Annotated in this window: 60 protein-coding genes and 1 pseudogene (2 of these 61 running past the window's edge); 36 read left to right on the forward strand and 25 right to left on the reverse strand. The window is 46.2% G+C overall.

Annotated features, from left to right (window positions below; all coding sequences use genetic code 11):
• A protein-coding gene (gene viaA / locus VP504_RS23725; protein WP_062711477.1) for an ATPase RavA stimulator ViaA crosses the window boundary here: on the forward strand, positions 1-94 show its final stretch. It extends 1,355 nt beyond the left edge of the window; 94 of the gene's 1,449 nt are visible here — the last part of the coding sequence; its start codon lies off the left edge, out of view; the stop codon is at positions 92-94.
• Between the two features lie 72 nt (positions 95-166).
• Here viaA and VP504_RS23730 read toward each other — a convergent pair whose 3' ends face one another.
• The 4 genes from VP504_RS23730 to VP504_RS23745 all read right to left on the reverse strand — a co-directional run bounded on the left by VP504_RS23730 (position 167) and on the right by VP504_RS23745 (position 3,641).
• Positions 167-790, reverse strand: a complete 624-nt coding sequence (locus tag VP504_RS23730; RefSeq protein ID WP_325894499.1) for a LysE family translocator — start codon at positions 788-790, stop codon at positions 167-169.
• Between the two features lie 161 nt (positions 791-951).
• Positions 952-1,746: an ABC transporter ATP-binding protein gene (locus VP504_RS23735; protein WP_062711471.1), complete on the reverse strand. Its 795-nt coding sequence runs from the start codon at positions 1,744-1,746 to the stop codon at positions 952-954.
• Positions 1,743-2,654: an ABC transporter permease gene (locus tag VP504_RS23740; RefSeq protein WP_325894500.1), complete on the reverse strand. Its 912-nt coding sequence runs from the start codon at positions 2,652-2,654 to the stop codon at positions 1,743-1,745. The genes VP504_RS23735 and VP504_RS23740 overlap by 4 nt, the downstream gene beginning before the upstream one ends.
• Before the next feature lie 18 nt (positions 2,655-2,672).
• Positions 2,673-3,641, reverse strand: coding sequence for an ABC transporter substrate-binding protein (locus VP504_RS23745; protein ID WP_325894501.1), 969 nt, complete (start codon positions 3,639-3,641; stop codon positions 2,673-2,675).
• Between the two features lie 741 nt (positions 3,642-4,382).
• Between VP504_RS23745 and nhaD the strand changes: the two genes are divergently transcribed.
• From nhaD to VP504_RS23760, 3 genes are all read left to right on the forward strand, one after another.
• Positions 4,383-5,810, forward strand: coding sequence for a sodium:proton antiporter NhaD (nhaD, locus tag VP504_RS23750; protein WP_325894502.1), 1,428 nt, complete (start codon positions 4,383-4,385; stop codon positions 5,808-5,810).
• A gap of 113 nt (positions 5,811-5,923) precedes the next feature.
• Positions 5,924-6,382 (forward strand): dCMP deaminase family protein, encoded by a 459-nt coding sequence (locus VP504_RS23755; RefSeq protein WP_062711464.1) that lies wholly within the window; start codon positions 5,924-5,926, stop codon positions 6,380-6,382.
• Between the two features lie 54 nt (positions 6,383-6,436).
• Complete coding sequence (locus VP504_RS23760) at positions 6,437-6,715, forward strand: peptidylprolyl isomerase (protein WP_062711463.1); 279 nt, start codon at positions 6,437-6,439, stop codon at positions 6,713-6,715.
• A 77-nt stretch (positions 6,716-6,792) separates the two neighbouring features.
• Here the strand turns inward: VP504_RS23760 and VP504_RS23765 are convergent, their stop codons facing one another.
• Complete coding sequence (locus tag VP504_RS23765) at positions 6,793-7,227, reverse strand: DUF3069 domain-containing protein (protein WP_062664349.1); 435 nt, start codon at positions 7,225-7,227, stop codon at positions 6,793-6,795.
• A gap of 114 nt (positions 7,228-7,341) precedes the next feature.
• Entirely contained in the window at positions 7,342-7,770 is a 429-nt protein-coding gene (locus VP504_RS23770; RefSeq protein ID WP_062711462.1) for a bactofilin family protein, read from the reverse strand.
• Positions 7,771-8,043: 273 nt separating this feature from the next.
• Between VP504_RS23770 and VP504_RS23775 the strand changes: the two genes are divergently transcribed.
• From VP504_RS23775 to VP504_RS23785, 3 genes are read left to right on the forward strand one after another with little or no spacing between them, the layout of a single operon-like run.
• Positions 8,044-8,682, forward strand: coding sequence for a YceH family protein (locus tag VP504_RS23775; RefSeq protein ID WP_062711461.1), 639 nt, complete (start codon positions 8,044-8,046; stop codon positions 8,680-8,682).
• Between the two features lie 14 nt (positions 8,683-8,696).
• Complete coding sequence (locus VP504_RS23780) at positions 8,697-9,008, forward strand: GIY-YIG nuclease family protein (protein ID WP_062711460.1); 312 nt, start codon at positions 8,697-8,699, stop codon at positions 9,006-9,008.
• A gap of 13 nt (positions 9,009-9,021) precedes the next feature.
• Entirely contained in the window at positions 9,022-9,570 is a 549-nt protein-coding gene (locus VP504_RS23785; protein ID WP_062711591.1) for a YaeQ family protein, read from the forward strand.
• A 35-nt stretch (positions 9,571-9,605) separates the two neighbouring features.
• Here the strand turns inward: VP504_RS23785 and VP504_RS23790 are convergent, their stop codons facing one another.
• Entirely contained in the window at positions 9,606-11,687 is a 2,082-nt protein-coding gene (locus VP504_RS23790) for a putative bifunctional diguanylate cyclase/phosphodiesterase (protein ID WP_232314453.1), read from the reverse strand.
• A gap of 713 nt (positions 11,688-12,400) precedes the next feature.
• Between VP504_RS23790 and VP504_RS23795 the strand changes: the two genes are divergently transcribed.
• From VP504_RS23795 to VP504_RS23855, 13 genes are all read left to right on the forward strand, one after another.
• Positions 12,401-13,924, forward strand: a complete 1,524-nt coding sequence (locus VP504_RS23795) for an EAL domain-containing protein (RefSeq protein WP_325894503.1) — start codon at positions 12,401-12,403, stop codon at positions 13,922-13,924.
• Between the two features lie 280 nt (positions 13,925-14,204).
• A complete protein-coding gene (sbmA, locus tag VP504_RS23800; RefSeq protein WP_062711456.1) occupies positions 14,205-15,209 on the forward strand; it encodes a peptide antibiotic transporter SbmA in 1,005 nt (334 codons plus the stop codon).
• 172 nt (positions 15,210-15,381) lie between these two features.
• Positions 15,382-16,341 carry a YbgA family protein gene (locus VP504_RS23805; protein ID WP_325894504.1) on the forward strand — a complete coding sequence of 320 codons (960 nt, stop codon included), beginning with the start codon at positions 15,382-15,384 and terminating at the stop codon, positions 16,339-16,341.
• Complete coding sequence (locus VP504_RS23810) at positions 16,331-17,170, forward strand: MerR family transcriptional regulator (RefSeq protein ID WP_325894505.1); 840 nt, start codon at positions 16,331-16,333, stop codon at positions 17,168-17,170. The genes VP504_RS23805 and VP504_RS23810 overlap by 11 nt, the downstream gene beginning before the upstream one ends.
• A gap of 12 nt (positions 17,171-17,182) precedes the next feature.
• Positions 17,183-18,634, forward strand: coding sequence for a deoxyribodipyrimidine photo-lyase (gene phrB, locus VP504_RS23815; protein WP_325894506.1), 1,452 nt, complete (start codon positions 17,183-17,185; stop codon positions 18,632-18,634).
• Positions 18,631-19,080 (forward strand): nuclear transport factor 2 family protein, encoded by a 450-nt coding sequence (locus VP504_RS23820; protein ID WP_062711445.1) that lies wholly within the window; start codon positions 18,631-18,633, stop codon positions 19,078-19,080. Before phrB ends, VP504_RS23820 begins: the two co-directional genes overlap by 4 nt.
• Positions 19,077-19,805: an SDR family NAD(P)-dependent oxidoreductase gene (locus tag VP504_RS23825; protein ID WP_325894507.1), complete on the forward strand. Its 729-nt coding sequence runs from the start codon at positions 19,077-19,079 to the stop codon at positions 19,803-19,805. Before VP504_RS23820 ends, VP504_RS23825 begins: the two co-directional genes overlap by 4 nt.
• Positions 19,805-21,097, forward strand: coding sequence for an NAD(P)/FAD-dependent oxidoreductase (locus VP504_RS23830; RefSeq protein WP_325895434.1), 1,293 nt, complete (start codon positions 19,805-19,807; stop codon positions 21,095-21,097). Before VP504_RS23825 ends, VP504_RS23830 begins: the two co-directional genes overlap by 1 nt.
• A complete protein-coding gene (locus VP504_RS23835; protein WP_325894508.1) occupies positions 21,094-21,831 on the forward strand; it encodes a DUF1365 domain-containing protein in 738 nt (245 codons plus the stop codon). Before VP504_RS23830 ends, VP504_RS23835 begins: the two co-directional genes overlap by 4 nt.
• 2 nt (positions 21,832-21,833) lie before the next feature.
• Positions 21,834-23,072: a cyclopropane-fatty-acyl-phospholipid synthase family protein gene (locus VP504_RS23840; RefSeq protein ID WP_325894509.1), complete on the forward strand. Its 1,239-nt coding sequence runs from the start codon at positions 21,834-21,836 to the stop codon at positions 23,070-23,072.
• A 24-nt stretch (positions 23,073-23,096) separates the two neighbouring features.
• Positions 23,097-23,633, forward strand: a complete 537-nt coding sequence (locus VP504_RS23845) for a DUF2878 domain-containing protein (protein WP_325894510.1) — start codon at positions 23,097-23,099, stop codon at positions 23,631-23,633.
• Positions 23,579-24,175, forward strand: coding sequence for a chalcone isomerase family protein (locus VP504_RS23850; protein WP_325894511.1), 597 nt, complete (start codon positions 23,579-23,581; stop codon positions 24,173-24,175). The genes VP504_RS23845 and VP504_RS23850 overlap by 55 nt, the downstream gene beginning before the upstream one ends.
• A gap of 8 nt (positions 24,176-24,183) precedes the next feature.
• Complete coding sequence (locus VP504_RS23855) at positions 24,184-24,696, forward strand: DUF3833 domain-containing protein (protein WP_442788934.1); 513 nt, start codon at positions 24,184-24,186, stop codon at positions 24,694-24,696.
• Here VP504_RS23855 and VP504_RS23860 read toward each other — a convergent pair.
• Entirely contained in the window at positions 24,693-26,324 is a 1,632-nt protein-coding gene (locus VP504_RS23860) for a DUF2813 domain-containing protein (protein WP_325894513.1), read from the reverse strand. The genes VP504_RS23855 and VP504_RS23860 overlap by 4 nt on opposite strands.
• A gap of 257 nt (positions 26,325-26,581) precedes the next feature.
• On the opposite strand from VP504_RS23860, the gene VP504_RS23865 reads away from it, so the two are divergent.
• Together VP504_RS23865 and VP504_RS23870 are read left to right on the forward strand one after the other, a co-directional pair.
• Positions 26,582-27,487, forward strand: coding sequence for a LysR family transcriptional regulator (locus VP504_RS23865; protein WP_325894514.1), 906 nt, complete (start codon positions 26,582-26,584; stop codon positions 27,485-27,487).
• 20 nt (positions 27,488-27,507) lie between these two features.
• On the forward strand, positions 27,508-27,813 hold the full coding sequence (locus VP504_RS23870; protein WP_325894515.1) for a Dabb family protein: 306 nt from the start codon (positions 27,508-27,510) through the stop codon (positions 27,811-27,813).
• A 75-nt stretch (positions 27,814-27,888) separates the two neighbouring features.
• Here VP504_RS23870 and VP504_RS23875 read toward each other — a convergent pair whose 3' ends face one another.
• Positions 27,889-30,570 carry a bifunctional acetate--CoA ligase family protein/GNAT family N-acetyltransferase gene (locus tag VP504_RS23875; protein WP_062707777.1) on the reverse strand — a complete coding sequence of 894 codons (2,682 nt, stop codon included), beginning with the start codon at positions 30,568-30,570 and terminating at the stop codon, positions 27,889-27,891.
• Positions 30,545-30,802, reverse strand: a complete 258-nt coding sequence (locus VP504_RS23880; RefSeq protein WP_325894516.1) for a hypothetical protein — start codon at positions 30,800-30,802, stop codon at positions 30,545-30,547. Before VP504_RS23880 ends, VP504_RS23875 begins: the two co-directional genes overlap by 26 nt.
• Here VP504_RS23880 and VP504_RS23885 point away from each other — a divergent pair.
• Together VP504_RS23885 and VP504_RS23890 are read left to right on the forward strand one after the other, a co-directional pair.
• Positions 30,801-31,352: an SPOR domain-containing protein gene (locus VP504_RS23885; RefSeq protein WP_062707784.1), complete on the forward strand. Its 552-nt coding sequence runs from the start codon at positions 30,801-30,803 to the stop codon at positions 31,350-31,352. The genes VP504_RS23880 and VP504_RS23885 overlap by 2 nt on opposite strands.
• Before the next feature lie 296 nt (positions 31,353-31,648).
• A complete protein-coding gene (locus VP504_RS23890; protein ID WP_325894517.1) occupies positions 31,649-32,644 on the forward strand; it encodes a D-alanine--D-alanine ligase in 996 nt (331 codons plus the stop codon).
• Here the strand turns inward: VP504_RS23890 and VP504_RS23895 are convergent.
• A complete protein-coding gene (locus tag VP504_RS23895) occupies positions 32,641-33,603 on the reverse strand; it encodes a tyrosine-type recombinase/integrase (protein WP_062707790.1) in 963 nt (320 codons plus the stop codon). The genes VP504_RS23890 and VP504_RS23895 overlap by 4 nt on opposite strands.
• A 380-nt stretch (positions 33,604-33,983) precedes the next feature.
• Here VP504_RS23895 and VP504_RS23900 point away from each other — a divergent pair, with 380 nt between their 5' ends.
• Positions 33,984-34,322 carry a DUF3319 domain-containing protein gene (locus tag VP504_RS23900; protein ID WP_325894518.1) on the forward strand — a complete coding sequence of 113 codons (339 nt, stop codon included), beginning with the start codon at positions 33,984-33,986 and terminating at the stop codon, positions 34,320-34,322.
• 86 nt (positions 34,323-34,408) lie between these two features.
• The gene (yciH, locus tag VP504_RS23905; RefSeq protein WP_325895435.1) at positions 34,409-34,735 is read left to right on the forward strand and encodes a stress response translation initiation inhibitor YciH; all 327 of its coding nucleotides are present in this window, start codon (positions 34,409-34,411) and stop codon (positions 34,733-34,735) included.
• 76 nt (positions 34,736-34,811) lie between these two features.
• Here the strand turns inward: yciH and VP504_RS23910 are convergent, their stop codons facing one another.
• Positions 34,812-36,323 carry an alanine/glycine:cation symporter family protein gene (locus VP504_RS23910; RefSeq protein WP_325894519.1) on the reverse strand — a complete coding sequence of 504 codons (1,512 nt, stop codon included), beginning with the start codon at positions 36,321-36,323 and terminating at the stop codon, positions 34,812-34,814.
• Between the two features lie 800 nt (positions 36,324-37,123).
• Here VP504_RS23910 and VP504_RS23915 point away from each other — a divergent pair.
• Entirely contained in the window at positions 37,124-37,543 is a 420-nt protein-coding gene (locus VP504_RS23915; protein ID WP_325894520.1) for a hypothetical protein, read from the forward strand.
• A gap of 31 nt (positions 37,544-37,574) precedes the next feature.
• Here VP504_RS23915 and VP504_RS23920 read toward each other — a convergent pair whose 3' ends face one another.
• Positions 37,575-39,386 carry a trans-sulfuration enzyme family protein gene (locus tag VP504_RS23920; protein ID WP_325894521.1) on the reverse strand — a complete coding sequence of 604 codons (1,812 nt, stop codon included), beginning with the start codon at positions 39,384-39,386 and terminating at the stop codon, positions 37,575-37,577.
• Between the two features lie 160 nt (positions 39,387-39,546).
• On the opposite strand from VP504_RS23920, the gene VP504_RS23925 reads away from it, so the two are divergent.
• From VP504_RS23925 to VP504_RS23945, 5 genes are all read left to right on the forward strand, one after another.
• Positions 39,547-40,011, forward strand: a complete 465-nt coding sequence (locus tag VP504_RS23925; protein WP_062707812.1) for an Lrp/AsnC family transcriptional regulator — start codon at positions 39,547-39,549, stop codon at positions 40,009-40,011.
• 165 nt (positions 40,012-40,176) lie between these two features.
• Entirely contained in the window at positions 40,177-40,599 is a 423-nt protein-coding gene (gene parS, locus VP504_RS23930; RefSeq protein ID WP_062707815.1) for a type II RES/Xre toxin-antitoxin system antitoxin, read from the forward strand.
• Complete coding sequence (locus VP504_RS23935) at positions 40,599-41,060, forward strand: RES family NAD+ phosphorylase (protein WP_325894522.1); 462 nt, start codon at positions 40,599-40,601, stop codon at positions 41,058-41,060. The genes parS and VP504_RS23935 overlap by 1 nt, the downstream gene beginning before the upstream one ends.
• A 227-nt stretch (positions 41,061-41,287) precedes the next feature.
• A complete protein-coding gene (locus VP504_RS23940; RefSeq protein ID WP_325894523.1) occupies positions 41,288-42,055 on the forward strand; it encodes a cyclase family protein in 768 nt (255 codons plus the stop codon).
• Positions 42,056-42,967: 912 nt separating this feature from the next.
• On the forward strand, positions 42,968-43,789 hold the full coding sequence (locus VP504_RS23945; RefSeq protein WP_442788935.1) for a delta-class carbonic anhydrase: 822 nt from the start codon (positions 42,968-42,970) through the stop codon (positions 43,787-43,789).
• Positions 43,790-43,915: 126 nt separating this feature from the next.
• Here the strand turns inward: VP504_RS23945 and VP504_RS23950 are convergent, their stop codons facing one another.
• Entirely contained in the window at positions 43,916-44,134 is a 219-nt protein-coding gene (locus VP504_RS23950) for a DUF6500 family protein (protein WP_325894525.1), read from the reverse strand.
• A gap of 162 nt (positions 44,135-44,296) precedes the next feature.
• On the opposite strand from VP504_RS23950, the gene VP504_RS23955 reads away from it, so the two are divergent.
• Positions 44,297-44,698, forward strand: coding sequence for an ACT domain-containing protein (locus VP504_RS23955; protein WP_325894526.1), 402 nt, complete (start codon positions 44,297-44,299; stop codon positions 44,696-44,698).
• Here VP504_RS23955 and VP504_RS23960 read toward each other — a convergent pair.
• A complete protein-coding gene (locus tag VP504_RS23960; protein ID WP_325894527.1) occupies positions 44,685-44,996 on the reverse strand; it encodes a hypothetical protein in 312 nt (103 codons plus the stop codon). The genes VP504_RS23955 and VP504_RS23960 overlap by 14 nt on opposite strands.
• 161 nt (positions 44,997-45,157) lie before the next feature.
• Positions 45,158-45,646, reverse strand: a complete 489-nt coding sequence (locus VP504_RS23965; RefSeq protein ID WP_325894528.1) for a hypothetical protein — start codon at positions 45,644-45,646, stop codon at positions 45,158-45,160.
• A gap of 304 nt (positions 45,647-45,950) precedes the next feature.
• Between VP504_RS23965 and VP504_RS23970 the strand changes: the two genes are divergently transcribed.
• Positions 45,951-46,217: a hypothetical protein gene (locus tag VP504_RS23970; RefSeq protein WP_325894529.1), complete on the forward strand. Its 267-nt coding sequence runs from the start codon at positions 45,951-45,953 to the stop codon at positions 46,215-46,217.
• A 51-nt stretch (positions 46,218-46,268) separates the two neighbouring features.
• Here the strand turns inward: VP504_RS23970 and VP504_RS23975 are convergent, their stop codons facing one another.
• The 3 genes from VP504_RS23975 to VP504_RS23985 form a co-directional block, all read right to left on the reverse strand.
• Positions 46,269-46,475, reverse strand: coding sequence for a hypothetical protein (locus tag VP504_RS23975; protein WP_325894530.1), 207 nt, complete (start codon positions 46,473-46,475; stop codon positions 46,269-46,271).
• 373 nt (positions 46,476-46,848) lie between these two features.
• Positions 46,849-47,475, reverse strand: coding sequence for an OmpA family protein (locus tag VP504_RS23980; RefSeq protein WP_325894531.1), 627 nt, complete (start codon positions 47,473-47,475; stop codon positions 46,849-46,851).
• Positions 47,476-47,847: 372 nt separating this feature from the next.
• Positions 47,848-48,069, reverse strand: coding sequence for a hypothetical protein (locus tag VP504_RS23985; protein ID WP_325894532.1), 222 nt, complete (start codon positions 48,067-48,069; stop codon positions 47,848-47,850).
• 233 nt (positions 48,070-48,302) lie between these two features.
• Here VP504_RS23985 and VP504_RS23990 point away from each other — a divergent pair.
• Positions 48,303-48,604 (forward strand): annotated as a pseudogene (locus tag VP504_RS23990) (cupin).
• Positions 48,605-48,639: 35 nt separating this feature from the next.
• On the opposite strand, the gene VP504_RS23995 reads toward VP504_RS23990, so the two are convergent.
• Positions 48,640-48,963: a GDCCVxC domain-containing (seleno)protein gene (locus tag VP504_RS23995; protein ID WP_325894533.1), complete on the reverse strand. Its 324-nt coding sequence runs from the start codon at positions 48,961-48,963 to the stop codon at positions 48,640-48,642.
• A gap of 193 nt (positions 48,964-49,156) precedes the next feature.
• Between VP504_RS23995 and VP504_RS24000 the strand changes: the two genes are divergently transcribed.
• Complete coding sequence (locus tag VP504_RS24000; protein WP_325894534.1) at positions 49,157-50,551, forward strand: glycoside hydrolase family 1 protein; 1,395 nt, start codon at positions 49,157-49,159, stop codon at positions 50,549-50,551.
• A gap of 64 nt (positions 50,552-50,615) precedes the next feature.
• On the opposite strand, the gene VP504_RS24005 is transcribed toward VP504_RS24000, so the two are convergent.
• The 5 genes from VP504_RS24005 to hutW form a co-directional block, all read right to left on the reverse strand.
• A complete protein-coding gene (locus VP504_RS24005; RefSeq protein ID WP_325894535.1) occupies positions 50,616-52,439 on the reverse strand; it encodes an ABC transporter ATP-binding protein in 1,824 nt (607 codons plus the stop codon).
• Between the two features lie 95 nt (positions 52,440-52,534).
• Positions 52,535-54,727 carry a TonB-dependent hemoglobin/transferrin/lactoferrin family receptor gene (locus VP504_RS24010; protein WP_325894536.1) on the reverse strand — a complete coding sequence of 731 codons (2,193 nt, stop codon included), beginning with the start codon at positions 54,725-54,727 and terminating at the stop codon, positions 52,535-52,537.
• A 142-nt stretch (positions 54,728-54,869) separates the two neighbouring features.
• Entirely contained in the window at positions 54,870-55,403 is a 534-nt protein-coding gene (gene hutZ / locus VP504_RS24015) for a heme utilization protein HutZ (protein ID WP_325894537.1), read from the reverse strand.
• Positions 55,400-55,924, reverse strand: a complete 525-nt coding sequence (hutX, locus tag VP504_RS24020; protein WP_325894538.1) for a heme utilization cystosolic carrier protein HutX — start codon at positions 55,922-55,924, stop codon at positions 55,400-55,402. The genes hutZ and hutX overlap by 4 nt, the downstream gene beginning before the upstream one ends.
• A gap of 13 nt (positions 55,925-55,937) precedes the next feature.
• A protein-coding gene (gene hutW, locus VP504_RS24025; RefSeq protein ID WP_325894539.1) for a heme anaerobic degradation radical SAM methyltransferase ChuW/HutW crosses the window boundary here: on the reverse strand, positions 55,938-56,057 show its 3' end. Its footprint extends 1,272 nt past the window's final position; only the last 120 of its 1,392 coding nucleotides appear in the window; its start codon lies off the right edge, out of view — the gene reads right to left on this strand; the stop codon is at positions 55,938-55,940.

Raw genomic sequence — 56,057 nt, forward strand, 5'->3', positions numbered from 1 at the left:
TTCCAAATATGGAAACCCAAAGTTGATGGAAATGTTCGATCACACTTGGGATTACCATCCATCACTGATGGGACGTTTGTTGAAACGGTTTTAACGACCTAAATCAGGACTTGATCAAAAAGCCCCGGCAAAACTGGGGCTTTTCACATTCAGTTCAAAAACGATATCAATTGGTTCGCTCTGAAAATGCGAGTTTTAAACCCAAAGCGGCAAAACTTCCTGCGAACGCTCTTTGCAATCCCACCGTTAAACGCTCGGAATTGAAGATGTAATCACGCACCAAAGCCGCGAGGGCGCCATAAATCAGAAACACTATAAATGTCATCGCCATGAAAAGACTTCCCAACACCAACATGTTGGTGGTTGGAGAGGTAACTTGGGCAGGAACGAATTGGGGTAAGAATGCCATAAAGAAAATCGTGAGTTTCGGGTTAAGCACGTTCATCAGGCAGCCTTTAATGGCTACGCCCACCATACTCATCGGTTCTTTTTCTTCGTTAAGTGAAAGGACACTGCTCGAACGCCACATGGTCCAAGCAAGGTAAAGGAGATATGCAACACCCACGTATTTGACTACCTGAAAAGCAATTGCACTGGTATGCAAAATGATGGCTAGTCCAGTAATACTGGCAAGCATAGAAGGAACAATACCCACGGTGCAGCCTAAAGATGCCCAGATGGTTGCCCTTGAGCCAAGAAACAATCCAGTAGAAACAGTATAAAGCACGCCAGTTCCGGGGATCAGCACAACGACCAGAGAGGTTATTAGAAACTCTAAACTTACCATCATTTCCTTCCTTTCTATCAAAGGTAATCAGATCCTATTTCTTGACTATGTCACCAATCGACTTGATTTACTCGTTGTAGGTTTGAAATCCTGCCCAATACTGCCGCATAAAAACAAGAGGGCAGTCGAAACTGCCCTTTAAGATTCATCTTTAGAGATGTCACTCAGCTTAGTAGTAAGCTGTCGTCAGCAAGCTCTTCACCACGGACTTTGCTGAACATTTCCAGTAACTGCGGAACACCCATGTTGGTGCGTTCTTTACCTTCGACATCCAGAACAATTTCACCTTGGTGAAGCATCACTGTGCGATCGCCACAAGCCAGTGCATCTTTCATAGAGTGAGTCACCATGAGTGCCGTCAAACCAAACTCTGTGATGACTTTCTTGGTCAGATCGATAACAAAGGCTGCCATTCTAGGGTCAAGCGCGGCTGTGTGTTCATCTAGCAACAATAGTTTACTGTCAGACAGTGTTGCCATCACCAGACTCACAGCCTGACGCTGACCACCGGAAAGCAGGCCAATGCTGTCGCCCAGACGGTCTTCCAGACCAAGTCCGAGAATGGAAATACGCTCTTTGAATATATCCCGACGTTTGCCAGACAGCGCAAGGTTCCAGCCTCGCATACTTCCTCGCTTATAGGCCAATGCGAGATTTTCCTCGATGCTCAAAGAAGCACAAGTGCCGGCTAGCGGATCCTGAAACACACGGGCGGCGAGAGCAGCACGCTGGTGGACCTGCTGTTTAGTCACATCCGTACCGTCGATAATCACGCGACCGCCAACCATGGGCGTTTCGCCAGATACCGCACCCAATAATGTAGATTTACCTGCCCCATTAGAACCGATAATTGTCAGGAACTGGTTTTCAGGGACCGTAAGCGAAACACTGCGAAGGGCGCGATTTTCTAATACGGTACCTGGGTTGAAGGTGACTTGAATGTCTTTTAGTTCGATCATTTCACCACCCCCGCTTCTTTCATTTTCTTATTTTTCTGGTACTGCTGTTTCGCTTTCGGCGCAACCAACGCCAGTGCCACCAGTACAGCGGTTACAAGGTTCAGGTCGGATGCTTCCAAACCGAACATGCCGGAACTGAGCGCAAACGCAACTGCCAAACGGTACAAAACCGAACCAAGAATAACGGCTACCACAGCCACCCAGACTTTTCTTCCTGGCAGCAAGGTCTGGCCGAGGATGACTGCCGCAAGGCCGACAACGATGGTTCCCACGCCTGAGGTAACGTCTGCGAAACTATTGGTTTGGGCAAAAAGGGCTCCTGAAAAACCAACAAAGCCATTGGATAATGCGAGGCCAAAGTAGGTGTAAAAGGCAGTGCTTGCTCCTTGTGCTTTCACCATGCGGGCGTTGACACCAGTCGCTCTCAGACCCAAACCAAAGTCACTGCTGAGTAGGCGAATAACAAACAGGGCACTGAGTACAACCAGAACGAAAACCACCAGCGGGCGGGCGTAAACAGGGTCAATGCCCATGTTTTCAAATGGAGTAAGAATGGTATCCACGCCTAATAATGCGATATTTGGGCGTCCCATGATGCGGATATTGATAGAAAATGCGGCGATCATTGTCAGAATACTAGCCAGTAGATTCAAGATCCCGCATTTCACTGTTAGAAATGCAGTAATCAAACCTGTCATGGAGCTGGCAATGATGGCGGCAAAAGTGGAAATCCAAGGATCAATACCTGAAACGATCAGAGTGGCTGCAACAGCAGCTCCCATAGGGAAGCTGCCATCAACAGTAAGATCCGGAAAGTCCAAAACCCGGAAAGTCAGATATACGCCCAGAGCGACCAGGCCATAAACCAGACCTACTTCCAGCGTGCCAAAAAAGGCAATTGAGGTCATGTACTGCTCCTGACGTTATTATTTTTCTACGGTTGTCGCACGGTCCAGCAATGCCTGAGGCACTTCCAGACCCAGTTTTTGAGCTGCTTTTAAGTTAATCGCCAAATCAGAACCTACTGCTACTTTTGCAGGTAGCGCAGATACTTCCTCGCCATTCAGCAGGGCAGCGACGTAGTCAGCCGTTTGAACACCGATTTGGTAGTAATCGAAGCCCAGTGCAGCTACAGCACCGTTAGGGATATATGAGGTTGCACCTCCGATAACAGGTTTATTCGCTTGATTAGCTGCACCTACAAGACCGTCTATCGCACTGGCAACTGTATTATCAGTGGGTGCATAGATAGCATCAGCCTGAGAAGCGACGATTTGTGCTGCGGATTGAACGTCGGCACTTTTCAGTGCAGTGCCTTCTACAACTTTCAGCCCTTGCGCTTTAGCAGCTTCGCGAAGTAGTTCAACCAGAGTGACAGCGTTGGCTTCGCCTGGGTTGTAGACGACACCGATAGATTTGATGTTTGGAAGAAGCTCTTTTGCCAGCGCGACGTGCTGTGCCACAGGAGAGAGGTCAGATAGGCCTGTCACGTTTGCATTTGGTTTTGACATGTCCTTGATGAGTTTTGCGCCAACAGGGTCAGTGACAGCAGTGAATACGACAGGAATAGACTTAGTTGCCGCAACCAGTGCTTGTGCAGAAGGAGTAGCGATACCGACCAGTACGTCTGGCTTCTCACCAACAAATTGGCGGGCAATCTGTACCGCGATGGCAGGATTACCTTGTGCAGTTTGATAAACAAATTCTAGGTTTTTGCCCTCTTCATAGCCTTTGGCTTTTAGGCCATCCAGCAGACCTTTGCGGGTTGCATCAAGTGCTGGGTGCTCAACGATCTGAGAAACAGCCACTTTTGCAGTATCAGCCATTGCTGTTAATGGGGTAGTTAAAAGTGTTGCGGCGCAGCAAGCCGACAGAAGTAGTTTGGACACGTTCATATCATTCTCCGTGATGATTGGCGACTGGGCTTTACACCCAATCTTTCCGCCAGTGTTAATCCATTGTTATATCCAAAATCTGATGCTAAATCAGGCACTAAAGTTGCAGATTAAGACGACCGTTTACATGATTGCAGAGGTCTTATTAGCATATTCCCTGTTAACCCTATAAATAAGATAACTTTTCTAGTCATGAGTAAATGTTGTTTAAAGTTTGTGCATACCAAGGTATGCACTTCATAGTCGTGATTTAAGCAGCGACAGATCTCTTAGTTAAGTTATAAAGCAGTGAATGATATGTCACAATTACTTTGCAGTGGTTGCCTATGCTTTTTGTAAGAAATTTGATCTGAGTAGATCGTCTCATGGATTTTTACATTGTAAATCGAAAGAGTAGGTACGGCAGGCTCTTAGAAAGAGCCCATAGCATTTTTCGGAATTGAAATGGCCGATCATCCTCTCATTTACCAACAGTGAAACATCGCTTTACGCGCAAAAAATCAGGTTTGTGGGTTATGCCGGAAAAGTAAACAATTTACTCTGCATTATTCTGTAACAAGATCTATCATTTGGCCGCGACAATTAGGCTCCCGACCCATGTCCACACTAAGGGTAACAATAAAACTATATATATCAGGGAGTCATGATTTAGGGGCGTTGCGTCTGTGAGTGTATAGAACGAGCATGTATCTCGGCAATGCCCCTCGCGAAATTCATTTAAATTCGCTTGGAGGCACAAGGATGAAGTGTTTAATAGCGTTTGTGTTGCTGTTTTCTTGTAACGCATTCGCCGCTGGTACAGGTAATAGTAACCCGCTAGATTTAACCCAATCAGTTGTCGGCTATATCTCTCTTATCATTTTCGCAGCAGCTTACACTCTGGTCATGCTCGAAGAACAGCTCCATTTAAGGAAGTCAAAACCAGTCCTGCTGGCGGCTGGCCTAATTTGGTTGATGCTCGGTCTTGTTTATTCAAACGCCGGTGAAATCGAAGTGGCACAAAGTGCCATAGAACATAACTTGCTCGAATATGCAGAGCTGATGCTTTTCCTGCTGGTTGCTATGACCTATATTTCTGCGATGGAAGAGCGACGCCTGTTTGATGGTCTGAAAGCTTGGATCGTCGGCAAGGGCTACGATCTCCGTCAGTTATTCTGGATTACAGGTATCCTTTCTTTCTTCATCTCCCCAATTGCTGACAACCTGACCACTGCGCTTCTAATGTGCACTGTAGTACTGAAAATTGGTGGCGATAACCCAAGATTTATCAATCTGGCTTGCATAAACATTGTTGTCGCTGCCAATGCCGGCGGTGCATTCAGCCCATTTGGTGATATCACCACACTCATGGTTTGGCAGGCAGGATTGGTTAGCTTCTCTGAATTTGGGGCGTTGTTTGTTCCCTCGGTCATCAACTATGTAGTGCCAGCGTTCATCATGTCCTTGTTTATTCCAAAAGATAAACCAGACGTGGTGAACGAGTTTGTCGAAATCAAACGCGGCGCTAAGCGTATTATTGTGCTTTTCCTTTTTACCATTTTAACGGCGGTAGGTTTCCACGGTCTCGTTCACTTCCCACCCGTGATAGGCATGATGATGGGTCTGGCTTACCTGCAATTCTTTGGTTTCTATTTGCGCAAAACATTACCGCGTTCATTGGCTAGAAAACGTGCAGTCGCACAGGCGAAGCAAGATGAAGCAGCACTGAAACGATTGGGCTCAGTCATTCCGTTCGATGTATTCCGCCGTGTTTCACATGCGGAATGGGACACCCTTCTCTTCTTCTATGGTGTTGTAATGTGTGTTGGGGGCCTCAGCTTGATTGGCTACCTCGCAACGATTTCCAACGTCATGTACCTGCAATGGGATCCTATTTGGGCCAACATCATCGTCGGGTTACTGTCCGCGCTTGTTGATAACATTCCGGTCATGTTTGCCGTGCTGACAATGCAGCCGGAAATGTCGATGGGCAATTGGCTTCTTGTCACCCTTACAGCAGGAGTAGGCGGCAGCTTATTGTCATTGGGTTCTGCTGCGGGTGTGGCGCTGATGGGTCAGGCCCGTGGAAAATATACCTTCTTTGGTCATTTGAAGTGGAGCCCAGTTATTATGTTGGGCTACGCGGCGGCAATCATGTGCCATTTGGTAATTAATGAGTCTTTATTCTAGTTATTTTCGGCATTTCACTATGAAAGCGGCCTCAAGGCCGCTTTTTTGTTGAGCTCAGCTTATGGATTAAGCAAAATAGCGGTATTGCGAATGGGTAACTTATTGGAAAAGCGATGATCTCAAAGTGGGCAGTACGTTTCTATCAAATGGCAGAGCTTGTCGGCTCTTGGAGCAAAGATCCTTCAACACAGGTTGGTGCCGTTATTACTAAAGGTAACCGTATTGTCTCTGTCGGTTTTAATGGCTATCCACATGGCATTTCAGACAGTGCGGACACGGATGATCGTGAAATGAAGCTACTAAAGACACTACACGCTGAAGAAAATGCAATTCTCTTTGCCAAACGAGACCTTGCTGACTGCGAAATCTGGGTGACGCATTTCCCATGCCCTAACTGCGCGGCAAAGATTATACAGACTGGCATTACGCAGGTTCACTGCCCAGAACAGACAGAAGATTTCCTTTCCCGCTGGGGAGAGAAAATAAAAGTTAGCGCAGATATGTTTAAACAAGCGGGTGTAGAAGTGACTTGGCTGCCGCTCGAAGCATTGAAAAATACTAACGCTAGCTAGGGTTGCGGCGATATAATCCGCGGCCAATGAAAGAAGGCAGCAAAGGGCACAACTATGGCCAAAACAGCGCATGCACTCCACATTTTGGTTAAACACCAGAATCAGGCAGAGGATATCGTTAGCCAATTGAAGAAAGGCGCAAAGTTTCAGACGCTGGCAAAGAAATACTCTACCTGCTCGTCAGGTAAGAAAGGCGGCGATTTGGGCGAATTCAAACGCGGTCAAATGGTTCCGCAGTTTGATAAAGTGTGTTTTAACGCCGAAGTGCTGACGCCCCATATCGTGAAAACCCGCTTTGGTTGGCACGTAGTAAAGGTTCTTTACAGAACATAAGGCATATACTACTTTGACAATAAAAAAAGAGGTGACAGCGTCACCTCTTTTTTTATTGTTGAGCGGCAAATCTGAAATTACTTGGTGAAGATTTCGCGGAATTCGCGCTTCATAGCTGGCTTCAGGCGTGCTTGTTTGAGTTGCTTAACCAGATCTTTCACACAGTTGTGTAGAAGTTTGTCCAACAATACCGCTTTGTATTCAGCGGTTTGCTCGTCATCCATGTCATCGAATTTCATGTCTTGGGTTTCTTGCATGAAATCCAGACCTGCGTAGCTTTGGCTCAGGCTAACCAGAGCATGAAACTGCTCGAAATTATCAAGAATGTTCTGTGCACTTGCTGGCATTGCATCCCAAGCTTCGCGTACAACACTTTCAGATGCTTCATGAATAGAAGCTAGCATGGTAAACAGTTCAGCTGGAACTTGTTCGTATTTAATCACTTGCTGCAGCTCAGCAGATAGATCTTCCAGCTTTACAGTTTCTTGCGCTTGGTTTGCTTGTTCAGACATCTTCGTACTTCCGAAATTACTTAATTTCGCGGATCGTATAATGTTGGGCAATGAAGTCAACAGTTGAAAGCGAATAGGGCATTCAACTGTTGATCATTGCATCAGAATAGGAATTTAAGCGGAGGCTGAAGTTTTCTTCGGCTTAGAAGCTACTTCGTCAGAGACACTTTTCTCTTCGTTTACGACTTTGAGTGAAGGCTCGTCTTTCAGCTTGTTTTCGCCCATCAGGCATCCGCCTTTCGCGATGGTAAGCTGCTCGCTTTGGATTTGACCTTTCATTTTACCTGAGCTCAGGATGTTCACTTCGTGGGCAATACAGGTGCCCTCAACATAGCCATTTATGGTTACATGTTCTGCACGAATGTCGCCTTTAAAATGGCCAGTAGAAGAGATAACAACGTTTCGGGCGTGAATGATGGTGCCTTCGCCTTGGCCGTCGAACTGGATGTCACCTTCCAAATCAAACTCACCAATGACCCGGCATTCTTTAGCAATAAGTGACAGACATGGGTTCGATGCTGTCTTCTTTCCGAACATACCCATTACTTTCTCCTGATACTTCAAACGGCACAAAATCTATGCCGCAAAACCACAATGCGACAGATCATATATGAAAACTGGCAAATCACGTGACAGAAAATTTTCTTCATTGAGTCAAAATCACAAGGCTAAGACGGATTTACAGTTCAGCATTCCATAAATTGAACAAAGTTCCGGCAGTTACCTCGATCATACGGCAAATAGACATATGTGCAGTTGCCGTGTTACTGGTTGATTGTTATAAACCGCAGCATAGGATTTAACTGAGGTATTCCCATGGCGATTGAACTCAACACTTTCGAAGCGCGAGTGATAGGATGTTTATTGGAAAAAGAAGTCACTACGCCGGATCTCTATCCTTTGACCCTCAACAGCCTTACGACCGCAGCAAACCAAAAAAGTAACCGTGAACCTGTTTATACGCTGAGCGAAGCGGAAGTACTCGATACTGTAGAGTCGCTAAAATCCAAACGACTAATTAGCGACCTGGAGGGTTTCGGTAGTCGAGTGACCAAGTACCAACACAGATTCTGCAACACAGAGTTTGGCTCACTGCAGTTTTCTGAGCAGGAAAAGGGCATTATTTGTGTGATGCTTCTGCGTGGCCCGCAAACACCGGGTGAGCTTCGTACCCGCACAAACCGCTTGTGTGAGTTCAGCGATATGAGCCAGGTCGAATCAGCACTCAGCGGCATGATCGAAAAGGGCTATGTAGCGCAACTTCCAAGAGAGCCTGGCAAACGAGAAAGCCGTTATGTGCACCTGTTTGGCTTGGAAGCGCCAACTGAAACTGTTGCGCCTTCATTCTCATCCAAACCGCAAGAAGGTGCTTTGGCTGACCGTGTCGAAGCTTTAGAAAGTGAGGTCGCGGAACTGAAAGCGTTGGTAAACCAACTCTTGGAAACCCAGGACTAACACGTCTTTACATTATGACTTTGACTTCCTCCAATGACGTGCCTCTTTGGCACGTCTATCTCATTCGTGCGCGCGACAACTCTTTGTATTGTGGTGTCACCACTGACGTCATACGTCGATTTGATGAGCACCAGCAAAACGGCACGAAAACTGCAAAGTATTTGAGAGGTAAACAACCTCTTACACTTGCCTGGTCGTATGAGGTGGGAACCAAACAACAGGCGATGTCGCTGGAGTGGTACATCAAGCGGCTAACAAAACGCGAAAAAGAACAACTTTGCAAAGAGCCTGGCCGTATACAGGTCTTATTGAATGACAAATTTTAGAGTGGGTATAAACATGGCACTTAAAGCAACGGTGTATAAAGCCTCAATCAATGTGGCTGACATGTCGAGAAGCGTTTATCTCGACCATTCAGTCACGCTGGCTCAGCACCCATCAGAAACTGAACAGCGTATGATGCTTCGTCTGCTTGCATGGACCATGAACGCTGATGAGCGTCTGCAATTTACAAAAGGATTGTGCGAAGAGACAGAGCCAGATCTCTGGATCAAAAACTACAGTGATGAAATTGAACTCTGGGTAGAACTTGGCCTTCCTGATGAGAAACGACTGAAGAAAGCTTGTACACAAGCAAAGGAAGTTGTGTTGTTTACCTATGACGACAACGCAGCTAGTGTTTGGAAAGATAACATGTTGAACAAGCTGTTTCCGTTCAAGAACCTGACAATAATCAACGTGATTGATGAAGTATTGGACGCTGCTGCGGCAGCAAGCAGTCGCACCATGACTATTCAGGCCACCATCGAAGATGGTCAGATTTGGTTCTCAGTAGGGGATTCAGTCATCTCGATTCAACCAGATGTCTGGAAAGCTGCAACGGCATAACCAGAATGCTTTGCAATATGCGATGGCATTGCTAATCAAGAAGCCGGGTATAAACGCCCGGTTCTTTGTTTTTTGAGTTCCTTCATCAGTTGTTCCGCGGTCATAGGCGCGTAGTAATAGTGCCCTTGAGCGAAGTTACATCCAATGTTTCTCAGTAACTCTTGCTGATCAATCGTCTCCACACCTTCCGCTACCACTTTCAATTGAAGCAAATTCGCCATGCTGACGACGGCCTGACAAATAACCAAATCATCTTTTGATTGCGGCAAATCTTTGATAAAGCCACGGTCGATTTTTACCGTATTAACCGGAAAGTGTTTCAGGTAAGCAAGCGAGGAATAGCCAGTCCCAAAGTCATCGATGGCGAGGCTGATGCCAGATGTGGTCAGTCGGTTAAGTATGTGCTGGTTACGCTCGAGGTTCTCGATGAATACTTGTTCAGTCAACTCTATTTGGACACGGGATGGTGGAATATCGTAGCGGGTAATTGAGCGGATCACATAGTCTGCCAGATAGCCGTCTTGGAACTCGTGTCCCGACACATTTATGGCGATACATTTTGGCGCGCAGCGCTCATCCAGCATATGGGAGAAGTGCTTGAGCGCAGTATCGACAACCCAGTGACCAAGGCGCTGCATTAAGCCTGTTTCTTCCGCAGTTTTGATAATGATGTCGGTGCTTATTGCCGAACCATTTTTTGCTTCCCATCTGACCAACGCTTCAACACCGACAATCTGCCTTGTGCGTAAATCTACCTGAGGTTGGAAATAGAGTTCTAGTTCGTCATTGTTGATCGCTTTTCTAATCGCTCGCTCCAATTCTTTTTTGTGATTGAGCTGATCTTGCATGGTCTGGTTGTACGCAACGACTTTACGGTTGCCGAGGGCACGGGCTTTATTTGCGGCGGTGTCAGCATGGCGAACCATATTTTCGGCACGGAGATCATCACTGTAACGATACGCAATACCGATGGCGCAACTGGTTAGTATGTCATTGTCTTCGATGTAGAACTCTTCTTCCAGACACATTCTTAATTGATTAGCCTGCATTTCCGCTTCCAACTGAGACATACCGGCGCAAGTAACCATAAATTGATCGTGGTTAGTGCGGGCAAGAATAGCATGGGGGGGTAATACAGTTTTAAAGCGTTTGGCGGCTTCAAAAACCAACTGATCAGCCACGATGTGGCCATACATATCATTTATCTCTCGCAGTTTGTCGAGAGAGAGACACATGAGCACAATGTCTTGTTCAGAACATAGTGCGCGATCAAGATACGACTGCAAAGCAAATCGGTTGGGAAGGTGGGTTTGTGGGTCATGATTCGCCGTAAATTGGAGCTGTGCTTCGACTTCACGCCTCTGAATGATTTCTTTCTTGAGTTTATGTACTGTTTTGGACTCTGCGCGGCGGCCAATGATGTTGACCTCAAGAAGATACAGCGAGATAGCAACGAGAATAGTCACGACTAATCCAGCCAGAAATATCAGCATAGGTAGGGAAAAATAAACCTGATCGGATTCAGGTCGTTGCCAGACTGTTAGTTGCCAATGCTCATTAAGCGGCGACAATTCAACCGTATTCAACATCGCGCCACTGAAATCGGGGAGCTCGCCAATAAAAGGTGAGGAGCCATCACTTAACACCAAATGTTGCTCAGGGCGAAGAAATTCCGCAGCAATAGCTTTGACCATTTGTTCAATGTTGTAACTAGCGCCCAAGTAGCCTGTAACTCGACCTTCAAACAAAACAGGGTGAAGCATCTCAATTGAGACTGTGCCATCGGACGTAATCCTAACATCTGACGTTGAGAGTTGGGAAAGCACAGGCATGTTGGTAAATCTGACGGAAGGTGCTATCTGCCAAGCACTGTCTACCGGTTTCGGAACAAAGTATGAGGGGGTGGAATAGAGGATCTTCTGATCCTTATCCTGCCAGTAGACTCCAGAGAAAAAAGGAAAAGTGCGTTCAATACCTGTTGTTGCAATTTTCCAAATGTTTTGATCAACTTGGCCTCTATTCTGAAGGTCGTTAGCTAGCCAAACCAAAAAGTAGGCTTCTTTCTGTAAGTTGACCTCAATGGCTCTTTGAACCCGGTTCACTTCTACGTTCAACATCTGGTTTTGGAGATCTATCTGCCGTGAGAGTGCACTTTTATATAGTGTGAAGGTCGAAATCAGGATAAAAACGCAAACCACCACAATGCCCAGTAGTGATAAAAATCTTGGTGCATTGGAGTCTGTGGATGTGATGTTATCAGAAAGAAGCGGTACAGAAGGCAAATTTAACCCTTATAAATGAGCCATGTATCTCTTTATAAAGTCTATGTCATATATATGAGATAGCAATGTGAAATAGTATAAAAATCCCAGAAACTCAGAACCTCTCAATGGTTTTAAGAATCTGATTCTTTAACAACTGTTCTACGTGCAATTTGCCTCGAATTGAACACATTGATGCCCTCTGAATGCGAGCATCTTCAGTTTATTTGGATATATAAGATCTCGCTTCGGCAACACGAGCTGTTTTTTTGACCTTGTGAAGGCGTCGAAGAATGGAGAAAAAACGCGGTTAAATCGAAATCGTTGGTTAAGGTGGTTAATATTGTGAGTTCAACCTTAACTATCTAAACAGCAGAATTAAACACCAAGAAACTGCTTTATTTATGATTGATATGGATAAATTAGAGGTTTCTCTAACGAAGCAGTACGTTTTGGAGATTATGCAAAGCGTGAGAATAATTTTGAATTAGTCTCGTATTTTTACAAAGTTTGCATTGATATTTATCCTATGCTTAGAAGCAATGATTTGGGATTCAACAGGAGCCGCAGTGGCTTGGCTCAGAAAACACGTTAAAGCGCTATCAATAATTTTATTTTCTGTTCTTTTTGCTTATTTTTCTCAGTTTGCTGTTTCTAACTGGCTGGTGAAGAAAAAGATAAAGGAAGATGTTTCGGTGCTATCACAGCTCTACTCAGAACTCTATCGCCAGAGTTTTGAGCAGATGCGATCACTCGAAGAAAACCTGCTCTATCAATGTGACATTGACGATGTTGAGCTGTTGAGTGAAGCGAAAGACGAAAACATGTTTATTGAATATGTGGACCTTCATCTACCAAACGGGCGCTCCTGCTCAATTTACAATAGCGATCAAGCTGGACGAGAAATGATCTCCATCTCGTCGGAGGATGAGATTATATTCGACAAAGTGTCGTTGATTTTGAGTGATAATCAGTTTGAAGAGATGCGACTTCGTAATGAACAAGGGTTGCTTCGCTTCATCTTTCAACAGCCGCGAAACTTCCTTTCTAGCTGTAACCAATGCTTATACATGGTGGTAAAGGTAAACGGCCGGGAGATATCGCTCTATCAACGCAACGACCTACCTTATCGCCAAGTTTATAGCGCTGAGCTTGATGGCGACCTCAACGTTAGTTTGTACATCAATGAAGATGGCGTCGAGTACCTAGTCGGAGATCTGGTGACCTTGTTTGCGGGGCTGGTGATTTTGTTTGGTGTGTTAATTGCTGTTGGTGTGGAGCTAAATCAGTCAGAGCGAAAGGGCCTGACCGGTTTATTGAACGAAGCGATTGAATCTAATGCGCTAAAGCCATTCTATCAACCGATAGTGATGCCTCATGACAACGGCTACAAGATAGTGGGTGCGGAAGTGCTGGTACGTTGGCGGGCAAGTGATGGTGAGTTTATACCGCCGGATACCTTTATACCGCTTGCCGAGCAGAACGGTTCGATTGACCGGATAACGGATCAATTGATTGATAATGTTTTGGCTCACTTGAACGATATCCAGGTTCCCTCGGGCTTTTTTGTGAGTGTGAATGTGTCGCCAAGCTACCTAGAGAAATTCGATACCGCTGATAATATCCTTGGGAAAATCGAAGCGGCAGGGTTGGACCCACATTTACTCTCGCTCGAAATCACTGAGCGTACAAAGTTTGGTGACTTGAACAAAGCGGCGGTTTGTATTGAAGCGCTGACAGACAAGGGTATCTCTATCAAACTCGATGACTGTGGGACAGGGTACGGCGCTTTTTCTTACCTTCATGTCTTAAACATCGACACGATTAAGATTGATCGCATGTTTGTTGACGGTATTGGTTTGGAAGATTTTAAAAACACCATTCTTGATTCAATACTCGCTTTTGCACGCGAGTCAAAGCTCCATGTGGTGGCGGAAGGGGTCGAAACCAAAGTGCAGGCGGACTATCTCATCAAGTCAGGCGTAGAGATGTTGCAAGGCTCATATTTCGGAGATCCTGTACCCTTTGATGTGTTCCGCAAGCTTGTTGACAGTGATGATCTCATTGAAACTCAAAACATGGCTCTTCAATAATCCCTCCCGATTGCGGTCTGATCGGCCGCTATTTCGTCACTCAGTTCACACAATTCCATAAGGTGTGAGCTTCATCAATAAATACTCATTGAAGTGATAGAATAATCAATGAGATCAATTTCTTATCTTTTCGTAAATCAGCAGACTAATGGCTAGACTTGAAATATTCTGATTGGAAAGACGTTCATTTTATTGACCTCAGATAGATTTGGTCTAAGCAAGAGAAACTCTTTGAGTTTTAGACACTCAAAGAGTCAAACAGGGTTTTAGGAAGTGTTTTATGTTTAAATCTTTTTTTCTGAATAGGCGCTGGTTTCATTGGTCGATACTAGGCTCAGTGCTGATCCTCAGCGTGACTTGGTACAAGGTACAACTGGATGTTAGGATTAACGAGTGGTTTGGAACCTTCTACAACCTTATTCAGGAAGCGCTCTCCGAACCCAACAGCGTGCCGTTTGAACAGTTCCAAGATTCTTGTATTGATTTTCTGTATATCGCCCTGATCTATATTGTGGTCGCTGTTTTGTTGGAGTTCTTCATTCGCCACTATGTGTTCAGATGGCGGACTGCTATGAATGATTATTACGTTTCGCACTGGGGGAAAATTCGCCATATTGAAGGGGCATCACAGCGTATTCAGGAAGATACGATGCGTTTTGCCCGAATTGTGGAGTCGTTAGGTGTGAGCTTTATGCGCTCGATAATGACACTCTTTGCCTTCCTGCCCATCCTTTGGGTACTGAGTGAAAACGTTACTGAGTTACCATGGATTGGCGAAGTGGCTCATTCCCTCGTTTACCTTGCTATTCTCTCTGCGTTGTTTGGTACCGTGCTACTGGCGGTTGTGGGCATCAAACTACCGGGGTTGGAGTTTAACAACCAGAAAGTTGAAGCTGCTTACAGAAAAGAATTGGTGTTTGGCGAAGACCATGCAGAGCGCGCAGAGCCTGAGTCGCTCAGGGAGTTGTTCTCCAACGTCAGACGCAACTATTTCAATCTCTACCGCCATTACTTGTATTTCGATATTGCGAAATGGTCATATTTACAGGGAGCAGTGATCGTACCTTACATTGCACTTGGTCCAACGATTGTTTCCGGTGCAGTTACCTTGGGTGTGCTTCAGCAAATTATCCGAGCGTTTGGCAAGGTTGAGGATTCATTCCAGTTTCTGGTGAACTCTTGGTCTACGATTGTTGAGCTGATGTCTATTTATAAGCGCTTAAAAGGTTTCGAAGAACAAATCGATTTAGCTATTGAAGCAGAGAAATCAGCGGCAACTGGTTAACTGAAGAACCGCTCCATATGCGACAGGCACCTCTCATTGCAATAGGAGAGGTGCCTTTCTATTTTTTGCTCAATTTATCAACTTGTACAGAAAATATTTTTTGTACAAGAGTGATCCTTCCCTATGCTTAAGTTGTACAAATAGTAAAACGTGTACAACTAGGAGCAACATCATGACTATCAAAATCGGCGTAAGCTCATGCGTCATTGGCGATAAAGTTCGCTTTGACAGCGGACACAAACGCAGCCACTTTGTGGCCAGCGAGCTAGAGCCTTTCGTTGACTTTGTATCCGTTTGCCCAGAAGTCGGCATAGGCCTACCCGTCCCGCGCCCAACTATCCGTTTGCTAGACCGTGGAGAGCCAATCGGTGTGCGTTTGGTGGAAACGAAAGACGCCGATGCCGACTACACAGAGAAAATGGCCAAGTTCAGCAGAGACAAAGCAGAGCACCTATCGGGTTTAGAGCTTTGTGGCTACGTCGTTTGCGCGAAGTCGCCTACGTGTGGCATGGAAAGAGTCAAGGTGTATAGGGAGAGCGGGTATGTGGCCTCAGAAAAAGTTGGAGTTGGTCTTTACACCCAGGCGCTCATGAAGCGTATGCCTTGGCTTCCAATAGAAGAGGATGGCCGCCTGAATGACCCGATACTCAAAGAGAACTTTGTTTTCCGCATTTTCGCTCTACGAGATTTCTATGATTCTGTGGCTGACGGAGTAACACGCCATGCTATCGTAGCTTTTCACTCTCGCTACAAACTGGTTTTAATGGCTCACTCGCCCTCGGATTACAAGGCGTTAGGCAAATTTGTGGCGGATATCGCCAACCACGATATTAACGAATTTTTCACCGAATACCGAACCCGATTCATGCAGGCTATTGCCAAACGTGCTACTCGTAAAAATAACACGAATGTGCTTATGCACCTCCAAGGTTACTTTAAGCGTGCGCTTGATAAGCAGCAAAAAGCGGAGCTTGCTGACTTAATACATGCTTACCGAAAGGGCACTATGCCCCTCTTGGCCCCGTTGACCCTTATCAATCATCACCTCAATCAAAACCCGGACGCTTATTTACAACAACAAAGCTACCTGCATCCTTATCCGGATAGTCTGAGATTACGATATGGACTCTAAAGAAAAAATGCTGTCCATTGGCGAAGTGTCAGAACATACGGGAGTGAACTCTGTGACTTTGCGTGCGTGGCAGCGTCGTTATGGCCTTATCACCCCGAAAAGAACACCTAAAGGCCACCGACTCTACTCGGAGCAGGATGTTAAACACATTCGGGAAATCCTTTCTTGGCTCGACAAGGGAGTTCCCGTCAGCCAAGTCAAGGAACTCTTGGGGACAAACCCTAGTCAATTTGCAAAAACTGAAAACTTGCCGGAGTTTGATACGTTAAAAGCCCTTGTGATGAGCTTAGATTTGAAAGGTTTGGAGACACGCCTCTATGAGCTGACCAAAACCTATCCCATTCACGTGCTTGAAGCGAAATTGTTTCAACCTTTAACCGATTGGTTTGACGCGCAATCCTCGGAAGCTGGAGTTCTTTTTGCGCAGATATGGCGTGCTGAACTGACTAGCGTACTGGTCCACTGTTTGCTTATGAGTAAGAAAGTGAAAGGTAAGGACCGTTGTTGGATTGTTAGTATTTCAAGGGACCAAAGTTATCACTTCTACCTGAAAGCACTTTTGCTGCAGTCGGAAGGTTACGTCGTCACAACCTTGGATGGAATAGGTTCCGGTTTGTCCATTCTATGCAGTAGCTTGGTGGAAAAAGGTGTGAAGCGTTTTGTTATTCATTCTGATCAGGCTTTCACACCAGTGATGAGACGGGAGATTGCTGAGCTTGTTGTTTTACCGTCTATTGATATAGAAATTTCAGGTGAATGTAAGAAGATTTATCCAGAACTTGCAATGGCAAGCGCAGTAGATTGCAACAAAACCCCAAGTAATGTTTAAGGGAGCGTGAAGATGAAGCTGGTTTGGTTCCGCAGAGACCTAAGGATTAAAGATAACATTGCTTTGACGGAAGCTTGCCGAAACGGTGAGCCTGTTATTGCTATCTATTTCGAAACACCGATCCAATGGCGTGCGCATCGGATGGCTCCGATTCAGGCCGATTTAATCCATCGCCGCCTCGCTGTTCTTAAGCAAGAACTAAAAGCACTAAATGTTCCTTTAATTGTGCGATCTGTTGATACGTTTAAAGATATTAACCAGTCTTTGGCGCAACTTTGCCAGCAATATCAGATTGCAGATATCTACTGCACAAAGGATTACGAGTCTGATGAAGTGGACCGCGACAATTCGATTGCAGGCATGCTCAGCTTAACAGGAACAATGCTTCACAGCTTTGACTACAAGTGTATTTTTGCTCCGGGGACAGTGACCAATGGAGCGGGTAATACGTATCGAGTTTTTACGCCATTCAAAAAAGCGTGGATAGCAAAGGCTATGCAGGCAGATTTATCACCGTTGAACGCGCCTGAACCTGTCCAAACCAATGTCATTACTTCATCGCTTCTTAGCGAAGCGTGCAGTATTTCACTGCGATATCCCCAAGTAGACTCTGTTGGTTGGCCGATTGATGACAGCGCCATCATACAGCGACTCAGAGACTTTTGCCGTTATCGTGTCGAACAGTATGAATCGACAAGGGATTTCCCCGCTATCCCTGCCACTAGTCAACTCTCGCCATATTTGGCTATTGGCGCTATTTCTCCTCGCCAGTGTTTGGCTCGTTTGCTGGTGGAAGAACCTCATTGTTTCGACAAAAGCTCCGGTGGTGCAAATGTCTGGCTGTCAGAGTTAGTGTGGCGTGAGTTCTACCAGCACATCGTTGCGGCATATGCCGATATCAGCAAAGGCAAAGCATTTCTTGAATGGACAGATTCGATCGAGTGGAGTCAAGATGAGCTATTGTTTGAGCGTTGGAAGCAAGGCCGTACGGGCTACCCAATCGTTGATGCTGCAATGCATCAGTTGAACGACACTGGGTGGATGCACAACCGCCTTCGCATGATCGTGGCAAGCTTTTTGGTGAAAGACCTACATATCGATTGGCGATGGGGTGAGCAGTATTTTATGAGTAAGCTCATCGACGGTGATTTTGCTGCTAACAACGGTGGCTGGCAGTGGTCGGCATCTGTTGGTACCGATGCCCAACCTTATTTTCGCGTGTTTAACCCAACGGCGCAAAGCAAGAAGTTTGATCCTAATGCGCGCTTTGTCCGTAGATGGTTGAAAGAACTGGAGTCAGTTCCAGACAAGTCACTTCATGAGCCACACGCTTGGGCTGAAAAAAACGGAATTGAACTCTCTTATCCAAAGCCGGTTGTTAACCACAAGGCGGCGAGGGAAAAAGCCATCCAAATGTTCGAGGTGGCAAAAAACTACCAGAGCACGCATAGGGCCGAATCATGATACATGCAGCAACGACATCCCACAGCGACGCGTTAGACCGCTTTATCACTGTCTACACTTCGCTCCGCAAGGATAACCTCAGCACACTGGAAGAGATTTACAGTGAGGATGTCGTATTTGAGGACCCTGCACATCGTATTGAAGGATATGACAACCTTTCGCGATACTTTGAAACCATGTACGCCAATGTCACCGACTGCCGCTTCGATATTCACGATCACGCTGTAAACGGAGAGGTCGCCTTTATTAGTTGGACGATGACACTCTCTCACCCAAAGCTGGAAGGTGGTGCGGAAAGGGCTGTTAACGGGTGTACACGTTTGGTGTTAAAAGAAGGTCGCGTCATTTTGCACCGCGACTACTTCGACTTGGGAGAAATGCTTTATGAAGCGTTGCCAGTCTTGGGCATAGCGGTTCGTATCATCAAGAAGAGACTTGGCCAATGAAACGTGTACTCATCACAGGGGCGACATCGGGTATTGGGTTGCAACTGGCAAAGGACTATGCCGGCGACGGTTGGGACGTGACTGCCTGTGGTCGCAATGTGATAGCGCTTCAAACTTGGGCTGAGGGTCGTGACAACGTAACAGTACTTAGTTTCGATGCGACAAATACCGAGGCGACGAAAGCAGCGTTGTCAAACGACAGCTTATCCTACGACCTGATCATCTTAAATGCAGGCACCTGTGAATACATCGACTTCGGCGTCATTGACGTATCGTTATTTAAACGCGTTTTCGACATCAACCTCTTTGGGGTCCTGAACTGTATAGAAGCGCTTCAGGCCAATTTCCAGCAGGGCAACCACCTTGCGCTAATGGGTTCTACCGCAGCTTATCTCGGCTTACCAAGAGCTGAAGCATACGGTGCGTCGAAAGCGGCTGTCTCCTACCTAGCTCGTTCGCTTTCAGTAGATTTGGAACACAAAGGCATTTCCGTGTCACTTATTTCCCCTGGGTTTGTAAAAACGCCACTCACTGACAAAAACGATTTCGTTATGCCGATGCTCGTAACGCCTGAAGAGGCGTCCGCATCAATCCGACATGGCTTGGCGAAAAAGAAAGCCGAAGTGCACTTTCCGAAGAAGTTCACTTGTTTCCTAAAGTTTTTGTCTTCACTGCCAATGGCAATTCAACTGGCGCTGGTAAGAAAAATAACAAGGAAAGCATGATGAAAATCGCAATTATCGGCTCGGGTATCTCAGGCCTCACATGTGCCCACTACTTGCACAAAGAGCACGACATCACGTTGTTTGAATTCAATGACTACGTGGGTGGTCATACCGCTACCGTTGATGTCGAAGTTGCCAGTGGGCACTATGCGATAGATACCGGATTTATCGTGTTCAATGATCGTACCTATCCGAACTTCCAACGACTAATGGCTGATATCGGGATTGGTGAGCAAGAAACTGAGATGAGCTTCAGTGTTCATAACGATGACAACGGCCTTGAATACAATGGACACAGTCTGACATCGCTGTTTGCGCAAAAGCGAAATTTGCTTAATCCAAAATTCTACAAATTTATCTCTGAAATTTTGCGATTTAATAAAGAGGCGCGAGAAGCGTACGCCGTGTCTACCCATGGTGACCCGCTCGTAGAGCAAACTTTGGGAGACTTCCTTACGCGACGCAAGTTCAGCGATTATTTCTGCCAGAATTATATTCTCCCGATGGGGGCAGCAATTTGGTCTTCAACATTGTCTGACATGCGTGCATTCCCATTGAAATTCTTCTTACGGTTTTTTGCCAATCACGGCCTGCTTGAAGTAGCTAACCGCCCCCAGTGGTATGTCGTGCCCGGCGGTTCTCGTGAGTATGTGCGAAAGATGGTGCCTCCCTTTGAAAACAGCATCCGTTTAAACGCGCGCGTCAATCGGGTTTTCCGCTACTTCGACCACGCTGTGGTGGAATCTGACAAAGGCGATGAATACTTTGATAAGGTCATATTCGCCTGTCACAGTGATCAAGCATTGGCACTCTTAGCAGACCCGTCTAAAAATGAAATCGAGGTACTAGGCGATATAAGTTATCAAGACAATGATGTTGTTCTGCATACTGATGAGACACTGCTTCCAAAGCGAAAAGCCGCGTGGGCGAGTTGGAACTACCACCTTGGTAAAAACGATGGCCTTGAATCACGCCCTGCTGCACTGACCTATAACATGAATATTCTCCAGGGCATAAAATCGCCTGAAACCTTTTGCGTCACCCTTAACCAAACCGAGAACATAGACGAGTCGAAAATTCTAAGACAGTTTGTCTACGCCCACCCTGTATTCGACCAGAAATGTATTGCCGCTCAAAATAAACGCGAACTGATATCGGGCATTAACAACACCTGGTTCTGTGGCGCTTATTGGTACAACGGTTTCCATGAAGACGGTGTCCGAAGTGCACTTGATGTGGTGGAGGGAATTAACTCTAACGTAGAACTAATGACACTTCGGACAGCGTCATGAACAGCGATTCACTGAGTGGCTTATTTGTCGGGAGTGTCCGTCATCGTCGCTTTATGCCAGTGGAACATGCGTTCTCTTACCCGATGTTTATGCCGCTCATCGATTTAGATGAAGTCGAGGAACTGGCCGAGTCGGTGAGGGGATTCACGACTAAAAAGTGGGGAATGGCTGCTTTTCACCGACCTGACTACATGGAAGGGCATGAAGATACCAAAAAATCGGTTCAGGAGAAGGTCTTTGCACTGACTGGAAAACGCTACAACGGTAAGGTGTTGGCTCTTTGCCACCTCCGTTATTTTGGCCTCTACTTCAGCCCGGTGAATTTCTATTACCTTTACGATGATAAGGGGCAGTGGGTCTATTTGCTTGCTGAGGTTAGCAACACGCCCTGGAATCAGCGACATTACTATGCAATCCCAGCGGGAAAGCACTGGGAGAACAGTAAAGCATTTCATGTCTCGCCCTTTAATCCCATAGAGCAAACGTATGTATGGAAATTACGTCCTGTCGACAAGACAGCGTTCGTACATTTGGAAACTCATCGTGAAAACAGGGAATTCGACGCAACGCTCGCGATGAAAAGGAACCCGTTTACGTCGTCTGAGCTCATCAAGCTGATTGCACGAACTCCCGTCATGACGGTGAAAGTCGTGTTTTCTATTTACTGGCAAGCGCTAAAACTCTGGATAAAAGGCGCGCCATTTTACGGTCATCCTGCGCAGGCAAAGGAGTAATTATGTATTCAAGCAATATCGAAACATCAGCCTGGCCAGCCACGAAGAAGGACACCTTCGCGAGAAGTATGTTGGTTTCCACGCTTGGCCACCTAGATGGGGCTTCACTAACCTTAGTCGATTACGATGGGCAAACAAAAAATCTGGGCGATCCCAATGCTGATCTCCATGCTGAGGTCATTGTTCGTCATCCCGGTTTCTACCGGCGCGTGCTGACAGGCGGTAGCATTGGTGCTGCAGAAGCATACATTGATGGATGGTGGGATTCGCCCGATTTGACGGCGGTGATTCGCGCAGTGTGTCGTAATCTGCCAGCGTTAGATCGCCTAGAAAACAAAGTGGGTTGGATTGTCAACATCGCCACTAGAATAGCCCACTGGAAAAACCGCAATACCAAAGAGAACTCGCGATCAAATATTTCCGCGCACTATGACCTTGGTAATGATCTCTATGAACGCTTCCTCGATCAGGAAATGCTTTATTCAAGCGGTATTTACGAAAACGACACTGATAATCTTGAACGGGCCCAGTTCATCAAAATGGATCGGTTGTGTCGCCAGCTAAAGCTGACTCCATCGGACCATCTCATAGAGATCGGCACGGGCTGGGGAGGTATGGCGATCCATGCGGCTAAGCATTATGGGTGTCGTGTAACGACGACGACAATCTCCAATGAACAGTACGAGTGGGCTAAGAGTCGAGTTGAACGAGAAGGCTTAAACGACAAGGTCACCTTATTGAAGAAAGACTACCGTGATCTTGAAGGACAATATGACAAGCTCGTCTCGATTGAAATGGTCGAAGCTGTTGGTAAGCAATTTCTGACCACATACATCCAGAAGTGTGAATCTCTCTTGAAGCCAAATGGCTTGATGGCCTTGCAGGCGATAACGATCGCCGACCAGCGATACGAGTACTACAGCAGTAACGTGGATTTCATTCAAAAACACATTTTCCCAGGTGGTTTCCTTCCTTCGGTCAGTGTCCTTCTGGACCGGTTCACTGTTAAAACTGACTTGGTTGTTCGCGACCTTAAAGACATTGGTCTTGATTACGCTAGAACGTTGGAAGATTGGCATCAACGCTTTAATGAAAACTTAAAAGAACTGGCTGAGCTGGGTTACGACGAGCGTTTCGCACGTTTGTGGCGCTACTATTTCTGTTACTGCGAAGGTGGCTTCCGCGAGCGTACCATCAGTACGGTTCAGTTAGTGCTAAGCCGCCCGGACTGGCGAGAATAAAGCCACTGTGGGTTAGGAGGAAGTATGCGAATAGTTCTGATATCTTTGACGTTCAATGCTTTCTGGTTTGCCGCGGTGTTGGGCCAGAACAGCATGCTTCCTTTTCTTGTATTAGCTCTCATCGGCGCGGTATTGCTCGATCGTGGTGTGCTTTTCGCAGTGCCACTGTTCACACTGATCGGTATAGCGGGCGATACCGTACTCATCCATCTACAAATCTTAAAATTCGAGACGTCCTTTATGCCGCTTTGGCTTGGGTTTCTCTGGGCAGGCTTTGGTACCTACATATGGCTTGTTCGAGATTGGCTAATTACAAAGCCATTTTGGCTTTTGGTGGCTACAGGCGCAGTCGGCGGCGCGGGGAGTTATCTCGGCGGAGCGCGTCTTGGAGCGGTAGAGTTCTCGATGTCGCCTACCAGCACAGCACTTGTGCTTGCTGCTGCTTGGTTTATCTATAGCACAGTGTTTCTGGTCATTTTGAAGCGTCTTTCACGGAAGGGGGAAGCATGTCTAAAACCACATCTTTCTATGACGGAAAAGCCTTTGGCGGAAAAAGAGTAGCGGGATTACTTTTAACGCTCTTTCTCGCTTTCTCATTGTCAACGACTCTCAATGCCAGTCCTAAAACACAAGCATCAACTGACGATTGGGTATGGTGGAAATCTGTTGGTTCGGCTTCTCTTTCCTGGGGCTTCTGGAAAATTTACGACAGCGAATTGCGCACCCCGAGTGGAGCGTTTGTCCCCGCCACAGGAGAGCCGCTTGCTCTGGTGATCACATACAGCCGCGATATCGACGCAGACGATTTACTTGATGCGACTGTCGAACAATGGGAACACCTTGGCTTCAGTAACCAGCAAATTAAAGGTTGGCTGCCGCAAATGCAGAATGTCTGGCCGGATGTGAAAGAAGGTGACAGGCTGATTTATGTCTTGTCAGAAGACAAAGGGCAATTTTTCTATCAGCCAAGAAATGGAAAAGCATCGGCTTCTGGAACGCTAAACACCTCGGATATTGCCAATGCTTTCTCGGCAATTTGGCTCTCGCCTGCGACGGCTTACCCATCTCTACGTCTTGCTCTCATTGGAGGAAATGCTGAGTGAAAAAACTCATCACAGTATTCGCATTGATCACCGCATTGATTGGCTGTTCTGCTTCTTTGGAAGATTACAAAGCAGCCAGCCCCAAGTTTAATCTTTTTCAGTACTTTGACGGGAAAACTCTCGCGTGGGGGATGGTACAGGATTACAAAGGAAAGCAAACCCGACGTTTTGAGGTGAGCATTATTGGTACGGTAGAAGGAGACCGGATTACCTTGGACGAAGACTTTATTTTCGATGATGGTGAAAAGCAGAAGCGCATCTGGACTATCACCCGACTCGGAGATGGCAGTTACGAGGGGACAGCGGGTGATGTTGTAGGCACTGCGAAAGGAAGTGAGTCAGGCAATGCCCTCAACTGGATTTACGATCTCAGCGTAGAAGTCGGCGACAGTACTTATGTACTGACACTTGATGACTGGCTTTACCGTCAGGATGAAAAACGCGCCTTTAACCTAACTTCGATGAAAAAATTCGGCGTGGAGGTCGGTAGGATATCGATATTCTTTGAGAAGCAAGACTAACCGGCGCCTCGTGCCATACTGACTACCCGTTGGACAATCCACCTCAGTAACAGCGGTATATCATCTTCTAAATGTTGTTCTGTGTACTCAATGATGGCTAGGGCGGCATCAGGTTTCGCGTACTTTTTTAGTGCACGCGCAATAATTTTCTTAGGGGCGATGTGGGTATCGCCTTCAGCCTTTGCCATCTCCCGAAACAGCGGCTCATACCCGTGGCTAAACAGATAATGCTCAATGTCTCTGTCAGGCAGCAGGGTAAGGCGATGTTTCTCTTTCTCTCCATCTAGTTTACTGCGAGCAGTATGTGCGTATTTCTGGCCTGCCATGTCGCCATCTGCGATGACATGCCATTCAATACCTAAAGCAATTGCGAGCTTAATAAGAGGCTTCAATCCGCTTTGTGCGAATTCGATCAGTTGTACGCCTTCCGCTGCCAGATCGTAACCCTGAATACGTGCCATCTCATTGAATAACCAGACTTCTGTTTCGCCTTCCACCAGCAGCCAACAACGTGCGAAAAGGGCACTTGGACGATGGAACCTTACATGAAACGATACTCTGCGCTCTTCGTCTTTACTTAAACTTTTTGGTGGCACTTGGTGAGATTCTGTAAGTGTTGCACCGCGCTCTAAGCGACGGATACTGGCTAGCGGTACTGCTGAGAGTAAATCCCCGCTATTGGTCGTCAGAATTTTCTGCATGGGCATAATACTGATAAGGCGCCATGCCTGATTGAGTAAGGTTGGATGTAGGCGGCTTTCCGGATCTTCGAAGATCACAATGGGTCGTGCATTGGCTTTCAGTTGCTTTGGGCCGCGGGCACGAACAAAGGTACTCAACAAGCCCATCAACAAGAGACGACTATGGTTTGACGTATTATTTGCAACCAACTCCAAGGGATGAACGTAGTTGGCGCGCATATTCAGGTGCCTGGAAGGTTCGATTTCCGCCGGAGAACGGTTGTGACTGTCAAACGCAAAATAGTGGTCGAGAAGGGTACGCATAGCTTTCAAGCCACTACGGACTTCCCCTTTGTTAACATGACCAGGCTTTTGCTGAAGTCGCTTGACTGTGTTTTCCAGCCGCTTTTCCAGACGCGTTTTGTTACCATTTAAATCCAGATCGTTGTCTCGTAGACGACGCGCATCCTGAATGCGAACGATAGGGTGTAAGAGAATAAGTTTACGCGCTAAGCTTTCACTATTTAATGTTTCAATAATGGCACCGTCTTGACCAAGAAAGTCACGCGTTACCGTGATCTTCCCATCAACGTGGAGCGCATTGATATGGAAATCTAATCGGCGCAGCCCATTGTCGTCACAGCCATTCCAAACCTCATTGAATTGGCGATAGCGCCTTGCTCTATGTTCACCAGAGAAGGACTCAATCCAACGGAAAATAATTTGGATTTGGTTGGTTTGGGCATTGCCTAATGTGTAGTCGATATGGAAATCAGAGCGAATGAATTCGTATTGTTTGCCAGAAGAAGGCAGGCAAAGGGAAAGGGCATCTAGTAGGGAACTTTTACCCCAAGCGTTTTCTCCGATGAGCACGGTGAGCTCATCAAGACTCAAAGAAAGGCGTCGAATGCCCCTGAAACCGGAAATCTCAATGCGATCTAACTTCATAACCACCTCTATTAAAGCCTAAGACAGATAACCAGCGAGCGGAGGTGTGAACATCACGGTTTTTCTGATTTGACAGATTTTTCTGTTTTCTATCAGCTGATTGTGACACATTTGCAACAATCATAATTTCTTATGCATCCCGAAACGAATACAAAACGTCTCTTATCGGGTCATATAAGTACCAAAGGTCTATAGACCCTAGGCCTGAAAAGACATCAAAATTGGCTTTGGAATAAGAACAAGGAACGAGAAAACCCATGCTATCTTTCGAAGCGCTTCAGGTATTGGATGCCATCGAGCGCAAAGGCAGCTTTGCTGCCGCTGCTGACTCACTCAACCGGGCTCCTTCATCGTTAAGCTATCAAGTTCAAAAGATCGAACAAGATTTAGACCTAGTGATTTTTGACCGCTCCGGACATAAAGCCATCTTTACAGATGCAGGTAAGTTGCTGCTTGAAAGAGGACGTATTCTGATGAACGCTGCTGACGAGCTAGTGGCGGATGCGAAATCTTTAGCTCATGGTTGGGAGTTGGACATTACGATCGCATTCGATGGCTTGTTGACCGCCCGTCATTTCTTTCCGCTGGTGGATAAACTTGGTCGCGAAGCCAGCACGCGTGTGCGTCTTCAAGAAGAGATCCTAGCTGGCGCATGGGAGTCTCTTGAGGACGATCGTACTGATATCTTGATCAGTCCCAAGCCCCCTGCTGCGCCTCCAGGCATCAAAATACAGGAAATTGGGTATTCAGATGGCTATTGGGTGGCGGCAGCCAATCACCCCATTCACCGTCACTCTAACCCCTATGATGCAGACGTGCGTCGTCTTTACCGCAGTATTTCAGTCGCGGACTCTGCGCGCAGTACCAAAACCTATACCTTTAACATTCTCGATGAGCAGCCACGTTTGACGGTTTCTTCAATGACAGAAAAATACCACGCAATCCTTGATGGTTATGGTATCGGAACCATGCCAGATTGGTGGGTGAGCAAAGACATTGAGGAAGGCCGCCTGAAGGTGATTAAAGGCAGCAAGCCTTACAAGCTCTGTTGGGTGATGGCGTGGAAGCGACTTCGAATGGGGAATGCGAAAAGCTGGATGATCCGTGAAATTCCTAGATTACTAAAAGTGATTCAGCCTATTCCTGAAGAAAAAGCAGGATAACGCTGCACATGGAGCAATCAATGATCAGACACGTACTACTGGTAAAACTCAAGCCGACTTCTAATGAAGCGGATTTTGAAGAAATTCGCGAAGAGTTTATGTCGATGATTGAACGTGTCGAAGGTGTTGTCTCTGTTGAGTGGGGTGAAAATGACAGTCCTGAAGGTAAAAACAAAGGCTACACACATGTTGTCTTTATGACCTTTGCCGATGAAGAAGGACGCCAGAACTATTTACTCCACCCGGAGCATGAGGCGTTGAAAGAAGTGTTTGTGCCGCATATTGAAGATATTATTGTGGTGGATTATACCTTACCTGTTGCTTGATTCGACGGGCATTGAACAGCAAAAAGCCGCATCATGAAGCGGCTTTTGGATCACATTTAAACACTGCGCGGTAGGTTATAGTGTCATGTCCATTTCGACAATACCGTCCTGAAGTTGTACGTCGATAGTGAAGCCGACTTTTTGTGCAAGAGCAATCATCCCTGAGTTTGAAGGCATAGTCATACCGTTAAAGCGTTTAAGGCCACTCACCCGGCCATAATTAATGATTTTTTCCATCAGAATTGCGCCAAGGCCCATGCCTTTAAGATCAGAACGAACCAAGACAGCAAACTCTGCATCTGTGTGTTCAGGGTTGGCTAGGGCTCGGACGACACCCAATATCTCGTCAGAACCGTTTTCTAATCGATGAACCGCAACAAAAGCCATCTCGCGGTCATAATCAATCTGTGTCAGGTTAGCCAAAGCTTCATGGTTTAACTCGCCGACATCAGAGAAGAAACGCTTGTAGAGGTCTTCAACCGATACATGCTCGATAAATGATTTATGGTTTGGTTCGTCTTCTGGAAGAATGGGGCGCAGCAAAATTGTTCTTCCATCCTTTAACTCTGCTCGCTCTTCCATTTCTTTCGGGTAAGGACGAATTGCCAAGCGCGTATTCGCATCTCCCTCAAATACACATAGTTTGATAGACGCATCCAGCACAGTAAAACTATCGCCTGTCACGAGCAGAGGGTGAATGTCTAACTCGGTGATTTCTGGAAAGTCTATTAAAATCTGTGACAGTGTCACAAGAAAGTGGCACAGCGCATTCACATCCAGATTATACGGGTGGCCACGTTGGCGGAGCTTTCCACTCTTAATCGCACCTATCACTAAATAACGTGCAAGCGCCATGTTGAGTGGTGGAATAGCTACAGCAGCATCGCGGTTTACATCCCATTCTGAACCACCTTCTCCCAAAAGAATGACTGGGCCGAAAACAGGGTCGTGACGTACACAAACACGAAGTTCCTGAGAACCTGCGCGGTTAGCCATACTTTGTATTTGCAGGCCTTCAATGCGGGCAGTTGGGTAAGTCATACCGACACGGTTCAACATTAACTGTGCTGCATTTGCCACTTCAGTCGCGTTGTTCAAATCGAGCATGACGCCGTTCACGTCGGACTTATGGGCGATATCAGGTGAGCGGAGTTTGACTGCTACAGGGTAGCCAACCTGTTCAGTGATCTGGGCGGCTTCAGCTGCATCTGATGCCAACCAAGTCGCCATCACATTGATACCGTACTTGGAGAGGAAAGGACGAGCCTCATGGGTGGTCAGTATGCGCAGGTTTTCTTCCAATGCTTGTTGGATCAGTGCCTTTCCGCCTTCAACATCGTAATCAATTTGGCCGATAGAGGTCGGTGTTTCCATCAGTTGCTTCTGGTTTCGTCTGTATTCGACCAAGTGCATGAACGCTGTGACTGCACTTTCTGGCGTGCGATAAGCGGGAAAACCTGCATGAGCAAAAGCCAGACGGGCGACTGTCGCATCATCGCTTTCGCCTTGCCAGTTCGTCAGGATATTAAAGCGTTTAGCGCGCTGGGAGTTCTTCAGCATATCTGCAAGCGCTTTTGCTGTTTTCAGACCGGGTGCTGTCACTGAAGGGGAGTGAAGGATCAACAAGGCATCAGCTTCATCACTCTCCAGAAGAATTTCGGTTACTTTCTTATAGCGTTCAGTGTCAGCATCACCCACGATATCAACGGGGTTTGACTGTGACCAACTGACTGGAAGTATGGCATCCAATTTTGCCTTAGTTTCTTCACTGAGGACCGCCAGTTTACCCCCCATTTCCAGTAAGGTATCAACCGCCATCACAGCTGGGCCGCCACCATTGGAAATAACCGCCAGTCTCTCACCACGAAGTGGCACTGAATGAGAGAGGGTTTCCACTGCGGCAAACAATTCATGCGTGGTACGTACACGCAGCATACCTGAACGTCGGATAGCAGCGTCATAAGCGCCATCCAACCCGATTTCACTTTCCTGTAAATGAGGGAGGATCGAAGCTCCTTCAGGCGTGCGTCCGCTTTTCAGGACGAGAACGCGGCGGTTACGTGACGCTGCTCTGGCCGCAGAAATGAAAGCACGGGCGTCTTGGATATTATCGATGTACAGCAGAATGGCGTCGGTTTTGCTTTCGCGGCTTAGGTAATCCAACAGTTCGGGAAAGTCGATGTCACTGGCCTCACCAAGAGAAATGAAGGTGGAAAAACCAATTCTGCGGTTACGTGCCCAGTCCAGAATAGTGGTACAAACCGCTGCGGACTGGGAAACAAAAGCAATGTTCCCACGGTTGGCCGGAATCGGAGAGAAAGAAGCATTCAGGTTAAGCCAAGGTAGGATTAATCCAAGGCTGTTTGGCCCTATTACTCGCATGGCATATTGGGAAGCGATGTCTCTCATTACGTCAAATTCGCTGCGGCCATCTTCTGCTTTGGTTTTTTTCATACCAGCAGCCAAAATAATTGCCACTTTGACGCCTTTTTCGCCCAGTTGACGAATCAGTTCGCTGTTGCGCGAAGCTTGTGTGCAGAGAATGGCGAGATCAGGTACAAGAGGAAGGGATTCAATGGTTGGATAAGCAAGGACTCCAGCAACCGCCTGATATTTAGGTGTGACAGGCATAACTGGGCCTCGAAAACCGCCGGACTGCAGGTTACGAATAATCACGTTACCTGCGCGTCCCTGAGTGTCAGAAGCGCCAACAACAGCAATTGATTTAGGTTTAAACAGCGTATCCAGGCTGGTCATTTCGCCCTCCGACTTGGTTATTCTCAGACAGTTTACTGTTTTTCGCATCACGATGTTTCAATCGGTTAGCATGGCTGTGATCCGCCGCTAAAAGCATCGTCAGATTGGCAGAAACTGGGAAATGATGTGTGACATGTGGCAGATACTTATCAGAGTGGGCTTGGTTTAAGTTGAATGAATGGCAGGGTGGGTACAGAATAAGGGCAGTGGCTCCTAAAAGTAGAATATTCATGAAGAAAATCCTTTCGCTCGCTTTCACACTTGCTCTTGCCGGTTGTGCTGGCGGAACCAGCACCACACAAATTCTAACCCAATCTTCTGAAGAAGAAGTGATGCCTGTGACTGAAACCATGGTGCCATCTTCAAAACCAGAGATGACAAAACCTATGCCTAAGCCAGTTTCGGTGGAGAAACCGAAAGTGCCGACACCTAAGCCGGTCATGACTGCGCAGAAGAAACCTAAGCCGACACCTAAGCCTGTTAAAAAACCATCTGCGATATCTTCATCAACTTACACCATTCAGGTCATCGCATTGAGCCACAACAAGGGCTTCAGTGAATACATGAACAGACTGCCGTCTGATAAGCCAGTTTGGTCAAATAAGAAGATGGTTGATGGTCTCCCTTGGTACACCTTGCTCTACGGTGAGTTTAAATCCAAGACTGAAGCGCAAAATGCACTCAAAGCACTGCCGAATGACATTAAACAATACGGTCCATTTATTCGTTCATTTGCTTCCATTAAGTCGTCAGCGACACCAGAAGTAAAACGCTTGAACTGAATAGACAAATCAAATGGAAAAGAGGGCTAAGGCTCTCTTTTTTCTTGCTTGTTTTTTGGAACACAGGGTCTGCGGTGGCTTATGAATCAAGTAATGACGGGTTTTTGCGCGATCACGCAAAATTTGCCAGTTATTTGCGTTTGATTGAGTGAAAGCGCCAATGTGTTTGTTTACTATACCCAAACGCCTTGAGTGAGAGCATCTTCAGGTCGTTTGGGTATAGTAGGTGCCTCACGGATTGTGCGATTAGATTTAGTTATCCCTGAGCGATTTATCAGGGCGATGTAGGAATGGTCATGAACCCAACTCAAGTATTGTTGCTGTGTGGTGGCGGTAGCGCTGAACATGAAGTATCGATGGTGTCAGCAAACTATCTGGAATCTGAATTAAAGAAACTGCCATCCGTTTCAGTTGTTCGCGTTGAAATCACAAAAAATGATGGCTGGAAGGACAGTAACGGACAAGATTGCCGTCTGAATCTGGATAAGACGCTTAAAGTCGGTGATGAAGTTATCAATATCGATTTTGCCTTGCCGTGTATTCATGGGTTTCCGGGCGAAACGGGTGACATCCAATCTTTGTTTGAGTTGGCTGGCGTTCCCTACATGGGGTGCGATTCTTCCGCCAGCAATGTTTGCTTCAACAAAATCACTTCAAAACTCTGGTTTGATGCGATTGGTATTCCGAACACTCCATACGTTTTCCTGACTGACAACGACGAAGACAGTATTAAAAAAGCGGAAGAAGCTTTTGACCGCTGGGGTGCAATTTTCGTTAAAGCAGCGTGTCAGGGGTCTTCTGTCGGTTGCTACAAAGTGTCAGATAAAAAAACCGTGCGTGAATCGGTTGAAAGTGCGTTTAGCTACTCCAACCAAGTGTTGGTTGAGAAAGCCGTTCGTCCACGCGAACTGGAAATTGCCGCTTATCATTATGATGGCCAAGTCATTGTGACGCGTCCCGGTGAGATTGCTTGTCCAGAAGACACCTTCTACACCTACGAAGAGAAATACAGCGAAGGAAGCCACAGTCAGACGACAGTAGAGCCAGAAAATCTGACGAAATATCAGGTCGAAAAAATGCGTGAGTATGCAGAGAGAGCATTTGTTCACTTGAAGCTGAAAGACTTGTCTCGTATAGACTTCTTTCTAACGCCGGAAGGTGAGGTGCTGTTGAATGAAATCAATACCTTCCCTGGTATGACGCCAATTTCAATGTTCCCGAAGCTCGTTGAGCACAATGGTCACCCATTCTCTGAGTATCTGGCGAGTTGTATCCGCTCAGGGACTAATTAGTCCTTATCCAGTTTACGTTTGAACTTATCCATTGCCTCGTCTCGAGCCTGTTTGTTTCCCACATATTGGGCTGGCATCGCGGGGCTTTTCCATCTCCCCTGTTGCTGAATCTCTTTGATCGTCAAACCTGAGTCTGACAAATCCTGACTGGCACCCACGCGCGGCGATTGGCCTGAGAAAGTCAGTGTCCCCTGAACACCTAATTCTTCTGCTGCCCGACGGAACACACGGTAAATAGACGAGTGATCCATTGGGGCATCACCAAGCTGCTGATGTTTATTAATTCTGCGCAACAGGGGACCGTCTGTTATGGCGGTCATTTCAAACCAAAGTTCGATCAAAGCCGAGGCTTCAGGGGAAAGTGCCATGGAGGTGTCCGAAATTTGGAGCGTAAAACCATATTCAGTTTTAATGATGTCTTCAAATTGAATTGCAGCCAACTCGCTGCGTTTTAACATGCATTCAAAGCAGAGCGTCCAGATGAGCAAGTCCCTGATGTCTTTGAGCCGATCACTAGTGCAGAGTTTGGAATGCAGCGATTGAAGGTGGTGGTAGTGGAATGCTGTCGCTTGATCTGCTTCATCCGCTTTCTCCTGATACAACTTATTTAGCGTGAAGCGAACCTCTCTGTGGCGGGTAGGGTCGGAGAGGCCATGGACTCGATGCATCATGGAAACTGTAATGATATAGCGCTTGATACTGGATGCTTTTCGCAATGTCGATTTGGCTTCTATAAAGCGCCGTACCGCTGTTACAGCAGCAGGGAGGGGACAAACATTCACTTCACGGCAGTATTCGACGAAAACTTGCCAGTCATTCTGGAAACTCAGCAAGGAATTTTTACTGTAAAGTCCTTGAGTGAGAACATGCCAATCCTCTAGAGAGAGAGCACCCTGTTTAAACAATAATATACTGGATTTAACAGCCTTCGGGTCAGTAATAGGTTCTATCTTTTTCATGACGTAATGCACTATAACTTATTTTTCTGTTATCTATTATTCCACCGAATCGGACAAGTTGATAGCGCCAATGATCACATAAACTCTTCATATATTGATAACTTCAAGGTCTGCCAAAGAACGCGATTTTTGCCAAATATGCGTTGAGAACCTTTTTTGACAAAAGGCTCGTTATCAAGTCTTGGTTAGCTTGTTATCACCGTTTTATCGAATCGTTTTTACGAAGATAAATGTTGGGCAGATACCACGTTAATAGTCGAATTATCCGTTCTTTTTCATTAAAATCGCCTGCGATAATAACTTTATACCCAAATCACTGTTAAGCGCCTGATCCCTGGTGGTTAAGTTAATGGGTAAGCAATCCATAGAACAGGTAGTGAATGAAAAAGCGATATTCTCATCGTGGCCATACTATTGAATGTAAGGACGATGTTTATACGTCAATTGTTGCAGGGAGAAGTGTATCCGGCACGATGCTGGGCGTAAAACAGTGTATAGATTGGTGGAGTGACACCCGTATCTTCCGTCGTCCTGCCGAATTCGAACGTCAATCCTTCCGAACCGCAAGGGGCCCTTCCTCGGAAGTTTATAAAGGCATTCAGATCATGTCTGACGACAAACAACCGGGCCTTTGGTATATCTTGGTTCGCGGGCAACTTCTTAAAGGTCCATTGCCAAAGATTAAGCAATTTATCGACCAAAATGCGCTGTCGCGCTAATTCCACCATAATCCAAAGCTTACCGTGTTCTGACTGCGCGAGTTTTGGTAGCATTGGCCCATTCAACAAACGTCAAAGAGTGAATGATGAGAGACGATAACAGCCGACTGGTGTATTCCACCGACTCCGGGCGTATCAAAGAAGAAAAGCAGGCGCCAGTCCGTGAAAAGGGTGATGGCGTTGTTCGTATTCAACGTCAAACCAAAGGTCGCAAAGGTAAAGGCGTTTGTCTGGTTACGGGGATGGATCTCGATGATGCAGCATTGAAATTAGTTGCGGCTGAGCTTAAGAAAGTCTGCGGCTGTGGAGGTTCAGTGAAAGATGGCGTGATTGAAATTCAAGGCGATAAGCGTGACCAAATTAAAGCTTACCTTGAGAAGAAAGGTCACACGGTAAAACTGGCAGGCGGTTAATCTTCCTCTTCAGAGTGATATAAAAAAGAGATGCCAACAGGCATCTCTTTTTTGTTAGACAAGTGAGGAATGTTGATTAGCCTTTGTAACGTTGGATAGCACCGCTTTCCAGACGCGCCAGGTAATCGTTCATGTCCGCTTTGATTTCTGGAACCAGGCGGTACAGACCGATGATGTTAACCAGAGCCATTGCAAAGATCATTGCATCAGAGAAGTCGATAACTGGACCCAGGTTCATCGATGCACCGATGACAACGAAACAGCAGAACATGACTTTGAAAATCATCTCAGCGCGTTTGCTCTCACCGAACAGGTAAGTCCAAGCTTTCAGGCCGTAGTAAGACCAAGAAATCATGGTTGAGAACGCGAACAGTACAACTGCCACAGCAAGGATCAGAGGGAACCAAGAGATTGACGCCTCGAAAGCTGCAGAAGTCAGTGCAACACCACTCAACTCCTGACCTTCATACAGTTGGCCAGTGATGATGATAACCAGTGCAGTCATGGTACAGATAACAACGGTATCGATGAACGGTTCCAACAGAGAGACGAAACCCTCAGACATGTGTTCTTTGGTTTTTACTGCTGAGTGAGCAATCGCCGCCGAACCAACACCTGCTTCATTCGAGAACGCGGCTCGTTTGAAGCCCTGAATCATGGCACCGATAACACCACCCGCGACACCTTCACCGGTGAATGCACCGTTGAAGATAGCGCCGAATGCTGCGCCTACTTGGTCAATGTGCATAAGGATGATAACCAGAGCAGCACCAACGTAAACAATGGCCATGAAAGGAACAACTTTTTCGGTAACTTTCGCGATTGACTTTATACCGCCGATGATAACCACACCAACGACAACAGCCATAATCAGGCCGAACAACCAGCCTTTATCCGCGAAGAAGGACATGTCGCCACCAGTAACGCCAACAACTTGTTTGAACGCCTGGTTAGCCTGGAACATGTTACCGCCACCCAAAGCACCGCCGACCGCACAAACTGAGAATAAAACGGCGAGGGTACGACCAAATGCTGGGTTACCTTTGTTAGCCAGACCTTTGCTCAGGTAGTACATTGGACCACCGGAAACAGAGCCATCTGGGTTTGTGTTGCGGTATTTAACACCGAGCGCACACTCTACAAACTTGGTAGACATACCAAGTAGACCCGCTAGGATCATCCAGAATGTTGCACCTGCACCACCGATAGAGATTGCGACAGCAACACCCGCGATGTTACCGAGGCCAACCGTACCGGATAGCGCTGTTGCGAGCGCCTGGAAGTGAGAAACCTCACCTGGCTCTTTTGGATCTGTGTAGTCACCTTTAACAAGACGGATTGCATGAGTGAATCCACGGAAGTTGATAAAGCCTAGATACAGCGTGAAGATGACAGCGGCAACAACCAGCCACATTACGATCCATGGCGCTTCAGCATCTAGAAAGGGGAGTGGAACAGAGGAGAAGATCATACCCACGAATGGGTTTACAATTGGTGCGACTATTTCATTGATTGCTTCATCGATCCCTGCCGCAGAGGCTGAGCTTGCAAACAACGAAAGTCCAGCAGTCGTCATTATACGTTTCATTACCGAGTCCTTTTCTTTTTTATATTACTTTCATACTTACCGCAACATGATGTGTTACATGTTTGTTAACAGCTGTTGCGCTGCGGATTATTTCACGTATAAACATATTTGCAATATATTTCGACCCCGTAATTTTGCATTTTTTATAACAAGATAAAGCGCTCACACTTTTCTACCAAAACCTCCCATTCATAATTTATTTCGCGAATTTACTCGGCGATAAAATAATTCGGCAATATATGTATAAATAATTGTGCATTTATAATTTTGACTTTTTTTAATTTATTCATAAGGCTGCAAGCGCTTTCTGTTGGGGCACGTGTTGCACCACTGTAAAGCAGGCCGATACAAGGTATTGTTAACAGATGAATTTAAATAACTATTTCTAACAAACCAAACAGGAGAAAATGCTTCTAATTTAAGACAATTTTAAATTAGCAAGAAAATAGCACTGGAATTAGAAAAGTATGGGGTTATAAATAAGCTAGTCATTCTTAAATATGATACGAACTTAATGTATAGCTTCTGTCTCTCCGCAGTAAACTAGATACTCTGTATTGGGCAATTTTTCGCCAACCATTCTGGTTATTAGCGAGTTAAGTCACGTTAAGAATATATACCCAACAAATTCTCTATTTTAAGCATTATTAGTCACTTCTTATTAGTAGTTTAGTAGTTCAGTCATGCAGTGGTTAACAAAGTTCTCCGCCTCACCAACGTTTATCTTTACTGCCATAGTTGCAGCAACGATAGCGTCAGATGTGGTGTTGCAAAAGCAATCAGACTCAAGCAGGGTGCTTATGACGAAGTATTTAGAAGCACTACCGTCAGTTTCTTTAGAGATGGTTAAAGCACAAAATGCACTGGAAGCATCGGGCGAAACCGTGCTGGCCCCACAACAGGTTGATATGCTTGAAGAAACGCTCGCTAAACTGCTTTCCAGCCAGTACTCTAGCTTCGAAAAACGCCGTCTCGCGATGAAAATTGAGATACTTCGTACCCACGTTGTAGACACCGATTTTGACAGAGAGTTACATCGCATCGGTGATACAAGCTGCGAGCCAAATGTTCAGTTGGCCAACCAAATAGAACAGCTGCAACCGCTTAGTGTTCGCCCTCAATACCAAGTGACGCTTTGCTACCTCAACCAGGACGGGACAACAATGATGTCCAGCGCTTCTTCTTTGGATTTCACCCACAACCAAGCGCTGGAACCTTAGCGTCTATTGCAACAACAATTCCTGCACGGGCTTACTGAATCAAGGTACTGTAGTTAGGAAGGTGCTCAACAAACCGCTGCTGCACATCCAAATATGTTTTCCTGTAGATGTCATCAATTTTATTAGCGGCCGGAAAGAGAGCCGAAAATCCAGGGTGCTTAAGGTCTATCGTCATTTCAGCCGTCCGCTGAATATGAGCGATAAAAACTCGAGGATCTTCTAAACCCACTGCAATACGCAGTGTCGTTGGCTTAATTCCTGCCTCATTGAGTGCATCTGTTGAAAGCTCTGAATGTGTTGTCATTGCAGGGCATAAAGCAACTGTGTTGGTCTGTCCAAGGCTGACCTGCATACCAATGGCAGGTTCAAGCATGTCAAAAAATTGCTTAAATGCTGATTGTTCAATGGCTTTGCGGTCGGCTTTGCCTTCCATATCGATAGTGAATAAGGAGGCTGGCAACCCCAGGCGCATTTGCGATTGCATTAACGCGTAGTTTGGGCTGTCAGGCAGAGCAGGGCATGACACATTGATATCGGGGTGAAGTGCGAATATGCGCGCTAGCGACAGGGTATTGATGGCTTTTTGCAGCACACGTAATTCGAAAGTCTTCATCCCATTGAGAACCTCAAATGCTTTATCAGCATCGAGGAACGCGCCTTTTATGTAATAAACGTTCCAGAACAGCGTGTGATTCCAGTTAACCTCACGTTCTTTGCCACTGGGTGTTTTGCATGTGACGGTGTCACCTTTTGGAATGAACATATCTTCATTCCGGCCAATGACCACACCTGCAGTTGTGCTTCCAGAGCCAGCTAATTCTTTCGTGTACGAATGAATCACGAAGTCTGGACGTTCCATCGGATCACTTCTTTTTAACACAGGGTGGAGGAAGGGAGTACCTACAGTGGTGTCCACCATAACACACCAATCACGTTCATGGGCCGCTCGGCTTATGCCAGCAACATCCAGTACGAAGCCGTGAGGGTTACAGGGGCTTTCCAGATACACATAAATCTTACGGCCAGCTTTTATTCTGTCCGCATATTTCCTCTCAGCTGCGTCCATGGCTTTAGCAAAAGTCTCGTCATCGTAGCCGTCCACCCATTCTATCGCCACGTCCAGATTAGAGGACTTGCGATACCAGTCTTGAAGGAGTTGGTAACTGCCGCCATAAATATTTCGTGAGACCAGCACGATATCTTCGCGTCCCAGCAGGTGACTCAACAAACCGTCAATTGCTGCCATCCCAGAGTTAAAGTTCCAGGCGAGATATTGGTCGGCCATGTCACCGGCTTCGATATCGACGATATGGTTCGCCAGCGCAATGGATGTTGGATTTAGCAGCCGGGAATAAATTTCATGTAATGGCTCCCTGCCATTGAATGCATCCTCCACCCATTCAGTACAGGCAAATAAATAAGTGGCAGTACGTGTGATGACTGGGGCTGCAGAAAAAATGGCCGCAACGTTATCAAAAATAGGGTAAGCACCTTTCGCCGAGAAATGCCCGTTTTTGGTTACGATGGACTTGTAGGTTGTGCGCATCGGGTTTTGTAGGTTATCGAGAATTTTCGCTAACTGGAATGATAGGAACCGCTTTGCGTTAAACCAGGCAATGCGATCATTTCTGTCTAAATCATTCAGCCCATTCAACGTAATGGCCCAAAGATCATGAGTATGATGATTCGCGGTATATAAGCTAGTTGCAAGGGAGACCAGTGCTTGCCCGAAGTCTGACTCTGTATCGATACCGAAGTGCCTTGCCTGCTCGTTGGCTAAAGATGTCGCGTCTTCCTGCTTTGTCGTATTTCGTAGAGGACTAAGTTGAGTTGCTTTATTCATCGCTAATTCCCTTAACTAAAGATTGTTTGTGTCTATAACGATCACATTAGTCAAAGCAGCGATAAGGATGATTGCGAAATACACCCTATAATTGTTAACAATTGGTAGATCCTGCCAATATTTTAGTGTTATGCGCTAGTAATGGAAGCGAGGAAAAGAAATGGAGCATAATCTTGATAGTATAGATAAGAAGATTTTGGGCGAACTCCAAAAAGAGGGGCGCTTAACCAACCAAGAGTTATCAGATAGGGTTTCTTTATCCCCATCGCCTTGTCTTCGTCGTGTCAGGGTACTCGAGCAAAAAGGGATAATTACTGGCTATCATGCTCATGTTGATCAAGACAAATGTGGGCTACCTGTTAATGTCTTTGTGTTGGTGAAGCTCGAAAAACCGACCGAAGATAATATGGTCAAATTTGAAACCTTGATCGACCAAATGGATGAGGTGTTGGAGTGTTTTCTGATGACAGGCACTCACGATTACCTTCTTCATGTTGTGAGTGAATCGCTGAAAACTTACGAGAGGTTTATTCGCAGGGAACTGACGCGTCTTCCCAACATTGCCGCAATCGAATCCAGCTTTGCTTTTGGTCAGGTCAAAAAACGTTCCCGATTACCCATTTAGCTCTTCCTTCAAATAACCCGAACCCTGCACCCTTCAGGTTGTTTGGGGAAATTGTTTTCGCGCTTCCCCTCTAAATGCTGATATGATGGATATATAAACGACAAGTGTCGCTTTACAATACGACAGATGACGCACATAATTTAACCAAAGCTAATGGAGGTTGATATGTACGCAGATCAGTTAATGTCGCTTGGCATCGTCAAAGAAGGCCAGATTATCAATCAGGATATGGAACTGGATATCATCCGCCATGGACTGAAAGTTAAACATGCGCGTAAAGTTATGAAAGAAATGGCGATGAGTAGTGGCGAGTGGGTCACTTTGATTGGTTTAAGCCCACGAAGCCTCCAGCGCAAGAGCGATTCAGACCTCCTAACACCTTCGCAATCAGAAAAGACACTGGCTATTCGTCGTGTGGTTGATCTTGCTGTTGATTACTATGGCGATCGTTCAATCGCTTTGGATTGGTTAAAAACACCACAAGTGGCTTTTGGTGGAAAGGCCGCTGTTGACTACTTGGATACCAACACGGGCATTCAATATGTCGAAAACGTACTCAACCGTCTGATGCATGGCATGACTGCCTAATGGAAGTATTTCGACTTTCAGTTAAACGGTTTGCCGATCTCAGTGGGATGGGGGGCATATTTGGATCTGGTCGTTGGCACCAAAAAGGCCAACCTGTTCTATATACTGCTGGTTCACGATCCCTGGCAGCACTGGAGCGTTTCGTTCATGAAAGTCCGGTACAAATGCCACCTTTGGTCATGATGACCATCTACATTCCAGACGATCTCCCCATTAAGCGCGTTTCTGAGCAAGAACTTCCTGAAGGCTGGGACGCTGTGCCAGACGCAGATGTATCCCGGAATTACGGTACTGTCTGGCTTCGCGAAATGACCACGCCAGTCATCCAATTACCATCTGCTATTATCGCCAGCGAATACAACTTTCTCCTTAACCCCCTCCATACTGAAAGCCGGAAAGTGAAGATCATCGATCAACGCGATTTTTACTATGACAGCCGTCTCAAGAAAATGATGCGATAGGGCATTAAAGTGGCCTAGGATAAAAGACGTTAACCACGCATAGTGCTAATTAATGCCAATAAGTCCATTGGGCCTTGAGTGGTTGGAAAAAGGCTAATCTTTTGCCTATGTGTGTGCGGTATTGTAATGCTATGAGTTCTGCCCGAGCCCCAAGCGTATAGTCCATTTTAAGGGGAGAGGTTCACTCAACGCAGACGAAATATGAATTGAAAGGAAAGGAGTATCCAATGATGAAGTACGTAGTGGCATTTTTATGTCTGGTTTCAACAGCGATATCTAATGCGGCCGAACCCATTTCCCCTTTCTCGGCATCGGAAGCCATTGATTTAACCCACCCGATGCACAATGACATGCCATTCTGGCCTGGCGGCGTACCATTTAAAAAAGAAGCACTCGTGACACACGAAAATGGCGGGTATCTGCTGCACAAATTCAGTATGGGCGAAAACACAGGTACACATGTTGATGCGCCCATTCATTTTATTAAGAACAGATCTACCATTGAAGATATCCCTCTAAGCAGCTTAATTGTTCCTGTTGTTGTCATTGATGCGAGAAAGCAGGTGATGGGTAATCCTGACTATCAATTGTCAGTGGAAGATTTGAAGCAGTGGGAATCAGAGCATGGAACCATACCTAAAAAATCACTCTTTGTAATGAACACCGGGTGGCACACCCGGTTTAACAGCCCAGAACAATACATCAATATGGACAAAAATAATGTTATGCACTTTCCAGGGTATTCCCCTGAGGCAGCAGCGATGCTAGTTGATAGGGGCGTAACAGGCATTGGAATCGATACGCTAAGTTTAGATCACGGACCTAGTCAGAGTTTCGCAACGCATATTGTGATGTTAAAAGCTGGGAAATATCAGATTGAAAACATGGCTAACCTGACGGCTCTTCCTCCCAAAGGAGCAACCGTGATCATTGGTGTTTTACCTATTCAAGGCGGCTCCCAGGCGCAGGCCAGAATTCTCGCGCTGCTGCCATAGTTATCCCTAATACATCTTCATAGGCCGGCAGCTTTAAACAAAGAAATCTCTCACTTGTGAGGGGTTTCTTTGAATTCAAACCGAGGTTTTTAGGCAGCGACACCTTAGAAAGTTGGTAGCTATCTATAAACCCAACGACGGCTAAATGCTTCCAGTGAAAAAAGCTTTTCACGATAATTCACCAAAGCTAGAAGAACTCTGTTGGAACAGAATGATCCAATATGAGCGTCTTAGAGAATTGGTAATTATCTATTTTATGGTAAATAGATAATTACGTTCAATACACTGAAATATTTAAAGAAAGTGGATAATGACAGACAAAGGAGAGTCAGATTTAGCGTAGTTACATCTATTATTTAACATAAGATAGATAATGCGCACTAATGGTTGTGATATAAATAAGATGGCTTTAGGTTTTCTGCAGCCGTTTGCGTGCGCTTTCCCGTTCCGCCTTGAGATACCAGCAAGCCGCCCTAGCTCATATTCATCATCCCTAACAAGTAAGCTACACGAATGCTGATTTACTTGTTTCGAAACTTTTATCAGCAAAATTTCAATTCGTTAGACGGAGGCGCAGAGTATTTTCACGTACAGCCGCCAACGCGGAAGATAGCGATAAAGCCCAAACATGACACCTCCCACAAATACATTGCCTTCGATACATCCAATTGCTTCAGTTCAGAGAATTACTCGTAAAGATCTGAGACTGACCAGCTTCGTCTATGAACATCTGAGCTGACTTTCGTTACTCTCGTCATGTGTTCACAGTAAACGGAAAACTGCCTTAAGGACATGTGAAATTATCAGGTTGTTTTTGCACAATGAATTCCACGAGAACACCTATCGAACTATTTCAAATTAATAAGGGATAAACCAATGAAAGCAAGCAACCTTTGCATCATTACATTGGCTATGACAACGTCGTTCGGTGTGTTGGCAAAAGACGCAAACGCGCCGGTATCAGACGCTGTTATTTCTGAGCAACGTCAAGAACTGGCTGAAAACACAGAAGATGAAGGATTTGGTCCTCAATCGCCACGTGATATTGACTCTAAAGCAGGCAATAACACCACGTTGTTCAGCACTGCACCGTCTTACACAGAAATGAACCTGTGTAATATCCACTTCCACAAAAATGCCGAGCATAAAGGCGGTGAATTTACGCTTTATGCAGGAAATGGTGACGGCGAAGGCTACCAGACCGGTTATCGTTACTCTGGCAAGCTGTCAGACGCTGAACTCGCACCAGTGAAAAACAAGGTTTGCCCGAGCAAGCATGGCGACCTGAAACCGGGTGATACCATTGAAGTTCACTATGTTCATTCAACGGCGCAGGTTGAACCGGGCCCGACGCTTGGTGCGTGTTTGAGTGATGCCAACAAAAACCCGCAGCTTCGTGTAGAAACGCAGGTTTACGTGCTGGTGAACGACAAAAATGCTTACGACTTTGAAGAGCTGACAGAGCATGAAGTTCAGGATGGCGTGCATCAGGCGGTCGCAATTCCTGCTAACACGGGTAAGCCAATTCAATACATGGGTTCAACCACGGGCCCTGGCTACAACGAGAAAGGATCGCCATTCCAGGTGACTTGGAGCGTTCGTCCGAAAGTGGCGAAAGTGAATATCAAATCCGTTGGTGAATGGTGTGAAGGCAATGTCTTCGATGAAGACCACGCACATGGCGTGCGTAACCTTGTGGTGAACAAAGATCTGCTGTCTGAAATCGTGAACTAAGATTCTGACGCTGGGCGCGTAAGCAGTTATGCGCCCTATTCTCTTTTTAGTTATCACCTAGACCAGGCCGCTTGCGGCCAAAAGAAATGGCGCTGTTGCGCCATTTTTCTATTCGCAGCACACGGATTATCTGTCGTTCTCGACCAGAGTGATAATATCCCGCGCTTTGACGAAATGATCGAGTTCATGGGTTTTGATCCACCAAGTGGCGGCTTCCATGAGTAGTTCGGGGTCGTCATTCTTGTTCGCAAAGAAGGCATAGAAGGAGACATTGACGTTATCCCCTTTGGTCAGGATTTTCTTTTTGCAGACCTCGATAACTTTTTCGCGCAGTGAATCTCTCATGTTTTCCCTGAATATGGATCGCTAATAAGCGATACTGTATATAAATACAGTTTTCGATAAAAGTGGTACGTGTGAGAGTTTGAACCACCCTACACTTCTTTTGACTAAACAGAAGCGATACATTGAGTGACGGGTGGTTACGCTTCTAACAGGGAGAGAAATATGGCGGGAATCGTTGAATTAGATGCTCTTTTGTCATCGATGGAACCAGCTCTGATTGACGCGGAGTTTGTGTTTTGTACCGTATCAGGTGTGCTGTCGGATTACGTTGAGCTTGAGCCGTTGGCCACTTTCCGGGAAGCCGAAGGGTTAACCTTGCTGCTGGAGAAATCAGCGGCTGAATCTGCAAACATTGCGTTCGAAGGGGTCTATCGTCAAATTACCCTGACAGTCCATTCCAGCCTGGATGCTGTAGGTTTAACAGCTGCGGTATCAACTAAATTGGCGGAAAAAGGCATCAGCGCCAATGTACTCGCCGCCTACTATCACGATCATATCTTTGTGCAGGCGGAAAAAGCAGACTCAGCGCTGAAAGCACTGCAGGAATTTTCTACTGAACCATAATGGGCTTTCCATCTGAGAGGACCACAAAGTATTCTCCTCGCATAAACACTCCTAGCACTTTGTGGCTGCTGATGTCTTCCCACGTTACGCCATCATCAGAATGTGAAAACGCATCTATGAACGTCAGTTTCACATACTGTTCATAGGTCAACACTTCGCGCCGGACAAAGCCGCCAAATGGATAGTAAATCAAGCTACCGTCTTTCAAGTAAGCAGGGATCATCTGCCCCTTTCGGTGCTCGTCTGTGCCGCTCATCACAACGGCTTTGTAATTGTGTCGGTATCGGATTGCAGGCATAACAATAAACACTGTTTATATGTACAGTGTAATTCTACTCGGTTTATGGAGAACGGCAAGCCGCTTTAAAGGAACGACAAACGGTAAAGTGATTTTTTATATGGAATTTTAGTGAGACTAGTGAGAAAGGCGGATAGTCACCCGCCTTGATGTGAAATTTTTTATTTGTGATTCAGTAGCATGATGATGTCGTCTAGCATCTCCTTTTCTCCCTGCCCGTTCATGGGGTAATCCATGTCGACTTCCAAGTCTTTTGCGAATTTCTGGAAGTACCGAGGCACATGGGAAAGGATGTAATCTGAACATTCACTGTGTTTGTTGTGGATGAAGTTACGAATAATATGCTCGTAACTAACATCTACATCACTACCTGACACCCGCTCCAGAAAGAACTCTTTTCTGTTGTCTTCAAGAAAACGGATATATCGGTTTTCAGTAAGGTATTTGTCCAGTAGTGCTTGTCTGATACAAGCAAGCACAATACGCGATGCACGTTTAGGCTTAGTCTCGCCCGCCTCTTTGAGGGATTCAAGGATCCTCTCTTCAAGATATGGTGTGTATTTCTTCTTATTAAAGAAGCCCTCCTCTACACGGGTGAAGAACTTCTCAAACTTCTTCTTGCGAATCCAGTTCGTTAGAATCCATTTCATAGGCTTAAAAGTCTTGGGTCTATCAACGACGCTAACCTACCACTCTTCCATACATTTGGGTTAGGCCTATCCAAATTTTTTGCGCTTTAAGCGCCACTTTTTAACTATTCCGCGCGTTGAGTATAAATAACCATTCTCGAATTGATGTGATCTGAAACATAAATGCTCAATAATCACACACTTGTATATTCAATCATTTGGATATTTTTGCGATATAGGTTCAACTAACAATATTTCCTATGAGGTTTAATGGTCTGAGAAACGTACTGGATGACAGATAAAAACAAAGGTGTCGGGAGGCATCATGACGATATTTTCGCTGGGCCGGAAAGCTATCATCAATGAAAGCTCTATGGAGTATGACTGGATAAGAAGACAGGTCGAAGAAGGTTTTGAAAAAGCGGAGATCATCAACTCGATTTTGCGTTGTTATGGAGGTGATGAAGAGATTGCCGCACTTTTTTATTCTATTGCTGTTGGCGACAGTTCACCAGGCGTTTTACTTACTCATCTGAGCTTGTGTGATTGGTCCCCACTACAGGGTGAACACATGGACTCCATGGATTCTTAGATCAAACCTGATGACAAAGAGGGATGGCTTCGCCACCCTCTCTCTACTCGATCACTGCTTGAAGATATCCATAACCAGCGGTACGACTTTGTACCAAACTGCCGCACCGATACCAATCCATACCAGCAACCAAAATAGACGTGAAAGCCAAGTATTACGCGAGTGATAACGGGCTGGATCAGGCTCTCCGCATCCAGGACAAGACAGCGCACGTTTGGAAACCTGCTTTTCACAAACTGGGCAAGCAACTAATGGCATGTAGACCTCTTATTCCTTTTTGAATCTTTTTAATGATCGCCAAGCGAATGCTTTTTTGCTGGCGTTATGCACAATACCCAAATCGCTCTAATGGAGACCTTCAATACGCCCACTTCTTCGTTAAATTCCACGGAAATAGAACGACTATTCCTCGCGAAATTTGCCTCGAATTGAACGCATTGATGACCTCTGAATTCAAGCATCTTCAGGTCGTTTGGGTATATATACTATTACGAGTCGCTTTACCTAACTAGATGGATCGACAAGAAATCGCTGAAACGATCAATTTCCTGATTAAATTCATGAAAAACAGATACTTTCTTACGGAAATGGTGTGAAGGAGAAGCTGGACAGCTTCCCCTTCGGGTGGGGATTACGCTTGGTTTGGTACGATTTGAACCTCTACACGTCGGTTCTTAGCGCGGCCTGAAGAGGTATCATTAGAAGCGATGGGTTGAGTTTCACCATAGCCAGTCACATACAAACGCTTCGCGTTAATCGCAGAACGCTGCAAATACCCTTTCACACTCTCAGCACGCTTTTCAGACAAGGTCATGTTGTATGCTGCATCACCTGTGCTGTCGGTGTGTCCTTCAATGCTCAGGAAGGTTTTGTTGTATTCGTTCATCACGCGCGCAACAGCATCAAGAGATTGATAGAAACCTGGGGAGATACCGCTCTGGTTTGTGCTAAATGTAATGTTGGATGGCATAACTAGACGGATATTGTCACCTTCACGCACGACTTCGATTCCAGAACCCGCCAATTCTTCACGGAATGCGGCCTCTTGTTGATCCATATATTGCCCCACTGCAGCCCCTGCCAGTGCACCAATAGCAGCGCCTATGAAGATACGTTTGTCTTTGTGGTTACCAGTGGCTTTACCTAAAACAGCACCAGTAGCGGCACCAATAGCAGCGCCAGTTCCAGTATTCGAGGCACAGCCTCCCAACACCAGTGAAGTCGCAAGCAAAGTTACAACGGGAATTGATTTACGCATAAATTCTCTCCTTCTTGCTTCCCTCATACATTGAGGGCTTTAATCTGACGCGTTGCCTCAAAGATATGCGTATTGATAAGGCGGCCAATCTTAGTCATCTGTAAAGTCCGAATTGTCAGTGCTTTGCAAAGTAAACCCAATAATTGAACGCCGTTTTATATTTACACATGCTATGACCGCAAAGACGAAGTATCATTCCCTTTTATTTGCTGGAATTCTGATGATGAAAAAGGAAGAGTTGTTAGATGATAAGGGAAAAGTTTTTATGCATAGGTAGTTAGAGTAAATTTTTAAGGGCCATGAAAAGTTATAGTGCATTAAATAGTTAAAATTAAAGGAGCAGATCTACTCTACTCCTTAACCTGTGACCACTTAATCACCGAAATCATGCACATCTAAGTGGAAGATATCGACGGGATCAACCCAATCTACCGTTCCGCATACTGTGCAAGTACACTCAGTGTGGTCTTTATAATTACCACTGATTGGTGGCGTGGTCAGCGCGCGGATGGCTGGGTCATGGTGAGCTTGCTCACGTACTTCATGCCCAGTTTCTTTTTTACAATTAGCGCAATGCCAAGTGTGTACACTCATCGTTATCTCCTTGCCAGAAACCTTACTCCTTCGCAGTGAGTGTAATTTCATATAACTTCCAATTTAAGATGCATTATTGAGACATAGAGTAATTAGGCGGAAATAGACTTTTTCCTGAAGAATTTTTGCTAAGAATTAAGTACTCAGTTGAATTTTACATGCATGTTCATGTGTACTCTTTGACTATGTTTATGCTTTATATTCAACAATTTGATATTGAAAAGGTTGAAAAAATGTTTAGACAAGAAAACCTGTTTAAATCCCTACCAAATGCCAGAAATCATGAAGTTTTTGAAGATTTAATCAAACACCCGTTTGTCAGGATTAAGAGAATAGTGTCACGTGGCCAAACTTCGCCTGAGACCAGTTAGTACGATAAGACGAGAATGAATGGGTGGTTGTTTTACAAGAGAGTGCTGAGCTAACGTTTGAAAGCGGTAAGTCGATGTTTTTAGAGACGTGGGATCATCTCGATATTCCCGCCCATACTAAGCACAAAGTGAGCTGGACAAATTCGGATGAAGATACCGTTTGACTGGCTGTTTTTGTCCGGCTGGCCACTTAGAGTAATCAATGGAGCTTATCGGTGCAGCGGCTGACACCTTTAACCTGAGCCTGTGGGCAAGGCGCATCGCCATAGGCACAGAAAACGCAGCACATACCTTCTTGAGCTATCAAAACCTCACCACAGCTCTCGCATTCATAATGCTGTAAAGGTGTATCGATCGGCATGAGTTCTGACTTTACGTGTCCGCATTTTGGGCAGGTTATGTTTGATTTCAGCAGTACTTTCATTGGAAAAAATGCCCTTCTATTGAGGTGTACATCAGTAAGCGTGGAACACCTTGAAGACACTTGCCAGCACCAGACGCCAATTGCGTAAGATTCAACCATTAAAAGATGCAATTCCAGCTATAAATGCCTTCCTCTTTTCATTTTATGACACTTAAAACAGACAATTTGTGGATTCATGTTATTCAAATGAGGAATCGTTTTAGGTTCAAAAACTCTCTTTTTCCATCCCATAGAGTTGTCCATACTGATGCCTGTCCACACTATTGTTGAAACCGTGAAATCAGAGGTTCACATGACGTTATTTCCAAAAGATTTTCTATGGGGTGGCGCAATTGCGGCCAACCAGATTGAAGGATCTTATGCTCTCAAAGGCAAAGGCCTTTCGACGTCCGACATGCTCCCCTCTGGGATTCTAAGCCCACACCAAACCCGCCAAGAACGCACGCAGGGTATTAAAGATGTGGCCATAGATTTCTATAACAGATACCCAGAGGATATTGCCCTGTTCAATGAAATGGGCTTCAACTGCCTGCGTCTTTCCATTGCCTGGACCCGTATTTTCCCGAACGGTGATGAGGAATCACCTAACGAGGCTGGCCTCGCCTATTACGACCGTATTTTCGATGAATTGGCTACACACAATATCCAGCCTTTTGTGACGCTCTCACATTATGAAATGCCTTACGCTCTGGTAGAAAACTATGGAGGCTGGGCAGACCGACAACTGATCGGCTTCTTTGAGCGGTATGTCAGTACCGTTTTCGAACGGTATGAGGACAAAGTTAAGCTCTGGCTGACATTCAATGAAATCAATATGTCGCTGCATGCGCCTTTTACCGGCGTTGGGCTTCAGGAAGATGCCAGCGAGCAGGAGATCTATCAGGCGATTCACCATCAGCTGGTCGCCAATGCGAAAGCGGTGAAGCTCTGCCATCAGATTATTCCAGACGCTAAGATCGGTAACATGCTGCTGGGAGCGATCAACTACCCATTTACTTGCAACCCAGACGACGTCATTGCTGCCATGCATGAGAATAACAAATGGCTGTTCTTTGGTGATGTTCAGACGCGCGGAAAATACCCGGGATACATGCTTCGTTACTTTAGAGAGAATGACATTGAAATCGAAATGGCAACCGGTGATCTGGATGCAATAGCCAGTGCGTCAGTCGATTTTATCTCGTTCAGTTATTACGCCAGCGGTTGTGCGAGTGCTGATCCTAAACAAAAAGAAGTCGGCAATATCGTCGCCAGTGTGCCAAACCCTTATCTAGAGAAGAGCCAATGGGGCTGGCTCATCGACCCGAAAGGCCTACGTATTCTGCTGAATTTCCTCTATGACCGTTACCAGAAGCCTCTGTTCATCGTTGAAAATGGGCTGGGAGCAATCGACGAACTGGATGAAAAGGGTGAGATTCAAGATGACTACCGCATTGCTTACCTCAATGACCATTTAGTTCAGGCACGTGAAGCTATATTAGACGGTGTGGAGTTAATGGGATTCACAACGTGGGGACCGATTGATCTCGTCGCGAATTCCACCGCGGAAATGCGCAAACGCTATGGTTTTATTTATGTCGACCGACACGACGACTTCAGTGGCTCTCTCGAGCGAAAACGTAAGAAAAGCTTTTTCTGGTATCAAGACGTGATTAAAACCCAAGGCGCTTCGCTGACAGCGAAATAATCTGTGCAGTTCCAGACAGTAAAAAGCCCTGTGTCTACAGGGCTTTCGCTTATATTTTTTGTTATCAACCAACTTGAAGGTTGCCATAAAGGGTTTGATAAACCCCCTCTTCCTGCACCAGTTCGCTGTGGTTACCGCTTTGCGCAACCTTGCCATCTTCCAGTACATAAATCAGATCCGCTTGTTTCACTGCAGATAAGCGATGTGCCACAATCAATGTCGTTCTACCTTGCAGGAAGTTGTTCAACGCTTCATGTAATGCCGCTTCTGTTGCTGTATCCAATGCTGAGGTCGCTTCGTCCAAAATCACCAACTTAGGATTGGTCAGGATCATACGGGCAATTGCTAAGCGCTGACGCTGCCCACCAGAAAGTTTGAGACCCTGTCGACCGAGCTGGGATTCCAATCCGTTATCCAGTTTATCGACAACATCACTTAACTGAGCAATTTCCAGCGATTGCCAAAGCTGATCGTCAGAGAAGTCGGTTCGTCCCAATGTCAGGTTTTCACGCAATGTATCGTTAAAGATCATGGGCTGCTGCAACACTACGGCCGTATGCTGTCGAAGCGTCTCGTAGCCAATCTCTTCGACAGGTCTGCCATCAACCAGGATTTCACCGTCAGACTTGCGATAAAGCCCCAGCAGCAGTTGAATCAGTGTGGATTTACCGCCACCTGATGCGCCAACCAGCGCAACACGCTTGCCTTGAGGGATATTCAGTGAAAGGCCATTCAATACCGTTTTCTCACTGTCATAGCTGAAAGTCAGGTCACGACATTCCACACCAAAGGTTTCTTTGTTTTCCAGAGGATCTTTCTCTGATGCATTACGTGGCTCTTCATCCAATGCGAGTAAACCGTTTAGGCGTTTCATCGCTGCAGAAGCACTGAACCATGCATATTGAATACCCAGCAGTTCTTGAATCGGGCTGAGCATAAACCATAGGTAGCCAAATACTGCGAAGATCTGGCCAATGGTCAGGTCGCTGAACAGCACCATCAGCATCGCCGCCGCACGGAATAGCTCAAAACCGATCAGGAACATTAGGAAGGAAACACGCCCCGCCGCCTCTGACTGCCAAGCGTACTTATCAGCATCGTGGCGAATCGCTTCGGCATCTGTCTTCAGAACATCAAGGTAAGCACGTTCACGGTTAGCAGCACGAAGCTGATAGATGCCATCCAGCGTTTCTACCAGACGTTGCTGGAACCGCTCAAAAGATTGGTTTTCGGCTTTCTTCAGGTGCTTAACACGCTGACCCATTTTGCGTGAGAGGTAAATCACCAGCGGGTTAACCAGCAAAATGAACAAGCCAAGTGCCCAGTCCAACCACAGCAGGATGATTGCGGTACCAAATACCGTCAGCACGCCCACCACAAAGCGACTCAAACTGTTGCCTAGGAAAGAGTCAATGGTCTCTATATCCGTCACCAGGTGAGAACTCACCCCGCCACTACCGCGCTCTTCGTATTCTTTCATACTGATGCGGCCAAGTTTATCAAGGAGCTGCTGGCGGATATGACAAGTGATGGATTTAGATACAAGGGTAAACTGACGACTTTGCCAAATGTTAAGGGCCTGGCTGACAATCCGCATCACGATCACCAGAATCAGCACCATGACAATGTAACTTGCCGGTTGCTGCAGTGACTCAGGCAAAATCTGATTGAAGAAATTCACCCCACCGGCAGGTTTGTTTAGCAGCACCTCGTCGACCATTAACGGCATAAACAGAGGAATTGGCACACTGATGAGCGTGGCGCAAATGGCGATAAGGTTGGCGATGATAAGGCTTTTCTTGTGCTCTTTCGCCTGCTCAATCAGCCAACGTGTAGAAATGGTTTTTAGCGTACTGCTCGTCACTGTATCTCCAGAATTCTTCGTCATGTTTTTATTTTTCTAATGTTGAGTCTATACCTTAGCCGTAACCGAAAACACCCCAGAGAAATCCGGGGTGTTTATCGTCAGAGGTTAATCTGCAGTTAGAACACGTATTCGGCTTCTATACCCCAGTTACGTCCCGGCTGCGTGCGACGATCAAGTCCATCAGTGGTTGATTCCGCACCAATCAGGTCGTTGTAGTCCCAATATTTCTTATCAAAGACATTAAACAGACCTGCACGCAGCGTCAGATCAGTCACTGGGCGATAGAATGCCGTCACGTCTGTTACGGCGTAACCTGGCGCACTCACGTTTTCAGTCCCGTTTGAATTACTCCAATCAGAACCGGATTTACCCGCAACAGCTTTCACTGACAACTTACCACCGTAAGTGTTTTCAACGTCGGCATAGCCCAGCGCAAAGTATCCAGAAAGTGGAGCGACAGTATCCATCGCCTCACCGTTTTCTTTGTCTTCACCTTGGGTGTAAGCCACGCTCATGTCACTGTATAGACCTGTTGGCACACCAAACAGAACATCCAATGCAAGATGCGTTTTCAGCTCAGCACCATAGATTTCAGCTTTGCTGATGTTCTCTTTGGTCCAAAGTTCTTTACCCTGGCCGTTGTCATCTGCCAATTTGTGCGTTTCGATAAAGTTCTTATAGTCGTTGTAATAGACCGAGAACTCAATTCGACCGAAGTCCTGAGTGAAGCGCAGACCGGTTTCGTAACCAATGCTCTCTTCCGGCTTCAAGTTCGGGTTTGCCTCGAACACAGCGCCTCTGGCAGCGTCAGTTTCATAGAAGTAGTAAAGATCTTGAAGCGTCGGCGCTTTGTAACCCTGGCTGATGTTACCGTAGCTGCTCAGGCTTTCGGTCCAGTGATAAACCGCACCCAGTTTCGCCGTTAAAGCGTCACTTTTTGACTTTGGATTGTCTTCTGAAGCTTGTTTTGGCTCTGCGGTAAACTTGTCGTAACGAAGACCCGCATTCACTACCAGTCTTTCTTCTAGGAAGAAAGCTTGATCCTGTACAAAGATGCCCCATTTCACTGACTCTGCGTTTGGCACTTCTCCGGTTTTATCTACTGACGTACCCGCTTTATAGCCCTCTAGGTAATAATCGCGGTAATCGAGATCAAACTCGTTAGTGATGTAATTCACGCCATAACTGACTTCGTGGAAGCTGTTCTCCAGTTCAATGGCCTTGTCGAACTGGGCATCAAGCTGGGCGCTCTTATCTACACCGTTACGCATGCGCTGACGATAGCCATGACCAAATGACGTTGGTGGCTGTGGCGTTTCATCAAAGGTGTTGTGATTACTTTCACTTTCCAGCGCTGTCACTTGCCATTTCAGGTGGTCAAACGCGACGTTGTTCGCTTGCCATTCGTGCTCGAAGGTTAAGCGCTTGCGTTTGTCTTCATCACTGGCGCTGTTACGCGTATATACGAAGCCTGGCATGATTTCATAGCCTTCGTTAGACAGCACCAGACCATCTGCTTCTCGGTTATAAATCTCACCCGTCAAGCCAATTCGATGTGCATCATTCAACTGATAGAAAGCTTTCAGCAAAAGGTTGTCTGAGTTGATATCAAAAGGGTCAGCCTGTCCACGTTCGCGGCCTTCAATATCATCACCACTGCCGTGGGTCGCTGTTTCGTGACCATCGCGATGTGTAAAAATCAGCAAGGTTTCCAGATCGCCAGTACGGTTTGCCAAAGTCGCAGTCGCTTTGTAGCTCTCATCAGCACTGTAATAACCGCCTTTAACGCTGGCATAGGTGTCATCACCCTCAGCAACCAGAAGGTCGCCCGGGTTTTTGGTGCGGATGATCACAGCACCGGCAAGTGCATCACTGCCGTAAAGGCTGGAGGCTGGACCTTTGCTGATCTCTACACGCTGTAAGGTGTCGGTCTCAACGGTGTTGTTGTATTTGCGCATCACATCTGCGCCTGGGTTGAACGATGAAGGCTGTTCAACGCCATCCACCATGGTTTTTACGTAGTTGTCGCTCAAACCACGAATATTAAAGCCTGAGTTACCGAAACGGCCCGTACCCGGCATCGACACGCCCGGCTCATTCGCAATCGCCTGCTCGAGATCTTGAGCAAGGTTTTCCTCGATTGTGTCGCTGTTCACTACATCAACAGAAGCGGCCACATCACTGATGTTTTGCTCACTTCGGGTTGCAGAGACAACCACTTCGTCAAAGGTATAAACGTCTTGGGCTGAAGCACTGCCCGCGCAGAGAAGGCCGACCAAAATCGCCAGCTTGTTTTTCTTGATAGTCATAATTTCCACTCTTTAAAGCGCCTGAGAAATCCCAATTAGTTTTCTTCAGGCAAAAGAAACCTACTCACACTGGTTTCCGTGCGATTTTTCTAGTTATGGGAGGTGATATCAGGCCCTCAGAATAAGGGCCTGTTAAACGCGATTAAGCGTTCTCTTCTTTCATCTTCTTCACGTGACCTTCATTCAGGTGGATCACGGAAAGCATGTCTTCGCCCGACACATCAAATGCCTGACCGAAGCCTTTCACGTAACGGCCGATGACTGGATTCAAACGGTAGAGATTGAAATCGCCGAGTTGGCTGAGGTTGTCGATCATCTCGCCCAGACGATCACCCATCACTTGAATTGCTGTGGTCCAGACCTCTGAACCACGCTCAATCAGTTCTGCATTGGTGTCAAACGAAAGGCGGCGACGCGCAAAGATCGAGCGCGCCTCGCTTTCGTCTTCGATCATCATGATAGAGACGGCTTTGCAGTGCTTGAGGTTTTGACCATGGGTAGCAAGATCTGAAACCAGAATGTAGTAACCCATTTCAGAGAAAGCGAAAGGCGCATAGCTGGTATGTGGCTTACCTTCTTTGTCTACAGTGCCCAATTGAAGCGTGTTGCGAGAATCACGAAACTCCTGAATTTCTGGGCCTAGACGGTTTTGTAGACGTTCTGCTTTGTCACTCATTTTGCCAACTCCTGCTTCATGGCGTTAAACAGTTCAATTTGTTCTGGGAATAGCTGACGCTTTTTGTCACGGCCAAGGTAAATCTTAAATACACAGTGACCAGTGTTGTCGAAGAAACCAATGTAGTGGCTCTCAGTACCACGGAATGGCTTGCTGACAAATGCAATATCAGACACTAAATCCAAACGAAGATGGCCGTGTAACTGACCTTCACGTCCCATTAGGTTGTAGTAACCGTGTGCAACTTTTCCTTTCGGAAATGGCGCTTTAAATTCAAAGACAGAACCACCAGAATGTACGATGGTGGTGACCTTACCCCATACTGGCATTGCTTCCAGAATGGTCTGTGCAATTTCACCCTTCACGTGGGAAATCATACTTTCTGGGAGTGCCAGCGTAATTTCACCTTCCGTCAATTTCAGTGAGTCCACCATGTTTGATACTGGTGTGTGCTCATCCTGGGCCAGATATTCAGCCACGCGCTGTTTGGTTTCTTCCGTCACGATGATCGCTTGTTGCATCGTTTAACTACTCCTAAGCTGCGACATTTGCCGCTTTTCTTTGCACTTTCTGCGCTGTTTGATTTTGTAATACTTCAATCAGGTTTTGGGCCAGTGTGACCGCCCAGAACTGTCCGGCGAGAGTCAGCGTGAG

Origin of the sequence: Grimontia sp. NTOU-MAR1, from assembly GCF_035758505.1 — a bacterium.
Lineage (GTDB): Bacteria > Pseudomonadota > Gammaproteobacteria > Enterobacterales > Vibrionaceae > Enterovibrio > Enterovibrio marinus.

What these genes read in the sequence shown, in the direction of transcription:
- hutX (WP_325894538.1), bottom strand. Translation starts at nt 55,924, where the DNA reads ATGCAACAAGCGATCATCGTGACGGAAGAAACCAAACAGCGCGTGGCT.
- VP504_RS23825 (WP_325894507.1), top strand. Translation starts at nt 19,077, where the DNA reads ATGAAACGTGTACTCATCACAGGGGCGACATCGGGTATTGGGTTGCAA.
- VP504_RS23760 (WP_062711463.1), top strand. Translation starts at nt 6,437, where the DNA reads ATGGCCAAAACAGCGCATGCACTCCACATTTTGGTTAAACACCAGAAT.
- VP504_RS23810 (WP_325894505.1), top strand. Translation starts at nt 16,331, where the DNA reads ATGGACTCTAAAGAAAAAATGCTGTCCATTGGCGAAGTGTCAGAACAT.
- VP504_RS23860 (WP_325894513.1), bottom strand. Translation starts at nt 26,324, where the DNA reads ATGAAGTTAGATCGCATTGAGATTTCCGGTTTCAGGGGCATTCGACGC.
- VP504_RS23940 (WP_325894523.1), top strand. Translation starts at nt 41,288, where the DNA reads ATGATGAAGTACGTAGTGGCATTTTTATGTCTGGTTTCAACAGCGATA.
- VP504_RS23775 (WP_062711461.1), top strand. Translation starts at nt 8,044, where the DNA reads ATGGCGATTGAACTCAACACTTTCGAAGCGCGAGTGATAGGATGTTTA.
- VP504_RS23845 (WP_325894510.1), top strand. Translation starts at nt 23,097, where the DNA reads ATGCGAATAGTTCTGATATCTTTGACGTTCAATGCTTTCTGGTTTGCC.
- VP504_RS24000 (WP_325894534.1), top strand. Translation starts at nt 49,157, where the DNA reads ATGACGTTATTTCCAAAAGATTTTCTATGGGGTGGCGCAATTGCGGCC.
- VP504_RS23975 (WP_325894530.1), bottom strand. Translation starts at nt 46,475, where the DNA reads ATGCCATTAGTTGCTTGCCCAGTTTGTGAAAAGCAGGTTTCCAAACGT.
- VP504_RS23805 (WP_325894504.1), top strand. Translation starts at nt 15,382, where the DNA reads ATGACTATCAAAATCGGCGTAAGCTCATGCGTCATTGGCGATAAAGTT.
- VP504_RS23780 (WP_062711460.1), top strand. Translation starts at nt 8,697, where the DNA reads ATGACTTTGACTTCCTCCAATGACGTGCCTCTTTGGCACGTCTATCTC.
- VP504_RS23885 (WP_062707784.1), top strand. Translation starts at nt 30,801, where the DNA reads ATGAAGAAAATCCTTTCGCTCGCTTTCACACTTGCTCTTGCCGGTTGT.
- phrB (WP_325894506.1), top strand. Translation starts at nt 17,183, where the DNA reads ATGAAGCTGGTTTGGTTCCGCAGAGACCTAAGGATTAAAGATAACATT.
- VP504_RS23765 (WP_062664349.1), bottom strand. Translation starts at nt 7,227, where the DNA reads ATGTCTGAACAAGCAAACCAAGCGCAAGAAACTGTAAAGCTGGAAGAT.
- VP504_RS23925 (WP_062707812.1), top strand. Translation starts at nt 39,547, where the DNA reads ATGGAGCATAATCTTGATAGTATAGATAAGAAGATTTTGGGCGAACTC.
- VP504_RS23995 (WP_325894533.1), bottom strand. Translation starts at nt 48,963, where the DNA reads ATGGTTGAATCTTACGCAATTGGCGTCTGGTGCTGGCAAGTGTCTTCA.
- VP504_RS23960 (WP_325894527.1), bottom strand. Translation starts at nt 44,996, where the DNA reads ATGCCTGCAATCCGATACCGACACAATTACAAAGCCGTTGTGATGAGC.
- VP504_RS23965 (WP_325894528.1), bottom strand. Translation starts at nt 45,646, where the DNA reads ATGAAATGGATTCTAACGAACTGGATTCGCAAGAAGAAGTTTGAGAAG.
- VP504_RS23850 (WP_325894511.1), top strand. Translation starts at nt 23,579, where the DNA reads ATGTCTAAAACCACATCTTTCTATGACGGAAAAGCCTTTGGCGGAAAA.
- VP504_RS24005 (WP_325894535.1), bottom strand. Translation starts at nt 52,439, where the DNA reads ATGACGAAGAATTCTGGAGATACAGTGACGAGCAGTACGCTAAAAACC.
- hutZ (WP_325894537.1), bottom strand. Translation starts at nt 55,403, where the DNA reads ATGAGTGACAAAGCAGAACGTCTACAAAACCGTCTAGGCCCAGAAATT.
- VP504_RS23830 (WP_325895434.1), top strand. Translation starts at nt 19,805, where the DNA reads ATGAAAATCGCAATTATCGGCTCGGGTATCTCAGGCCTCACATGTGCC.
- VP504_RS23755 (WP_062711464.1), top strand. Translation starts at nt 5,924, where the DNA reads ATGATCTCAAAGTGGGCAGTACGTTTCTATCAAATGGCAGAGCTTGTC.
- VP504_RS23920 (WP_325894521.1), bottom strand. Translation starts at nt 39,386, where the DNA reads ATGAATAAAGCAACTCAACTTAGTCCTCTACGAAATACGACAAAGCAG.
- VP504_RS23970 (WP_325894529.1), top strand. Translation starts at nt 45,951, where the DNA reads ATGACGATATTTTCGCTGGGCCGGAAAGCTATCATCAATGAAAGCTCT.
- VP504_RS23835 (WP_325894508.1), top strand. Translation starts at nt 21,094, where the DNA reads ATGAACAGCGATTCACTGAGTGGCTTATTTGTCGGGAGTGTCCGTCAT.
- VP504_RS23880 (WP_325894516.1), bottom strand. Translation starts at nt 30,802, where the DNA reads ATGAATATTCTACTTTTAGGAGCCACTGCCCTTATTCTGTACCCACCC.
- VP504_RS23870 (WP_325894515.1), top strand. Translation starts at nt 27,508, where the DNA reads ATGATCAGACACGTACTACTGGTAAAACTCAAGCCGACTTCTAATGAA.
- VP504_RS23955 (WP_325894526.1), top strand. Translation starts at nt 44,297, where the DNA reads ATGGCGGGAATCGTTGAATTAGATGCTCTTTTGTCATCGATGGAACCA.
- nhaD (WP_325894502.1), top strand. Translation starts at nt 4,383, where the DNA reads ATGAAGTGTTTAATAGCGTTTGTGTTGCTGTTTTCTTGTAACGCATTC.
- VP504_RS23730 (WP_325894499.1), bottom strand. Translation starts at nt 790, where the DNA reads ATGATGGTAAGTTTAGAGTTTCTAATAACCTCTCTGGTCGTTGTGCTG.
- sbmA (WP_062711456.1), top strand. Translation starts at nt 14,205, where the DNA reads ATGTTTAAATCTTTTTTTCTGAATAGGCGCTGGTTTCATTGGTCGATA.
- VP504_RS23890 (WP_325894517.1), top strand. Translation starts at nt 31,649, where the DNA reads ATGAACCCAACTCAAGTATTGTTGCTGTGTGGTGGCGGTAGCGCTGAA.
- VP504_RS23840 (WP_325894509.1), top strand. Translation starts at nt 21,834, where the DNA reads ATGTATTCAAGCAATATCGAAACATCAGCCTGGCCAGCCACGAAGAAG.
- VP504_RS23785 (WP_062711591.1), top strand. Translation starts at nt 9,022, where the DNA reads ATGGCACTTAAAGCAACGGTGTATAAAGCCTCAATCAATGTGGCTGAC.
- VP504_RS23980 (WP_325894531.1), bottom strand. Translation starts at nt 47,475, where the DNA reads ATGCGTAAATCAATTCCCGTTGTAACTTTGCTTGCGACTTCACTGGTG.
- VP504_RS23950 (WP_325894525.1), bottom strand. Translation starts at nt 44,134, where the DNA reads ATGAGAGATTCACTGCGCGAAAAAGTTATCGAGGTCTGCAAAAAGAAA.
- VP504_RS23770 (WP_062711462.1), bottom strand. Translation starts at nt 7,770, where the DNA reads ATGGGTATGTTCGGAAAGAAGACAGCATCGAACCCATGTCTGTCACTT.
- parS (WP_062707815.1), top strand. Translation starts at nt 40,177, where the DNA reads ATGTACGCAGATCAGTTAATGTCGCTTGGCATCGTCAAAGAAGGCCAG.
- VP504_RS23935 (WP_325894522.1), top strand. Translation starts at nt 40,599, where the DNA reads ATGGAAGTATTTCGACTTTCAGTTAAACGGTTTGCCGATCTCAGTGGG.
- VP504_RS23790 (WP_232314453.1), bottom strand. Translation starts at nt 11,687, where the DNA reads ATGTTGAACGTAGAAGTGAACCGGGTTCAAAGAGCCATTGAGGTCAAC.
- VP504_RS23895 (WP_062707790.1), bottom strand. Translation starts at nt 33,603, where the DNA reads ATGAAAAAGATAGAACCTATTACTGACCCGAAGGCTGTTAAATCCAGT.
- VP504_RS23900 (WP_325894518.1), top strand. Translation starts at nt 33,984, where the DNA reads ATGAAAAAGCGATATTCTCATCGTGGCCATACTATTGAATGTAAGGAC.
- VP504_RS23985 (WP_325894532.1), bottom strand. Translation starts at nt 48,069, where the DNA reads ATGAGTGTACACACTTGGCATTGCGCTAATTGTAAAAAAGAAACTGGG.
- VP504_RS23745 (WP_325894501.1), bottom strand. Translation starts at nt 3,641, where the DNA reads ATGAACGTGTCCAAACTACTTCTGTCGGCTTGCTGCGCCGCAACACTT.
- VP504_RS23740 (WP_325894500.1), bottom strand. Translation starts at nt 2,654, where the DNA reads ATGACCTCAATTGCCTTTTTTGGCACGCTGGAAGTAGGTCTGGTTTAT.
- VP504_RS24010 (WP_325894536.1), bottom strand. Translation starts at nt 54,727, where the DNA reads ATGACTATCAAGAAAAACAAGCTGGCGATTTTGGTCGGCCTTCTCTGC.
- VP504_RS23820 (WP_062711445.1), top strand. Translation starts at nt 18,631, where the DNA reads ATGATACATGCAGCAACGACATCCCACAGCGACGCGTTAGACCGCTTT.
- VP504_RS23865 (WP_325894514.1), top strand. Translation starts at nt 26,582, where the DNA reads ATGCTATCTTTCGAAGCGCTTCAGGTATTGGATGCCATCGAGCGCAAA.
- VP504_RS23875 (WP_062707777.1), bottom strand. Translation starts at nt 30,570, where the DNA reads ATGACCAGCCTGGATACGCTGTTTAAACCTAAATCAATTGCTGTTGTT.
- VP504_RS23735 (WP_062711471.1), bottom strand. Translation starts at nt 1,746, where the DNA reads ATGATCGAACTAAAAGACATTCAAGTCACCTTCAACCCAGGTACCGTA.
- VP504_RS23910 (WP_325894519.1), bottom strand. Translation starts at nt 36,323, where the DNA reads ATGAAACGTATAATGACGACTGCTGGACTTTCGTTGTTTGCAAGCTCA.
- VP504_RS23945 (WP_442788935.1), top strand. Translation starts at nt 42,968, where the DNA reads ATGACAACGTCGTTCGGTGTGTTGGCAAAAGACGCAAACGCGCCGGTA.
- VP504_RS23915 (WP_325894520.1), top strand. Translation starts at nt 37,124, where the DNA reads ATGACGAAGTATTTAGAAGCACTACCGTCAGTTTCTTTAGAGATGGTT.
- yciH (WP_325895435.1), top strand. Translation starts at nt 34,409, where the DNA reads ATGAGAGACGATAACAGCCGACTGGTGTATTCCACCGACTCCGGGCGT.